Here is a 56,204-nt window from a genome sequence, read left to right on the forward strand (position 1 = left end):
GCTCAGCTCGGCGCGGTTGAGTACCCGGGCACTCATGCAGTATCACCAGCGCCAGTGGTGGGCTCGGACGACCCGACCACCGTGCCGGTCACTCGCCACCGCGCGCCTCCCTTCGAAGGGCCTTTCCCTCATGCGTCGCAGATCGTCCGTTCTCACCGCCGCAACACTCATGACGATTGGCGGTCTGCTACTCGGCACCGCCACGCCGGCCGTCGCCGACCCGCCGATGGTCAACTTCGCGGACCTCTGCGGGGCGGTCGGTTTCTCCTGGGACACCGGGACGATCGGAGGTGACGACGGCTGGCAGACCACGGTGGTGCGCAACGACGCCGTGATCGACGAGTTCTCGATGCGTTCCCGGGGAAGCGCGGAGTACGGCGCCAGCGACGGTGACCTGTTCGAGATCCGGCGCGAGGGCCTGCCGACATCGAGCTACCTGCACCGTACGCCGGAGGGCTGCACCGACGCGCCGCTGCTGACCGTCACCCCGACCAGCGGCTGCGACGGGCTGGTGTTGTCCTTCAGCAACGAGGGAACCCGTCCGGTTCCTGGAATCCAGGTCCTCGCCGACGGCTACCCACCGTGGGAGGTGGCGCCGCTCGCTCCCGGTCGCACCGAGCTTGAGCTGCCGCTGGTCGACGGCGACCCGTTCTACGTCCGTGGCCCACGGGCCGGCGGTGGTTGGTCCACCTGGTTGACCGGCACCCATGTCCGGCCGACCGACTGCGCCGTCGAGCCAAGCCCGAGCCCCAGCGGCGACCCGGGCCCCAGCGCTGGCCCGAGCGCCGACCCGAGCCCGAGCGTCACCACGCCGGGCGCGAGCGTCACCACGCCGGGCGCGACCGTCCCGCCGGGCGCGAGCGGCCAGCTGCCGATCACCGGCGCCCAGACCGCACTGATCTCCATCGCTGGACTGGTCCTGCTCGGCACCGGAGTGGCGTTGTTCGTCGCGACCAGGCGTCGCCGGGTCAGCTTCAGCACCGCCGGACGGCAGTGATCTGCGTGAACACCATGGCGATCACCCGACGGTACGGCGTACAACTCCTCGCGGTCGCGTGCGCCCTCACAGCCGTCGGCTGCGGCGGACCGGACGACACCCGGACGCCGGCCGGGGAAGCGACGGCGGTGTCCAGTGGTTCCCAGTCGGCCCGGCCGGGGGAGTCCGCCCGAGACGAGGAGGCCACCGCAGTTGCCGTCTGCGAGCTGCTGACCATCGCCGAGGCCGGTGACCTGTTCGGCACCGTCGCCACGGTCGACAGCGGCGAGGAGTCGACCCGCGAGTGTGTCTGGGTGGGCCGCGACGGCGCGATGCACCAGCTCCACCTGCAGGTCTACACCGGACGGTCGTTCTATTCGCCGGCGCGCTGGGGAGGCACCGGCGAACCGGTGACCGGGCTCGGCGACGAGGCGTTCCTGATCCGCAGCAGCCCGCTCGGGGTCACCGCCGGCACCCGCGACGGTGAGCACGTCGTCTTCCTCAACTACCAGATCCTGCTCAGCGCGAACGCCAAGCCGGCGCAGCGGGCCGACAATGTGACGCGACTACTGCGTACCGCTGTCGACCGGCTCTGAGACCAACCACCCGATCGGAGCGAACGCCATGTCAACCGTCCGGTATCGCTGGCCCCGCCTTCGCTGGCCTCGTCTCACCGTCGCGGCGCTGCTCACCGCGACCCTGCTCGTCTCGACCGGGCTCACCCCGGACACGTCGCCGGCCGCCGCCGCGCCAGCTGGCAAGGAAGACATCGCGGACTCCCACGTGGTGGTCCTGGCCTTTGACGACAAAGAACTCGACGACAAGGACAAAGAAGCGACCAAGGAAAAGATCGACAAAGCTGTCGCCAGCCTGCTCGCCGAGTATCCCGGAAAGCTGACCCACACCTACTACCACGCGCTGCCCGGCTTCGCCGTGCACATGTCGAAGCAGATCGCCGAGGCGCTGGCCAAGAACCCCCTGGTGGCTTACATCGCGCCGCAGATGGAGATCGAATGGCTCGGCGGCGAGCAGCGCCCCCCGTCGTGGGGGCTGGACGTCATCGACCAGCGCCGGGACTTCGACGGCATCTACCGGTGGGACTCCGACGGCACCGGCGTCAACGCGTACGTCGTCGACAGCGGGATCCGGACGACCCACGAAGACTTCGGCGGACGCGTGGTCAGCACGGTCACCTTCGGCCAGAGCGACGTGGGGCCGGGCGGCTCGCACGACTGCCACGGGCATGGCACGCCGATGGCCGGGACCATCGGGGGCCGGCTGCACGGGGTGGCCAAGAACGTCCGGCTGCACTCGATCCGGCTGGGCTGCACCACGGCGACCACCGCCGACATGATCGCCATCATGGACTGGCTGCACGTCAATGCGGTCCGCCCGGCGGTGGTCAACCTGAGCTGGCGGGTGCCGGGGATACACCCGCCACTTGACGCCGCGGTGACTCGGGTGGTCGACCGGGGGATCACCGTGGTCGCGGCGGCCGGCAACAGCGACCATGACGCCTGCCGATTCTCCCCCGGCCGGGTGCCGGCGGTGATCACGGTCGGTTCGATACATGCGCTCAAGGACCGGATCCGGGGCACCGCCTGGGGCCCTTGTGTCGACCTTTTCGCGCCCGGCGAGCAGGTGACGACCACGACCAACGACAGTGACACCGCGACGACCAACTTCGGCAACGGTACGTCGATCGCCGCCGCACACGTCACCGGCGCGGTCGCCCGCTACCTGGACCGCTTCCCGGACGCCTCGCCCGAGTTGGTGGCGACCACCCTGATCAACGAGGCAAGCAGGGACCGGATCACCGACATCGCGGGCTCGCCGAACCGGGTGCTCTACCTGGACCGCAACGGCCCGGGCAACGACGGCTTCGGGCGTACCGGATCCGATGTCGACGGCGACGGTCGCGACGACATCGTCACCTTCACCCGGGGTGCCGCCGCCGACGTGTGGGTGGCGCTGTCCACCGGATCCGGGTTCACCGCCGGCGCCAAATGGCACGAGTATTTCAGCGCCGGTGAGGAGATCCCGCTGCTCGGCGACGTCGACGGCGACGGCCGCGACGACCTGATCACGTTCACCCGGGGTGCCTCCGCCCACGTGTACGTGGCGCTGTCGACCGGCACGTCGTTCGGGCCGTCGCAGCTCTGGCACAGCCGCTTCGCGGTGGGCAACGAAACCCCGGTGGTCGGTGACTTCAACGGCGACGGCCGCGACGACATCGCCACCGTCACCCGGGGCATCCGGGTCCACCCGTCGACCAACCGTACGGTCTTCGTCGCACTCTCCAACGGCAGCCAGTTCGTCGGCACCGGAGTCAGCTGGACCAGCGGCTTCCCCGGCGCAGACGCGATACCGCTGGTCGGTGACTTCGACTGCGACGGGCGCGACGACCTGGTGGCGGTCGACCGGGTCGGTGCAGGCATGCTGCGGGTCTCCGCCTCCCAGGGCGACCGGTTCGCGCCGGCGACGTACTGGGGTCACCCGCTCGCCCTCGGCACAGACGTACCGGCGGTGGGCGACGTCAACGGCGACGGCTGCGCCGACCTGGTCGGATTCGCCAGAGGAGAGCGCCGGTCGGTGGTGGTCGCACTGTCGATGGTCCATTCCTGGTCATTGCGCCAGTTCGGTACGGCAACCGTCTGGCATCATGACTTCGCCGGCGCCGTGCAGGTGCCTGGCATCGGTGACTTCACCGGCGACGGTCGCGACGACGTGATCGCCTTCACCCGGGGCTCCGCAGCGGACGTCTACGTCGCCCCGGCGACGACCGGATCGTCGTTCTCCACCGACGTACGCAGGTGGAGCGACTGGTTCTCCTACGGCACCGAGATCCCGATGCCGGCTGCCCTCTGGTGAGCCGTAGCGGCCGGTGGTGCTGTCGTGCGGGGCCGAGCCCACCGGTCGCGGGTGCGGACCGGGCTGCTGGAGCGCCGGTGCGTCATCCGGTCGGAGAACAGCCGGTGGTGGCGGATCGGCGCCAGGTCGAGCCGGCCGTGCGGGTAGGCGGCGTCGGTGCCGCGGCGTCGACCGGCGGCGTGCCGTCCAGGGTGGCCTGGCAAGAATCCGCAGGTCAGGCAGCCTGCGGACACAAGCGGAGCGTCGTCTTAGGAGCCTCCATGTGACTCCGGTTGATCTTGATGGGCAGGGTCGAGCGGCCGGCGGGACCAGGGTCGCGTCGGCGGGGAGCAGTTTGATTCAGGCTGCGGCGCGGACCGCCGGTGCCGGTCGGATAAGGTCTTTCGCGGCGACGGCGCGTTGGCCGGGCAGATTCACGGTCTGCTGCCGGGCAGCGGCGACCATCGCCTCGGCGACCTGTACGGCGTTCTTGACGTGCCCGCGGCGGAGCAGCGCGGTGATCCGGTCGACGCCGGCGTGCCGGATCGCCGCCGGCGTCTGCCAGCACGCCAGCACCATCATCGGGCCTTTGCGGGGCCCCGCGGGCACGGTAACCCCAGCCTGCCGCCGTCGCCGGCCGGCGCCTCGGACACGATGTGCGAGCCCGAGAGCCCTCGGTGAGCTGGTTGTGATCGCCTCAGAATCGTCCGGTGGAGGGCTTCGGCGCGGGGGTCTTCGTTCGGGTGCTCACGCCGATGGCGGCGAGCGCGCAGCAGGTCGCCACGGCGACGAGCAGGGGTACGTAGCCGCCGACGGTGTGCAGGAGCGCGGCGGCGGCGAGGGGTGCGGTGGCTTTGGCGACGGTGACGGGGGCGGCGAGGCGTCCGGCGACGGTGGCGTAGGCGGTGGTGCCGTACCGGTCGGCGAGCAGGGCAGGGGTGGCGAGGCTGGTGATCCCGAAGCCGAGTCCGAAACCGACGATGGTGATGACGGCTCCGGTGGGGGTGCCGGCGAGCAGGGGCATGGCGAGCACGGCCGCGGCCTGGAGGGCGAAGACGGCGGCAACGACGGTGGTGACCGGCAGTCGTCTACGGGCGGCGGTGAGGACGAGCCTGCCGGTGACGGACAGGGCACCGAGCAGGCCGGCGGCGGTGGCGGCGAAGGTGGTGGGGTGCCCGCGGCTGAGCAGGTAGCCGATGAGGTGCACGGTCATGGTGCTGGTGGCGACGCCGTGAGCGGTGAAGGTCGCGGCGAGGATCCAGAAGCGGGCGTCGTGCATAGCAGCCTGGGCGACCGCACGCCGCTGGGCGTGCTCGGGCCGTGTCAGGCCGGCCGGTGCCGTCGCTGCCGGTCGGGGCCGGCGGATGGCCAGCGCGTGCAGCGGGACGGTCACCGCACCGTGGAGGACGGCGAGGGCGAGCAGGGCGCCGCGCCAGCCGAGGTGCGCGGTCAGCAGGCCGGTCAGCGGCATGAAGATGGTGCTGGCGAACCCGGCCACGATCGTGACCGCAAGGAGGGCGGTGGCGCGTCGGTCGGGGGTGAACCAGGAGACGATGACGGCGAAGGCGGGTTCGTAGAGCACCATGGCGCCGCAGGCGCCGATGCCGATCATGACGGCGTAGAGCTGGCTGATGGTGTGGACCTGGGACCAGGCGATCAGCAGCGCGGTGGCGGTGATCGAGCCGGCGGTCATGAGCGCGCGACCGCCGTGGTGGTCGAGCCACCGGCCGACCGGGATGGCCATGAGGGCGCCGGTGAGAACCGAGGCGGTGAGCGCACCGGTGACGGCGGTGGTGGACGCGCCGATGCTGGCGGCCATCGGGTTCAGCAGGACGGCGTAGGCGTAGTAGAGGGTGCCGTAGCCGATGGTGGAGGTGACGGCGAGGGCGGCGACGATGCGCCAGCCGTGGGCGTGGTGCCCGCCGACGGTGAGGTCGGCGGGCACCGTCGTGGTCGTGGGCATCAGCTGCCGCAGCAGCCGCCGGTCTGCGCGCCGGCGGCTGCTGCGTCGAGCGTGACCAGGTTCAGCGGCGCGGCGAGCAATCCGCCGGAGATGCCGGTGGCCAGCCCGCGTCCCACCGGTTCGGTGGCCGGCGTGGATCCGCAGCAGTTGTCGCCGGTGGCGGAGTCGTCGGGGTTGCTGTTGCACACCCCGGTCTCCGGTAGGTCGAGCTGGACGTCACGGGCGGCGGTCCAGTCTCCGGCGAGGGCGGCGACCACGGAGCGGACCTGCTCGTAGCCGGTGGCCATGAGGAACGTCGGGGCGCGGCCGTAGCTCTTCATGCCGACGGCGTAGTAGCCGGGCTCGGGGTGGGCGAGTTCGTCGACGCCGTGCGGGGGGACGGTGCCGCAGGAGTGCTCATTGGGGTCGATGAGCGGGGCGAGGGCGCGGGTGGCGCCCATGACCGGGTCGAGGTCCAGGCGCAGCTCGGCGGCGATCCAGTGGTCGGGGCGGAAGCCGGTGGCGGCGACGATCCGGTCCACGGTGACGCTCTCTTCGCTGCCGTCGCGGTGGCGCACGACGACGGCAACGCGCCCGTCGGTGGGGGTGATGGCGTGGACGGAGAAGCCGGTGAGCAGCCGGATCCGGCCGGCGTCGACATGGGTCCGCAGCCGGGAGCCCAGCGCTCCGCGGGCGGGGAGGGCGTCGGCGTCCCCGCCGCCGTAGGTGCGCGCGGGTGAGGTGGTGCGGATGGCCCAGGTCACCTCGGTACCCGGTACCTGGGTGGCGAGGTCGGCCAGGGAGAGCAGGGTGTTGGCGGCGGAGTGGCCGGCGCCGACGACGAGGGTGTGGCGACCGGCGAAGCGGTCGCGGTCGGCGCCGAGCACGTCGGGCAGGGCATGCTCGAGGTACGCGGCGGCGTCGGTCTCGCCGCGGGCGGGCAGGCCGGAGGCGCCGAGGACGTTGGGGGTGCGCCAGGTACCGGAGGCGTCGATGACCGCGCGGGCGAGCACCTCCTGGCCGTCGGTGAGGCGGACGAGGAACGGCGTGGTATCGCGGCCGGCGGTGCGCAGCCGGTCCAGGCCGAGCCGGCTGATCGCCTCGACCCGGGCGCCGTAGCGCAGGTGCGGCTTGAGCTGCGGCAGCTCGGCGAGCGGCTGGAGGTAGTCGGCGGCCAGTTCGGCGCCGGTGGGCAGGGCGTCGAGGTCGGGGGCGACCCAACCGGCGGCGTCGAGCAGCCGCCGGGCGGCGGAGTCGATGTCGTACCGCCACGGGGAGAACACCCGCACGTGTCCCCACTGGCGCACCGCCGCGCCGGCGGTGTCACCGGCTTCGAGGACGAGGAACGGTAGGCCGCGCTCGTGCAGATGGGCGGCGGCAGCCAAGCCGACCGGCCCGGCGCCGATCACCACGACCGGAAGCGTGTCCAGGGCGTTCATCAGGCAACTCCTCTGCGTTGACAACTGTCGAATCAGATAGGTGTGCGGGCCCGGGTGTCCGGGGCCAGGCACGGTCAGGCGATGGCGGGGCTGCGGCGCTCGATCAGGATCACGTCGCGCCAGCGGCCGTGGTGGCGGCCGAGGCGTTCGCGGACGCCGACGACCCGGGAGCCGGCCCGCCCGTGCAGAGCCAGGCTGGCTTGATTTGCGGGGAAAACGCCGGACTGGATGGTCCAGATCCCGGCGGCCTCGGTGGACGCGACGAGCGCGTCGAGCAGCAACCGGCCGGCGCCGCGGCCCTGGGCGGCGGGGTGCACGTAGACGGAGTGCTCGACCACCCCGGCGTAGACCGCCCGGGTGGAGGTCGGCGACGCCGCGACCCAACCCACGACCACGCCATCGGTGGCAGCCATCACGCTCCTGCACCCCGCCCCAACTCTGTCTCGATGTCCGTCAAATCAGAGAGTTGCACGGTGATTAGAAGGATGTCAACCTAGAGGTATGTCTAAGCAGTCGGCGCCGCTCGTCGCCATCGATCTGAACGCGGCGACCTCCTGCTGCGCGCCATTGGCCCAGCGGCGGGTGCCCGCGCAGGCGGCCGGGGCTCTCGCGGCGGCGTTCAAGGCGCTCGGCGACCCGGTGCGCCTGCAGTTGATGTCGATGATCGCCTCCGCCGAGGGCGGGGAGGCCTGTGTCTGCGACCTCACGCCGGCATTCGACCTGACCGGCCCGACGATCTCCCATCACCTCAGGACGCTGCGGGAGGCGGGCCTGGTCGACGCCGAGCGGCGCGGCACCTGGGTCTACTACCGCGCGCGGCCCGGCGTCCTGCGCCAGTTGGCGTCCCTGCTCGCGGTCGAACCCGCCGACTCGTAGCAACGCGCCCGCCTTCAAGGGCGGGCCCGGGCGGGGAAGGTCGAACACGCGCCGGACCGCCGACGCCGAGCGCAAGCGACCCCGGACGGCCGCGTCTCAGGACCGTTCTTTGCCAGTACCGATTGCCTCAGCTATGGTTGAGTCAATGAATGCTGAGCGTGATTCTCTGGCTGGGCGGGCGCGGATCCACGCCGCGCTCGGCGACCCGGCGCGGCTGGCGATCGTGGACGCGCTCACCCTCGGCGACGCGTCCCCCGGCGAGATCGCCCACACCCTCGACCTGCCCACCAACCTCGTCGCCCACCATGTCAAGGTCCTCACCGAAGCCGGTCTGGTGGTCAAGGGCCGCTCCGAGGGCGACAAGCGCCGCACCTACCTGCGGCTGCGGCCGGAGGCCCTCGCCGCGCTGACCCCACCGCCGCTGACCGGCGTCGGCCGGGTGGTGTTCGTCTGCACCCGCAACTCCGCCCGCTCCCAGCTCGCCGCCGCGCTCTGGCAGGACCGCACCCACACCCCGACCGCGTCCGCCGGCACGCACCCGGCCGCCCGGGTGCATCCCCGCGCGGTGGCTGTCGCCGGCCGGCACGGGCTGCGCCTGGACCCCACCGCCACCGCCCACGTCACCGACGTCGTCCGCGACGACGACCTGCTCATCGCCGTGTGCGACAACGCCCACGAAGACCTCACCGGGCCCGTCCGCCCCCGCCTGCACTGGTCGGTGCCCGACCCGGTCCGCGTCGACACCGACGAGGCGTTCGAGGCCGCGTTCGCCGACCTCGCCGCCCGCGTCGACCGGATCGCCCCCGCCATCACCCCCGCCGTCCGTTCGGGAGACCGCCATGACTGACACCAGCCCCCACCGCTTCGACGAGGTCTCCATCGACCAGCAGGTCGCCCTGCGCACCGCCGCGACCCGGCTCGCCGAGGAGTTCACCAGCGTCTACGGCCCGGAGACCATCGAGCGGTTCCTGCTCTCCAGCTACGACCAGTTCGCCACCGCCAGCACCATCCCCCACTACCTGCCGCTGCTCGCCGAACGCTTCGCCCGCCAGCGCCTGCAGGCCCTCGCCCGGGTCGAGGGCCACCACCGCGACGGCCGCCCCGTGGTGCTGTTCCTGTGCACCCACAACGCCGGCCGCTCCCAGATGGCCCTCGGGTTCTTCACCCACCTCGCCGGCGACCGAGCGGTCGCCTGGTCCGGCGGCAGCGAACCGGGCATCACGCTCAACCCCGCCGCGATCGCCGCCATGGCCGAACGCGGCATCGACATCAGCGAAGAGTTCCCCAAGCCCTGGACCGACGAGGTGGTCCGCGCCGCCGACGTCGTGGTCACCATGGGCTGCGGCGACGCCTGCCCGGTCTTCCCCGGCACCCGCTACGAGAACTGGGACCTCGACGACCCGGCGGGCCTCACCGTGGCCGACGTGCGACCCATCCGCGACGAGGTTGAGCGCCGTGTCCGCCGCCTCCTCGACGACCTGCACGTTCCCGCCAACCGATAGAACCCCCGGCCGACACCGGTCCGGGACGTCACCGCACATGGGAGAGAACGAACTGATGACCAACGCACTCTGGCGGCGCCTGCTGGCCGAGTTCACCGGCACCGCCCTGCTGGTCACCGCCGTGGTCGGCTCCGGCATCATGGCCACCACCCTCTCCCCGGACGACGTCGGCCTGCAGCTGCTGGAGAACTCGATCGCCACCGCGTTCGCCCTCGGCACGCTGATCCTGATCTTCGGGCCGGTCTCCGGCGCGCACTTCAACCCCGTCGTCTCCGCCGCCGACTGGTTCCTCGGCCGCCGCACCGGCACCGGCCTCACCGCCCGCGACCTGGGCGGCTACGTCGTGGCGCAGGTGCTCGGCGCGATCGCCGGATCGGTGCTGGCGAACCTGATGTTCGACCTCGCCGCCGTCGACTTCTCCGGCAAGGACCGCGCCGCCGGGCACCTGTGGCTCGGCGAGGTCGTCGCCACCGCCGGCCTGATCATGCTGATCTTCGCCCTCGCCCGCTCCGGCCGTGCCCCGGTCGCCCCCGCGGCCGTCGGCGCCTACATCGGCGCCGCCTACTGGTTCACCTCGTCCACCTCGTTCGCCAACCCCGCCGTCACCGTCGGCCGGGCGTTCACCGACACCTTCGCCGGCATCGCCCCCACCTCCGTACCCGGCTTCGTCGTCGCGCAGTTGGTGGGCCTCGCCGTGGGCATCGGTCTCCTGGCTGCGCTCTACCCCGACGCCGGGCAGGCCGCCGACCAGGTGGTCGTCCCCGCCGAAAGCGACCCGGCGCTCGACCACCGCGCATGACAGTCAAGCCGGAGCACGGTGGAGCGCGCAGGCCGCACCGGGGCCTGGTCAACCCCGCGCATCCCGCCGACCGGTACCGCCAGCTCGACCGCGACAGCAACCCCGACCCACACCTGCCCGCGATTCCCGACGAGGCGCCGGTGAACCGGCCCTGCAACCCGCACTGCCAGAAAGGCACCTGATGTCCCACAAGCCCAGCGTCCTGTTCGTCTGCGTCCACAACGCCGGCCGCTCCCAGATGGCCGCCGGCTGGCTGCGCCACCTCGCCGGCGACACCGTCGAGGTCCGCTCCGCCGGCAGCGCACCCGCCGAGACCGTCAACCCGGCCGCCGTCGAGGCCATGACCGAGGTCGGCATCGACATCACCGACCAGACCCCCAAACTCCTCGAGTACGCCACCGCGGAGTCCTCGGACGTGATCGTCACCATGGGCTGCGGCGACGCCTGCCCCGTCTTCCCCGGCAAGCGCTACGAGGACTGGAAGCTCGACGACCCGGCCGGCAAGGGCGTCGAGTCGGTCCGCCCGATCCGCGACGACATCCGCGCCCGGGTGGAGAAGCTCCTCGCCGAGCTTCACCCCACCGCCTGACATCCCCTTGTTCGCCGCCCTCCGGGCCACCCCGACCGGCGGGCGGCTCACCCTGAGCAGGAGTCCTTCCATGTCCGACCGCCGCCCGCTGATCATCATCGGTTCCGGGCCCGCCGGTTACACCGCCGCCGTCTACGCCGCCCGCGCCAACCTCGCACCCCTGGTCATCGAGGGCAGCCAGTCCGGCGGGGCGCTGATGACCACCACCGAGGTGGAGAACTTCCCCGGCTTCCCCGACGGCATCACCGGCCCCGAGCTGATGGACAACCTCCGCAAGCAGGCCGACCGGTTCGGTGCCCAGTTCGTCACCGACGACGTCACCCGTGTCGAGCTCACCGGTGACGTCAAGACGGTGTGGGTCGGCGAGCAGGCGTACCCGGCGCGGGCGGTCATCCTCGCCACCGGCTCCGCCTGGCGGCCTCTCGGCGTCCCCGGCGAGACCGAGCTGCTCGGCCACGGCGTCTCCGCCTGCGCCACCTGCGACGGGTTCTTCTTCCGCGACCAGGACATCGCCGTGGTCGGCGGCGGCGACACCGCCATGGAAGAAGCCACCTTCCTCACCCGCTTCGCCCGCAGCGTCACCATCATCCACCGCCGCGACACCTTCCGAGCCAGCCGCATCATGGCCGACCGAGCGCTGAGCAACGACAAGATTCGGGTGGCGTGGAACAGCGTCGTCGAGGAGATCCTCGGTCACGACGGCGCCGTCACCGGAGCGCGGCTGCGGGACGTCCACACCGGCCAGACCCGCGACCTGGACGTCACCGGCGTGTTCGTCGCCATCGGCCACGACCCCCGCAGCGACCTGTTCCGCGGCCAGGTCACCCTCGACGACGACGGCTACGTCACCGTCGACGCCCCGGGCACCCGCACCAACCTGCCCGGCGTGTTCGCCGCCGGTGACCTCGTCGACCACACCTACCGGCAAGCCATCACCGCCGCCGGCACCGGCTGCGCCGCCGCCCTCGACGCCGAGCGCTACCTCGCCTCCCTGGCCTGACCAGCATCGCCCGAGGCTCGGTCAACGCGGCTGGGCCTCGGGCCTACGGTGCTTCGCGCAGGCGGGAGGCGATGTCGGCGACCGTCGCCTTCGCTGTCCGGCCGGCACCCACCAGCGTGGCCGACGCCGCCCCGGTCCAATCGCCGTAGCCGAGCAGGTAGAGGCGGTCCTCGTCCACCGACCGGGTGCCCTCGACCGCCACCTCCCCCTGCCGCCATCCAGGCAGCAGCGGCGCGAGGTGAGTGAGGTTGGGCCGGAACCCCGTACACCAGATCACGACGTCGCAGGTCTGCTCGGCGCCATCGGCCCACCGCACACCGCGCTCGGTCATCCCGGCGAACATCGACCGGGAGTGCAGGACGCCGCGGTCGCGCGCGTCGCGGACGCCGGGCACCATCACGATGTCGCCCAGGTCGCTGACACTCTCGCCGGCCCCACCGGCGGCCTTGCGGGTGGCCACACCGAACAGCACCCGACCGTCGACGTCGTCCGGCATGAACCGCGCCGGACGGAGGGTGACCCAGGTGGCCTCGGCGATCCGGGACACCTCCGCCAGGATCTGCGCCGCCGAGTTGCCCCCGCCGACGACCAGGACCCGCTGCCCCCGGAACTCCTCGGGCGAGGCGTAGTCCACCGTGTGCAGCTGCCGCCCGGCAAACTCTTCACGGCCCGGAAGGTCGGGCACGTACGGGCGTTCCCACGTACCGGTCGCGGAGATGACGTACCGGGCCGACCAGGTCCCAGCGCCGGTCTGCACCGCCAGGCGATCCCCGGCTCGCCGCACCTCCCGGACCCGGACCGGTCGGTGCACCGGAAGGTCGTAGCGCCGCTCGTACGCCTCTAGGTAGTCCACGACGTGCCCGGCGGTCGGGAACTCCTCGCCGGCCTGCCGCGGCATCCCCCACCCCGGCAGCGGGCTGTACTCCGCCGGGGAGAACAGCCGCAACGACTCCCAGCCATGCCGCCACGCGCCACCCGGCTGCGGCTGGGCGTCGAGGATGACGTGATCCAGTCCGGCGCGGCGCAGGTAGTAGCCCGCTGCCAGACCCCCCTGCCCGCCCCCGACGACCACCACATCACACGACCCCGGCACGCACGACACCTCCCTCGATCCGCAGATCATCATGCCGAGACGACAGAAGGGGTGGGTGCCTACCGGAACTCACGGTGATCCTGCCCTCGTTCACCAGCCGATCGATGGGGTCTGCTGTAACGATGCAAGACGTGCCAACAGTGAAGACCGAGACACCTGCCATCTCGCCCCTCGCCGGCGAGCCGATCGACCGCGCCGATGCCGAACGGCTCGCGGGAGTACTCAAGGCGTTCGCCGACCCGGCCCGGCTGCGACTGCTCAGCCTGATCCAGTCCGCCCCGCAAGGGGAAGCCTCCGTCAGCGACCTCACCGCGCCCCTCGGACTCTCCCAACCGACCGTCAGCCACCACCTACGGATCCTCACCGAGGCCGGCCTGCTCGAACGCGACAAGCGGGGCGTCTGGGCCTACTACCGCCTCGTGCCGTCCGCCATCGCCACGATCGCCGACCTGCTGACCCCGCCCCGCAAGCGAGCAACGAAGAAGACCCGCTGACCGACGCCATCGAAGACCGCCGCCGGCACCTCCTGCGAAGGCGATCAACGGCAGAGGGGCTGTCTCGCTAACGGCACCTCTCTTGTCAACCCGCCGGCAGCAGAGAGGTCTCCGTTAGATCCACAGACCCCCCGCCGGAACAGAGGGGTCAAGGTTGAGCCGGCGTTGACACGGCGGCCGTGCGGCGCACGATCAGAATGGTGCGGGTCCGCGGCCTGCCAACGACATCAACACCTGTGTGGCGAGTAGCTTGCGGATGCCGGTGACGGCGACTGTCCCCACCCGATCGTAGGGCAGCTCCAACTGCAGCCCTTCGACTGCGTTGCGAAGGTCTGTCGTGATCTCGTCCGGACGGAACGTGCCGCCCCAGCCGTTGAGCCCGCCGCGCTGGTTGGTACTGAGGGAAGCCATGCCGGAGATGCAGGCGCCGTCGGCCAGGATCAGCCTCGCAGGACCCGAGTAGGTCGTCGTCATAGTCATCAACCCTTCAGGATGTAACGCCGTGCACCCCGGGTCCCGGCTGGCTGACAGTCATCGGAGGTAAGGCGTCGAGTCCGACCATGGTGTACTCCACCTGGCCGCGACCGTACGTTAGGGGTACGGGTCGATGTTTGTGTCTGTCCGGTCCATGAGCCAGAGGCGCGCCTTGGGCGAGCTGACAGTCGGACTTGGCAGACCAGCGCCCGAGGTCCGAATCGATCCACGGGGGAGAACATGGGGCAACGCTGAGCTGGCTCCACACCGAGATGGCCGGCCTCTTGCCGATCAGACGATTTCGCGATGCCGTGGTGAGCGCATGAGACGCCGAACGGCGGCCCGCTGAACCAGTCGGGCCGCCGTTCAGAGAATGTGGATCAGAGCGGGCGGATGTTCTCCGCCTGCGGGCCCTTCTGGCCCTGGGTGATGTCGAACTCCACCTTCTGATTCTCGTCGAGGCTGCGGAAGCCGCTCGCCGAGATCGCGGAGAAGTGGGCGAAGACGTCGGCGCCGCCGTCGTCCGGGCTGATGAAGCCAAAGCCCTTGTCGGCGTTGAACCACTTCACGGTACCTGTAGTCATGTCTGCTCCTTCGCAGGCTGTCGGAGACCGCACTGTGCGGACCCTTACGCCGCCGCGTTGATCACCCGCGTCGAAACGACACGAAAAACGAAAAGCGCCTGGATGGGTTTCAGATGCCCCATCAGGCGCCGGAAAACGTCTACGGAAATCAAAACTGCAACCTGGCTACCGTAGCACATGATCCGTCGTCGACCCCATGGCGATGCGGGGACCCGGCCACTCGCCTGCTTGCCGCGGTCTGCGCGCGGACCAATCCGAGAGCGAGGTCGGCGAGCAGGTAGAAGTCGAGCGTGCGGGCCCGCTCCGAGTCGACGAGGCCAGCAGCGCCTCCGCGCCGGCGAGGTCACCGCGATGGCGGGCGGCGATGACCCGGCGGCGCGCTGGACGACTCACAATCCGCTTCCCTGAGCCCAGGACAGGCCGAGGCCGACCACCCCGTGGTCCCAGCGTCGCGACGGTTGCCCGGCGGCTCTCGCGACGGAACCCCAGCCTCACGCGTTCAGATCGCGGCGGGTGGCAGATCTGCCACCCGGCCGAACGTCTGCACGATGCCGGTCATGTCGAGGACTCGGCGAACCTGCCCAGCGTTGACCAGGGTGAGATCCGCTCCCCGGTCAGCCGCGTGGTGGTGCGCGCCGAACCGGCGACGGCGGCGCGACGTCTATCTCACCCGACCCGGGCCCGTTGTCGCTGACCTGGCAGGGCGGACGGCTCATCACCCGACGACGCCACACGATCAGGCCGGCCAGTCTGCCGCCGTGGCCCACGCTACTGCTTCTCGTTCTGCCGCAGGGCTTCCTCGAGTTGGTCTTCCAGGATGATGATCCGGCAGGCGGCCTCCAGGGCGGTGCCCTGATCCACCATCTCCCGGGCCCGGGCCGCCAGACGCAACTGGTAGCGGGAGTAGCGGCGGTGCCCGCCGGCAGAGCGGTGCGGGTTGATCAGTTTGGCGTCGTCCAGGCGACGCAGGAAGTCCTGCGTGGCGCCGAGTATCTCCGCGGCCTGACCGATGGTGTAGGCCGGAGTGTTCTCGTCGCCGAACATGTCATCGGGGTTTCGCCCCATGTCACCTCCACGTCGAGGGCCCCGGCGCGTAAGCACCGGGGCCCAGGGTTATGGGTCAGAACACCATCCACCGACAGGAACGTCGGCATGTCGTATTCGCACCAGCCGTTGAAGGTTGCGGGTGCGAGGATCGCATATGCGTGACCGGAGACCACCTCTCGTTCGATGGAAACTGCGGTGTCCGCCCAGCCTGGAATGACGGCTGCTGGCGGGCGATCCAACGGTGTACGGCCCTCCCTTTCCTCTGCGTCTTCTTACCCTTGCGGTCGTACGGTCCGTCGGCGCCGGAGCCCACGCGACTTCATGGCCCCGACACATGCGGCGAACATCAGCTGGGGCCCTGAGCAAGCCTTGGCTCCACCTGCGTGCCCCGTCGCGCAATCACACGTTGGGGCTGACGTGCTCCTAGTGCCGTTCTGGCGAAACGAATTCCGCTTCTCACCGTCCGTCGTGATCTCACGGCCGGACGGCCCGTCTGCGTCTTGACGGATCTTCTCTCTCTGACTCGAAGAAGAGTATTCCACGCCGCCGAGGATGTCTAGTCGTTCCGACCTAGATTCTCTGGTCGGCCGCCGTCAGGGTCAACAGCGTGCCCCAGCAGGCACGGCGAGGGCCGACAGCGACCCGATACCGGCACCACCTGCCGGCCGATGAACGCCGCTGCACGGCCCTCGCCTGGCGCACCGGAGGTCACATACGCCACCCTCGCGGAGCGGCTACCCGGACTGGTTCTTCCCCGCCGACCGATCACGGTTGGTCTCGGCGCTCCGGGACGACACCTGGGGGGTCCGCGGTGGGGCCGGCCCCGGGCCGGTGGCTGACGATCCCCGCGCCGGCTCCGGAGCAGCGTGCACCAACCCGCCGCTCTGCCGGGCTCCTCAGCGCTCTTGGCGAGAAGGCCATCGTCTTCCCCCCATCGAAACCTCATGACCGGGATCGCCGAACCGCCGGCCGGACACCCGGCTCAGCGAACCTCGTCGGCGAGGCGACGGTGCAGGCTGGCCAGGGACTTGGCGATCAGCCGGGAGACGTGCATCTGGGAGAGGCCGACCTGTTCGGCGATCTGGGCCTGGGTCAGGTTGCCGTAGAAGCGCATCACCAGGATCTTGCGTTCACGGTCGGGAAGGGTGGCCATCGCGGGGGTGAGGGAGACCCGAAGGTCGACCAGTTCGTAGTCGTCCTCGTCGGCCCCGAGGGTGTCGCCGAGCTCGCTCGTGGAATCGAGGCCGAGCGGGGTGGACAACGAGATGGTCCGGTACGCGCGGGCACCCTCCATGCCTTCCAGGACGTCCTCCTCGGTGACACCCAGATACGCGGCGATGTCAGCGACCCTGGGAGAACGTCCCAGGGCGTGGGTCAGGGTGCTGTTCGCCGTGCTGATCGCCAGTCGAAGTTCCTGGAGGCGACGGGGCACCCGGACCACCCAGGTGCGGTCCCGGAAGTAACGCTTGAGCTCCCCGATGATGGTCGGAATGGCGTACGCCGTGAAGGGGACGCCCCGGGCAGGGTCGAAGTGGTCGACCGCCTTGACCAGGCCGACCATCGCGGTCTGGGTCAGGTCGTCGGCCTGCTCGCCGCGGCCGGCGTAGCGCTTGGCCAGGTGGTTGGCCAACGACAGCCATGCCTCGACCGCCCGTTCCCGCAGCGCCACCCGGCAGGGATCGCCGATCGGCATCGCGGCCAGCTGCCGCAGCAGGTCGTCGCCGTCGGCCGCACCGTGGCGGCTCCGCTTCGCCGGCCGATCGCCGCCGACCGTCACGGGTGTCACGACGCGCGTCATGACGGGGTGCCTCTCACTGAGGTGAGCAGTTGCTGGTCGGCACTCCGGGCCGGCGCCTCGTCGGCCGGTTCGACCGACGAGGCGGCCGGCGGCGGTGCGGCCGGGTCGGCATGCCGCCCGGTCTGCTCTGCCGCCCGCTCGTCCTGGGCTCGCTCGTCGTCGGTGGAGGTGGTGCCGGGAGGCGTTCGATCGGGGGTGGGTTCACCGCCGGGGTGGTGGACCAGGTAGCGAACGGCGGTGTTGAGTACGGCGAGCAGCGGAACGGCGACCAGGCCGCCGACGATGCCCGCGACGACGACGCCGGTGGCGATCGCGAGGATCACGGCGAGCGGGTGCAGCGCCACCGCCCGGCCCATGATCAGCGGCTGGAGGAGGTGTCCCTCGACCTGTTGGACGGCGATGACGACGCCGAGGATGATCAGCGCGCTGAGCGGCCCCTGGGTGACCAGCGCGACGAGGACGGCGACCACGCCGGTGACGGTGGCGCCGACGACCGGAATGAAGGCGCCGAGGAAGACCAGCGCGGCCAGCGGAAGTGCGAGGGGTACGCCCAGCACCGCCAGGCCGATGCCGATGCCGACGGCGTCGACCAGGGCCACCAGGACGGTGGCGCGCACGTAGGACACCAGGGTGTGCCAGGAGTAGTGCCCGGCCCGAGCGGCCGGGACCCGCGCCGGGCGAGGAAGCAGGCGGCAGATGAAGGCCCAGATCTGGCCGCCGTCGCGGAGGTAGAAGAACAGGGTGAACAGGACGAGGAAGAACCCGGCCGCGAGCTCGCCGAGGGTGGCCGCGGTGCTCAGCGCGCCGGAGGTGAGGGCCGCCTGATTGTCGGTGATCGACGCCTGGAGGCGGTCGACGGCATTGTCGAGTTGCGTCTGGGACAGGTGCAGGGGCCCCTGCGCCAACCACCTCTGGACCTGGTCGACCCCTTCGCCGACCTGGATGCTGAGATCGTCCAGTTGGGAGATGAAGGTCCGGACGATCAGCGTCAGGCCACCGAAGACGACCGTCAGCCCGGTGACGAGGACCAGGACGGCGGCCAGGGAACGGTTCACGCCCCGTCGGCGCAGGGCCGCGGCCAGCGGCTCGAAGAGGGCCGCCAGGAGCAGGGCGACCGCGACCGGGATCACCACCACCCGCAGCAGTTCGACGACCCGCACGAGCAGGTACGCCGCCGCGACGAACAGGATGATCCGCCACGCCCACGCGCCCGCCGTGCGTACCCCTGAGGGGAGCCCGTCATCGACGGCGGGTGTCCGCTCCTCGGCCGGGACCGGCTCGGTCGTGCCGCCGGTCGGCGGACCGCCGGTGAACGCCGGCGGCTGCCATCCCGGGGCGAGACGACTTCGTGCTCGCCGCCGGGCGACGTCGACCCAGGTGGCACCGGGTTCCGGGACGGGGGAAGATGTTCCTGCCATCGAAGTTCCTCAATCTAAGTACGCAGACCCGGTGCGTTTGCGCAGCGGGGCGGGGCGGGGAGAGCGACCGGAGTCGGGTGTCGCCGAAGGTGGGGTCAGTCGATTCCGCCGAGGGCAGGCGGATCCTCCGGTCGTGCGGTGCCGTGCGGCATCCAGTAGCCGGACGGCGGCAGGTCGCCGCGCACCGTCACCAAGTTCCCCACGCTCGTCATCTCCAGCAGCCGCCGGGTGTGGCGCCTGGGACGGCACACGACCAGGGCCGTGTCGGCCGCGAGGGCGACGTGCACCCGGGCGAGGAAGTTGAGCAGCGTCGAAGAGGCGAAGGTGACGTCGGCCAGATCCACGACGACCTCGGACGGCGCCACGGCGGACAGCCGGTCGGCCACGCCCGACAGTGCCGGGTCGGCGTCCATGTCGATCTCACCCGCCAGGCACACCATGGCGGCGGGACGTCGCGGGGCGGTCAGCACGGTGATGACGAAATGGTCACCGGACACCTGGACCATCAGCCTCACCTCGGCATGAGTCACCTGATGCCGGGGGCTTGGGCAACGACCGCGAAAGGACGCAGCTCGATACTACGGCCGCATGACCCGATGCGCGAACGCTCGGATCATCGAGGCAGCTGAGGTCCCCATGCGTTGGCGTCGATTCAGGGCTAGGCTCACCGAAACACTCCGCGAGTTCTGCTGCCCTAGCCCTCCGGCGGCACCGCACCTGGAAGGTGCCGCTGTGCTCGATCCAGATTTCGTGACCTCCTGCCCACTGTCACCGCCCAACCTGGACGCACCAGCCAACCGCGCCGTCGGTGCAAGCGGTGGATGATCGCGTCTCGTACCTCAGGAACCTCATCCTGCGGCGGGCCCCCGGGCCCGACGGCAGGGACGACCTGCTGCGGCGGGTGTGCGATGTCGCCGCGCGGGAACTGTCGGCGTCCGGGGCCGGGATCAGCGTGATGACGGAGGACGGGATCCGGGCGGTGACCGCCGCGTCCGACCCTGCCAGCGAACGCCTTGAGGAGTTGCAGTCCATGTTCGGTGAGGGGCCCTGCGTGGACGCCTACACCAGCCGCCGTCCGGTGTTGATCTCCGATCTCGGGGACCTCATGGCCAAGGAGGGCGGTCGCTGGCCGTTCTACGCTCCCGCCGCCCACGCCGACGGTCTCCGCGCGGTGTTCGCGTTCCCGCTGCAGATCGGCGCCGCCCATCTCGGCGTACTGGATGTGTTCCGGGACCGCGCGGGGCGGTTGACCGCCACGGAGTTCGCCGACGCCCTCACCTTCGCCGACGTCACGGTGACCGCCCTGCTCGATCGGCAGGAACAGGCGGAGAGCAGCGGCATCGTGGACATCGACGACGACGCGGCCGAGTACCGGGCGGAGTTGTTCCAAGCTCAGGGCATGGTCATGGTGCAGCTCGGGATCCCCCTCGGTCAGGCGATGGCGCGGATCCGTGCCCACGCCTACGCGGAGAACCGCCGCCTCAGCGACGTGACCCGAGACATCGTCGCGCGCCGGCTGCGGCTCGACCGTGACGGGCCGCAGCCCGGAGGATCCCCATGACCGCGCACAGTCGGACAAGCCGGGAGGCAAGCATGACCATCGTCTCAGCCGAACGGATGGCGACGATCTTCGTCGAGGTCGCCGACACCCTGGTGGACGACTTCGACCTGATGGACTTCCTGCACATGCTCACCGATCGGGCGGCCGACCTGGTCAGCGCGGCGGCGGTGGGGCTCGTCCTCGCCGGCCGGGACGGCCGGCTGGAGTTCATGGCGGGCTCGAACGAGGACGTCAAACTCGTGGAACTGTTCCAGCTGCAGACACACGAGGGTCCCTGCCAGGAAGCCTTCCGAACCGGTGTGCCCGTCATCAACGTCGATCTGACCGAGGCGAGCGACCGGTGGCCCCGGTTCGCGCCCCGGGCCACCGCGGCGGGTTTCCAATCGGTGCACGCGTTCCCGCTACGGCTGCGCACGCAGGTGATCGGGGCCCTGAACGTCTTCGGTGACACCAAGGGCGGCGACTTCGCGGGCACCGATGTGCCGGTCATGCAGGCCCTGGCGGACGTTGCCGCGATCGGACTGCTGCAGGAGCGCGCCATCCGCCGGGGTGAACTCCTGACCGAACAGCTGCAAGGCGCGTTGAACAGCCGCATCGTCATCGAGCAGGCCAAGGGCGCGGTCGCGCAGGCGACCGGCCTCGATGTCGACGAGGCGTTCGCCGCCATCCGCGGCTACGCCCGCCGGCACAACCGCAAACTGACCGAGGTGGCTCACGGCGTCCTCAGCGATCCCGCCATGCTCGCCCACATCCGCGACGCGTAGCGGCCGCCTATCCGGCCGACGGCGATCCGCGGTGCCGCCTCAGCGGCGTTCGTCCACCCCACCGAGGCGATGTGAGCGCCTGCGTCGGGGTTGCTGACGGCCCGGGACGCCCCGTTGAGGCCGACTGCGCCCATTGATGACGCTGGTCAACTCCCGGAGATCAGTGACCAGTTCGTCGATCCATTCGCGGGACACCGGGACCGCGTGGACGCCGGTCTCCACGACCCAGCGCAGCGCGTTCATGGTCCAGCACAGGCCGCCCGTCACCAGCTGGTCGGTCACCGCCTGCGGGTCGGTGCCGGCTTCGTGCGCGAAGAGCTCCGGCAGGGCTTCCATCCGTACGCCATCGATCCGGCCCTGTTTCCGGCCCTCGCGCAGCAGGAGGTAGAGGTCGCCGAGGTGCGGGTGTACGTAGGCGTCCGACCAGTCGATGGTGACGATCCCGCCGCCGGGGGTGTGCAGCAGGTTCTTGGCCTGGAAGTCGCCGTGCACAATGGTCTCCGGTTCGCTGGACAGCTGCTCCAGGCAGCCGGTCATCGCCCGGACCGGGTCGTCGAGCGCGCCGGCGAGGTCGGGGCGCAGGGCCGTCATCGCCGCGTCGGCCCGGGCCGCCACGGCCACGAGATCGGCGGTGGACCGGCGCAGGCCGGCGGCCAGCGCCGGGTCGGAAGCCAGGCGGAGGGCCGATTCGGCACGCATCCGGGCCAGGACGCGTACGGCTTCCTCGTATCCTTCAGCGGTCGGTCGCGCCTCGAGGTCTTCGCCGCCGACGTCCTCCAGCACGATCACCCCCGAGCCGCCCTCCGCGAGCAGCCGCGGCGCGGGAATCCCGAGGGGAACGACCAACTCGTGGTAACGCCGCGCCTCGCCGGCCAGCTCGCCGACGCCCCGCTTGGCGATCACCGATTTCCGGGTGGCACCGTTCAGGCGGATCCGCCAGACTTCCGACAGCGCCCAGCCGCGCAGCAACTCACCGTCGACGATCGTGCCTTCGAGGTGGGGAAGCCAGTCGGGCAGCGTTGTCTCGATCACCATGGCATTCTGCCCAAGGAGCCCGTTACGCGCGTGCTGGTTCTCGGCGGCACCAAGTACCTCGGCCGTCACCTCGCCGAGCACGCCTTGCAAGCGGGGCACGACGTCACGTTGTTCAACCGCGGGCGTACGGGAACAGGATTGTTTCCCGGCGTGCCCCGCCTGATCGGCGACCGGACCACGGACGGCGACCCGGCCGGCCTGGCCGCGCTCGGCACCGGCACCTGGGACACGTTTTCGACTTCAGCGGCTTCACCCGCGCCAGGTCGCCGCCACCGCAGGGCTGCTGGCCCCGCGCATCGGGCAGTACGTCTTCATGTCCTCGATCGCGGTCTATCCCCACTCGGCCGAGGCGGGCCGGTCGGAGGATGCCCAACTACGGCCGACGGACCCCGACCACGGCGAGTACGGCAACCTGAAGGTCGTTCAATGTGATGCCGCCGCCGATGACCTCCGCCCAGATGCTCGACACCTGCCGCCGGGCCGGTGGGGGACGTCCTCCGGGCCTACGCGCACTGACTCGTGCGCCACCGTCGGTGTGGGGTGCGGTCAGGTCGCCGGCCGGTCGCCGTCGAAGTACTCGGGTCGGCTGACCCAGGCGTCGCTGACGAACATGACGCCGGGCCGGTGGGCCAGGATGGCGCGCAGGCCGGTGACGACCGGTTCGGCCCGGCCGGGCGGCAGGACGGCGATCACCATGACGAGTCCGGCCCGGTCGTTGAAGAGCAGCCGGCCTTCGTGCGTGCCGTGGTGGCCGAAGCCGGAGACGCCGCTGAGGCTGGTCCAGCCGCTCACACCGGAGGCGTGCAGCAGGGTCCGGACGGCGTCGGCGTCGTCGGCGCGGGTGACGACCTCCACCTTGACCATGCGGGTCAGTCCGAGCTCGTTCATGCGATGTACTCCTTCTCTGACTCAGCGGCCGGGAGAGCCGGGGCGTGCCGGGATCCGCCCGGCGGGACGGCGTTCCACCCGCCGGTACGGGGGTCGACGACCGTCAGGGACATCCAGCCGCCGTCGACCAGTTGGCGCAGAGCGGGGTTGCGGCCGAGCACGGTTTCGACGAGGTGTCGCGGGGCGTGGATCACCGCGAGCAGCCGCAGCGGGTCGTGCACCGTCCGCGTCCCGTCGCCGACGGACTGCAGCGGCAGCCCGACGCGCAGGTCGCCACCGGAACCGGAGAGGACACCGAGCGCGTCGCCGAGGACGGTGTGCACGGTCTTGGTGCCCGCGCCGAGGCGGTGCGGATCAACTGTGGAGAAGTAGTACTGGAGGTTGATCCAGGCGGCAACGACCAGCGGGCCCGTCATGATCGTCTCCAGCGCGACCGCGTCCGGGTCCCCGGTCCAGTCGTACGAGTGCAGGAACGTGCGGCAGCCCAGGTCGCGTCCGGCGGTCAGCTCGCGCGGCGCGGCGATGAACGCGGCGTTGCCCGCCAGCGCCCACTCCGGCCGCACCTGGGCCCAGTCCGACGCGCGGCGAAGCAGGTGGCGGGGGCGCGGGCGACCGGGCAGCTTGGTGGCCCGTTCCGCGCGCAGCCCCGCTCCCGCCTCGGCGAGCCGGCGCGTCAGGTCGTCGACCCTCGGGCGCAGCCGGGCGGGCACGGCATCGACGTCGAACAGGCGTACCTCGTCGGTGACGGTGTCGTGTTCGCCGGCCAGGACGTGGGTGTCGGCGGGCAGGTGGATGCCCCGACCAGCCAGGGCCTCGCGCACCTCGGGCCGGTTGAGCAGGGCGGCGACCAGCCGGGCGCTGACCCCGCCCCGGTTGCCGCCGCAGGCGCCGCAGTCGAGCGCGGCGGCGTAGGGGTTGTTGGTGCTGGTGGCGCCGTGCCCGCAGAGCAGCACCAACGGGGCGAAGCCAGCCGTCAGCCCGATCGTGCGCAGGGTCGCCTCCGCGTAGTAGACCTGCTCGTCGAGGGTCAGGGCGGCGTCGAGGTCGGCCACCGTCGGTGCGGTGTCGTCGGCGGGCGGCGCGAACCGGCCCGGTGCCACCGCGCGCAATGCCAGGGCGGAGGTGGCCAGCACGCTGGCCACCTCCACGAAGGCGAAGGCACCGACCGGGCTGGCCTTGGCCGCGGCGAACGCCCGCCGCCACGCCTGCCGGGCCCGCCGCCGGCGCACCCGCGTGGCGTCGGCCGTTTCCTCGACGGTGGCCACCGGCCGCATGAGCACCGGGCAGCGGTCCCGGCCCCGGTTGGCGTCGGCCGCCACGGTGCGCACGGGCAGACCGAAGAAGCCGGCGAAGCCGTACGTGTCCACCGGCCCCGCCGCCTCCAGGTGCCGGCGCAGGCCCTCACTGCGTACGTCGATGCAGAACACGGCCTGGGCCAGCGTGGTGGCACGGGCGGCGCGGCGCGGGCGCGGGCGCACGCCGTGGTCCAGCCGGCTCCGCAGCCGGCGCCGGTACGCGTGCTCGGCGGCGGCCAGCCACACCTCGGCCTGCCGCGCCGGGGACAGCTCGACCACGACGTCGCACAGCACGGACACCGTCTCCTCGGGCAGCAGCGCCAGGGTCGGCGCGTCGACGCCGAGCGCCTGCGTCAGCCGGGCGAGGGCCGCCGGCTCGGCCGCTCCCGGGGTCCCGGGAGTCGGCGCGGTCGCCGCGGTCACCGCGGTCACCGTCGGCGGCACACCGAGGTGGCGGTGAGCGGCATCTCCGGCCAGCGCGAGTTCGTAGCTCAGGCGCACCGCGAGCAGGTCCAGCGGGGTCAGGTCCGGCCGCTCGCCCGGGTGGGTCTGCGACCAGCGGGCGTAGCCGGCCCAGCCGGGCAGCCGGAGCAGGGACCGGGACAGGTAGGCCGACCAGGCGGCCGGGGCCACTCCGAGGGCGCGCAGGAGTGCCGCGACGGCCCGGTCGGGTGCCGCCGGCAGCACGTCGACGAGGGCGCGCAGGCCGGTCAGACCCGGGCGGGCCGGGGCGAGGTCCGCGCCGGCCATCCGCCGCCAGCGCGTCCAGCAGCCGTCGTCCGCCGGACCGGGCACCGGCCAGCGGGCCGCCGGACGCCCTGCGTGCGCCGCGCACCAGCCGGCCACCAGTTCATCGACGTCCGCGCCGATCCGGGTGCCCACGGCCCGGTCCACCAGCTCGGCCACGGTGAGCTGGTCCGGGTCGTCCAAGACGGCGGGGCAGCGGCCGGCGAGCCGGCGTCGCGCCACGGCGAGCAGGTCGGGAGACGGCGGTGGCCCGTCGTGGATCGGGTGGCGCAGCGCGGCGGCCCGCAGGTCCACGGCGGGGATCGTCCGTCCACCGAGCGTGATCGGCGTCGCCGTTCCCGGTGCCGCGGTGAGCGCGGCGGTCAGGTCGGCCGGCTCGATGTCGCCGTCGCGCAGCCGTCGCCGGTACTCGGCGACGGGCAGGTGCGTGCGCGCGCCGCCGAGACTCCGCAGCTCGGCGGTGGCCCGGGCGAACGGCGTCCGCTCCCTACCGGCGAGCGGGTTCACCGCGACGAACGTGTCCAGCGGCCAGATCGCGGCGACGTGGTCCCCGGCGGCGGCCAGCGCGGCGACGACACGGGCGGCGTCCGGCCGGTCGGACGAGTCGCGGCGTCGCACGGCGGTGACGGCCGAGGCGGCCCGCTTCCCGGCCGCCGGGTCGGCGGACGGACGCCACCACGCGCCGACGCGGCCGTCGCGCCAGGCCCACCACCACAGCGCGGCGCCGTGCCGGTGCCGCAGGACCGCCCCGGCGACGGCCGCCACGGCCAGCGTGGCCGCCGCGACGCCCACCCCGACGTCCGTCACCGAGGTCGGCAGCGCCAGCCACCGGGCGACCGCCGGGCCGGCGAGCAGGTAGCCACCGGCCAGCGCACCCGCCGCGAGCGTGATCGCGACCGCGGTCCGCGCCGGTGCCTCGCGGTCCGCGAGGGCCGACCGCACCGCGGCCAACGCGGCGGTGCCGGCCAGGACGGCGCTGAGCACACCGCTGGGGCTGGCACCGAGCGTCAGCTCGGTGAGCGCCACGGCGGCGACCACCGCCGCGCCGGCCAGGACCACGGCCCGGGTCCGGGGCGGGCCGACCGGTCGGGGAGCGGTCGCGGCCAGCGTCTGCGCCTGGAGCGCGCCGCCGGCCGACAGGAACGCGTACGCCTTGTAGACGGCGTGCCCGACCAGGTGCACCGCGGCCAGTCCGAACGCGCCGAGTCCGCACTGGGCGAGCATGAATCCCATCTGCGCGACGGTGGACCGGGCGAGGGTGCCCTTGACGTCGGTGCGTACCGCGGCGAACACCGATCCGGACACCGCGGTCACGAGGCCGACCAGCACCATCGCCGGCATCAGGCCGGGCGCGGCGACCACGACCGGCGCCAACGTGATCATCAGAAAGCCGGCCACGTTCACCATGCCCGCGTGCAGGAAGGCGGACACCGGCGTCGGGGCGTCCAGCGTGTGCGGCAGCCAGCGGTGCGCCGGCACCTGCGCCGAACGCACCATGCCGGCCACCAGCAGCAGCCCGCCGGCGGTGGCCAGGAGCCAGCCGGGACGGTCGCCGGCGGACGCCCGCACCGCGTCCAGGTCCGCGTCGCCGGCCGGGCCGACCAGCAGCGCCAGGCCGGCGACCAGGGCCCCGTCACCGAGGAGGAACAGCCGCCGGGTACGGCGCACCGCCGCCCGTACCCGGGGCTGCTCCCGGTAGTGACCGATGAGCCCGATCAGCAGGTGCCCGGCCACGATCCAGCCGACGGCCAGTTGGACGAGGCTGGGGGCGGTGGCCATCACCAGGGTCGCCGCCGTGGCCGCCGCCACCCGGGCCTGCAGGCCACGCGCACCCGGCTCGCCGTCCAGATAACGGCGCCCGTAGCCGGCGACGACGGCGGCCAACCCGCAGACCAGCAGCACGAACAGCGCGGTGAACCGGTCGACCCGGACCCCGACGGAGAACGCCGGCCCGGGCGGGTCGAGCCGGACCAGCACGCCCGGGACGGCCGGGTCGTACGCGACCCGGACCAGCAGCGCGGCGGCCGCGACGGCGGTGAGACCGAGCAGCGCCCCCACCACGCGGGCCACGCGGCGGGGATCAGGCACCACCAGCGCGTACAGCGCCGCCGATGCGGGCCCGGCGAGGACTCCCAGAACCAGTGCGACGGACATCGCCACCTCCCTCAGACATCCGCACTGTATTACACGATTTAGAATTCGTGTATCGTGAGACGCACGACAGTGACTCGGCAGGAGGAGCAGCGATGGACGCGACCGGATCCCGGCCCCAGGGGTGGCGCATCAGTCCGAGCTCGGCCCTCGCCCGGCTGCGCGCGGGACACCACCGGTTCCGCGTCGGGGCCCCACCCGCGACCCCGGCCGGCGCCGGCCCGGTGGCCGCCGTCCTCTCCTGCGCCGACCCGCAGCCGGAGGCCGCCACCGTGTTCGGCGGCACCGACGTCTACGCGGTCCGCACCGCCGGCCTGGAGGTCGGTCCGGCCTCGCTGGGCAGCCTGGAGTACGCGGTCGAGCACCTCGGCGTGCCGCTGGTGGTCGTGCTCGGGCACGCCACCTGCTCACTGCCGGGCGGCAGCGGGTCCGACCGGGTACGCGCCATGCTCACCGCGCTGCGCCGCCGGTCCCCGATGCTCGACCAGGCCGTCCGGTCCGGCCGCTGCGGCCTGCACGGCATGATCTGGCACGACACGCACCGGACCCTCGGTGAGGTGCGGCCGCTCCTTCCCCCACCGGCGCGGCGGGGCGGACGCCTGCGGCCACCGACCCGCACGCCGACACGGCCGTCCTGAACCCGGCAGCCGGTCAGGGGTTGCACACCGGGCACGAACCGGGATCCGCGGCGTCGGCCAGCGGACGGCGCGAGCGGTACGGACAACGGTCGCATCCGAAGATCAGCAACGCGTCGCGCGGGGTGGGCGTGCCGCAGTCGCGGCAGGGCAGACCGGGCTCGGCGCCGACCGGGCCGAACCCCGGGGCGGCACAGGCGGGGCAGGGTGTGGCCAGACGCCGGGCCAGCCGCTCACCGGCGGCGGCGATGACCCGCATCCGGGTCGGGTTGACGTGGGCCCGAAGATCCGCGCAGAGCACGGCGGCGCCGTCGGCGCTCTCGGCGCAGGCGCGCCGGACGGCGGCGAGCACGTCGGTGAGCCGACCGATCCCCTTGACCGGCTGGGCGGTCCCCGCCGCCGGCCGGACGACGACCGCGTGGTGCGGGAACCCGACCCCGCGCAGGAACGCGAGCACGGCTGCCAGGTCCCGGCCGTCGGTGACCACGTGACCGTGGTTGGTCTCGACGCTCACCACGTGCTCGACGACCGTCAGGCCCGTCCGATCGTCGAGCAGCGCGACGTACTCCACGTCGGCCGCCGTCCAGGGGGCCACCGGATGCGGGCCGAACGCCCCCTCGCTGGCCAGCCCGACGGGGGATCCGGTGGCGGCCATCCCGAGGCGGGCCTTACGCACGACGGTCTCCCGCGCCGACCCGGCCCGCCGCACCTCCCCGGTGAACGTGCCGAGTACGTCGGTGTCCACATCGGCCAGCCGCAGGCTCAGGCCGAGCCGGCGACGCAGCAGCGGACGCAGCGCCCACTGCTTGCCGTGCATGGTCGCCAGCGAAGCCACCACACCCCGGAACGGGGACGCCTCCACGCCTCGATGCTAACCGAAGAGCTGAATCTCTATTCCGGAATTCTGCTACGTGTAGGAGCGGTCCTCGCCGAGATCAACCGGCTGCATCAGCCAGAGATGCCGCGCCCCCATGTCCGCACGATCGCTTCGCCTGGCGCGAAGGCTGGGAGTACCGGATCGCCGCCCCACGTGATCGGCAGGACGAAAGCGAGCCCACGCACGTGCCGGCCAGTTGATCACGTCCGGTCACGTCTGCGCGGCTGGTGCCAGGGGTTCGACCATGACACATCGTCTGCTGGCGCCGACTCCAACGCGCCGAGCTAGGACCTCCGCGCCTCCAAGAGTTCGACACCCGGGCCGGCTCGCGCTGGAGAGCGCGCGGGATCACTTGCCGAACCAGAAAGACACTCTTAGGCTTGCCGCCATGGAAAATGACTTCGAGCGTCCCACACGAGAGGCCGCTGCCGAGGCCTTGAACACGCTGCACGCCGACCGGGAGCGACTCGCGAACACCGTCGAGGCGCCTCGGCTGCTGCTGGTCGCCTTCGGCGCCCTCGGCGCATGGTGGGTCGCCGCAGCAGCCACCACCGACCCAGGCTCCAGCTACGAACCACCGACCTCCGGCTGGATCGCCCTGGCAGGCGGGCTCGCCATCGCGTATCTGATCCGGCGCGAGACCGGCATCCGGTTCCGGGTCATGGGCGCACGCGCCGGCTGGGCTGTCGCCGGAATCGTCGCGACCTGCCTCGCCCTGTTCAGCGTCTCGCTCGGGCTGGTCTCGTCCGACCTGCGTTGGGCGGTGACCTTGACCAGCACGACCGCGTTCCTGATCACGACCTGGCTGGCGGGAGTCGCCTACCGCTCGGCAATCGCCGAACTACACCGTGACTGAGGCAAGGTTCGACGAAACCATCCACGCCCCGGTGCGACTACGCATCTGCGGGCTGCTGAACAAGGCCGACCGCCTGGACTTCGCGGTGCTACGTGACACTCTGGGCATCTCGGACGCGACCCTGTCCAAGCACATCAAGACTCTCGCGGACTCGCACTACGTGACGATCAGCAAATCCTCGTCCGCCAAACGCACGGATGCTCGACGCGTGACCTGGCTATCCCTCAGCCCAACCGGACGATCGGCGTTTGCCGCGCACGTACGTGCCCTCCAGGACATTGCGGACAGTCGCGCCTGAGGAGCATCCGGCCGGACCGAAAGCCCCAGCGCCGGACTCCTGCACGCCGACGCGGCCGCGGGCGCGCTGGCCGGCGGCAAGGTCGTCGTCGTGACCGGCGCTGCCCACAGGTGATAGGAGCGCGGATCGATCGAGGCGGAACTACGCAGGGTCAGCTTGACGGGCGCGTCGGCCGACACGCCAGCCTGGGTGAAGTCCTTCAGATGCGGGCTGTTGCCGGTCGATCGGGAGGTCGCGGCGTCCCGGCCGGAGATGGTAAGCGCTCGGGTGCGGCCGGCCGGAATGAGGAAGGTGCCCTTCAGGGTCACACCGGCGGACTCTCGCCGACGAGCGGGAACCGCCCGTCAGGCCGGGCCGGTCGCCGGCACGACGACGGTGCCGCTGCGGATGTTCGGTACGGCGGCCCGGATATGCGACCGCGCCAGTTCCTCGGCCCGGTCGGCCTCACCGGCGGCCAGGGCCTCGATGATCGCCAGGTGCTCCGGATGCGTCTCGTGCGGGTCCCGGTACAGTCCCGGCGCGAGACTTGTGCTGAGGATCCGGTGCACCTCGGCGGTGCGGCTGAGCAGGGGCTCGCCGGCCAACTCCAGCAGGGCCCGGTGGAACACGACGTCGGCCTGGTAGTACGCCTCGGCCGACCCGGTCGCCGTCAGCTGCTCGTACGCCTCCTCGAACAGCACCCGCAGCCGGGCCAGTTCGGCGCGGCCGACCCGGGCGGCGGCGAGCCGGCAGGCCAGCCCCTCCAGGACCGCACGGATCTCGAACACTGCCGTCATCCGCTCGACGTCGAACCCTTCGGCGTGCCACCCTCGCGGACCGGCGCTGACCAGCCCTTCCCCTTCCAACCGGGACAGCGCGCGGCGCACCGGTGTGCGGCTGACCCCGAGCGCGACGGCGACCTCGCTCTGGTTGACCGGGTGCCCCGCCGGAATCTCCCCCCTGAGCAACATCTGACGTACGCGCCGGTAGGTGCTCTCCTCAACCGGGAGGTAGGTCGCGTCGGTACTCACAGCAGCCCTTCGTCAGCGAGGTCCGGCGCACCTGCCCGGCCGAGGTCGGGCCGAAGCCGGACGGCCCGCGCCTGCCCGGCGGACAGGTAGCAGGCTTCCACCACCCGCATCGTACGGACATACTCCGCGGCCGGCGTCTCCGCTGCGGCCTCGCCGAGTAGTACATCGACGAAGTGCTGCTGAGCCGCAACGGCGCACCCACCCTTCCACCCGGGTGGGATCCGGTAGTCGTGCGGAACAACCCGGCCACCGCGCCGCAGCAGGGTCATCGTGCCGTCGTCGGCCACCTGGAGGGTTCCCTCCGTACCCTCGACCGACATCGTGCCGTACGCCGGACTGCGGACCGTCTCGGCGACAGCCGATCGATCCGCGTCGTAGACCACGATGCCGCCCCGTGTCGTGTGCAGCACCGCCACCACCAGGTCCTCGCCGGCCACCGCCGGGTTGACCGTGGCCGTCACACACTGGACCTGCTCGATCTCGCCGAAGAGGAAGCGGGCGGTGTCGACGTAGTGCACACCCGTCTCGAACAGCACCAGCCGCGGCATGGTCGCGAAGTAGGGCTGATCCGGGTAGGGGTGCTCGCCCCAGCCGTCACCCGGCCGCATCCGCATCGTCGTGTGGAAGGGGCGGCCGATCGCGCCGTCGTCGATCAGCCGCTTCGCTTCCCGGTACCACGGCTGCCACCGCCAGTTCTCGTTCACCACCAGCGGCACCCGGTGCCGCTGCGCGAACTCCGCCAACTCCGCCGCCTCGGTCACGGTCGGGGCCAGCGGCTTCTGGCAGAGCACCGGCAGCCCGCGGGCGACGGCCCGGCGGACCAGGTCGCCGTGGGTGGCCGGAGGTGTGCAGATGTCCAGGAAGTCCGGCCGCAGCTGCTCGATCGCGGCCTCCAGGTCGACGCCGGACCAGCCCACCGAGGCGTCGTGCGCCACCGAGGCGACCCGCTCCGGATCCCGGTGGCCCACCAGCCCGACGATCTCCGCGCCGGACACGTCCCGCCAGGCGGCGAGTTGGATCGGTGCGAAGTAGCCGGCTCCGACCATCAGTCCACGCAGGGTCCGTCCCATCGGATCCCCTCCCCCCGCTACAGGCGCCGGTCGGCGGCGGCGATGATCGCCTCGCCGACCTCGTCGGTTCCGGCGGCGCCTCCGAGGTCCGGGGTGAGTACCCGGGCGGCGGCGAGCACGTCGCCGACCGCGCCCTCGATCACACCCGCGGCCTCGGCGGCGGCCGGGTCGCCGTGCCGGTCGGCAAGCCAGTCGAGCATCATCGCGGCCGACAGCACGGTGGCCACCGGATTGGCGACGCCCTTGCCGGCGATCGTGGGTGCGGAGCCGTGCGCCGGCTGGAACAGGCCGTGCCGGTCGCCGACGTCGGCGGAGGCGGCCAGACCGAGGCCCCCGACCGTCGCGGCGGCCAGGTCGGAGATGATGTCACCGAACATGTTCTCGGCCACCACCACGTCGAACATGTCGGGCTGCTGCACCTGGTACGCGGTCATCGCGTCGACGTAGACGTGGTCGCTCGCCACGCCGGGATGCCCGGCGGCGACCTGGTCGAAGACCCGCCGGAAAAAGGCGTACGAGCTCAGCACGTTGGCCTTGTCCACACAGGTGACCATGCTCCGGCCGTCCCGGGGTCGGCCACCGCGTTTGGCCGCCAGCCGGAACGCCTGCTCGGTGACCTTCCGGGTTCCGGTCGCGGTGATCACGATGGTGTCGGTCGCGACCTCCTCCCGGACGTTGCAACCGCCGGTCCGGGAGGCGTACAGGCCCTCGACGTTCTCCCGGACCACCACGTAGTCGACCGGGGGGGCCGCCGCCAGCGGACTGGCCAGACCTGGCCAGGCACGGACCGGCCGGATACCGGCGTACAGATCCAGGTCGAACCGGAGCCGGAAGATGACGTCGCCGTTGACCTCCCGACCGTCCGGATGGCGCGCCTCGGGCAGGCCGATCGCCCCCATCAGGATGGCGTCGGCGCGGACGCACCCGTCGTACGTCTCGTCGGTGAGCGCGACCCCCTCCCGTTGCCACCGGCCCGCTCCGGCGTCGTGCGCGGTCAGGTGGAGCGCCACACCGCCGTGCCGGGTGGTGACGTGCCGCAGCACGCGGGTCGCCACCTCGGTGATCTCCGGACCGATGCCGTCTCCCGGCAGGACGGCGATGCGGTACTCGGTCATGCGGAAACCTCCGGTCGGGCGTCGTTCACGGGAGTCAGGGGGAAGACGGTGGCGGCGGTCGCGGCGAACACCTGGCGGCGCTCCGCCGGCGTGAGCCGCACCGCCTCGAACTTCGCCAGTTCCACCGGGATGTTCTCGATGTGGTCGCTGCCGAACATGACCCGGTGGGCGCCGAGCCGGCGCACCATCTGGCGGACGCTGAACGCCGGGCACCACGAGGGTTCGAGGTATATGTTCGGCCGGTCGATCGCCGCCTCGATCGCCTCGCCGCAGAACGCGCCGAAGCCCGCGTGGCACAGCACCGTCGGCACCTGCCGGTAGCGGCCGGCCGGTGCCAGCACGCGGTGCGGGAGGGTGTGCGGTCCGCCGAGCCCGGTGTGGATCATGACCGGTACGCCGCGGTCGGCGGCGAGGCGGAACACCTTGTCGCAGACCGGGTCGTCGGGTGCCACCTGGAAGCCGTGGGTGTGGATCTTGACGGCCACGAATCCGGCCTCGTCCAGTAACACCCCGGCGGCACGTCGGTAGTCCGCCTCGGGCAGCCGGGGGTCGATGTTGACGATCCCCGCGATCCGTTGCGGCGTACGTGCGGCCGCGTCGGCGATCTCCGCGTGCACCTGCTCCGAGGTCTCCCGAGCGGTTGCCGGCTGGGGCATCACGAGGGTGGTCGTGATGCCGTGGCGGTCCATGGCGGCCAGTAACGCGTCGGCGTCGGCCGTGTATCCGGTGGCAGCCGAGCGACCGAAATGACCGTGCACGTCGATCAGGGCACCAGCACTGGATTCGATGTACCCGTTGTATACATTGGAACTGTCAGGCATCTGGATCCTCCACTCTTGCGAGCCGCCGTACCACGGCCAGCAGATCGTCAGGACCTCCGACGTTGCCCGGAAAGACCACGTAGGTCAGCCCGGGGAACCGGCTGTCCGAGCCCGCGCGCCACACCGGCACGCCGGGGTGGATCTGACCCTGGACCTCTGCGCGAACGATGCCGAGACCGGCGGTGGCAAGGTCGCTCGCCGTGATGCCGCCCTTGCCGATCACGTAGGCCGGACGTACCGGCAGGCGGTCGACGACGCGGACCAGGCCCGCGGAAACCCGCACGCTGCGTTGCAGGGACGCACTCGCGGATGGCGCGGTCAGGACCGCCCGGCTGGTGTAGACGACGGTGTCCCGGCCGGACGCCACGGCGGCACCGGCCACCTCGGCCACCCGGTCCACCTCGACTTCACCCCGCCGGCCGGCCTCGTCCAGGGCTGCCGCGTCGACCTCTACGCCCACCACGGCGCCGGCGGTGAGCAGGCGGCCGAGTTGGGCGGTCGTGGTGGGAACGTGGGAACCGACCACGACCAGTCCGCCCGGTCCCCCCCGCCGCGCCAGTCCCAGGTCCGCCGCGGTGAGCGGGCCACGCGGTGCGATCCCGGCGCGGACCGGGACGAAGGAGGCGGCGGTGCGGTAGAGCAGGCGGGTCCCGGCCGCCTCCGCGGTCAACACCCCGGCTACCAGCACCTCCAGGTCGCTCGGATCGAGGGCGTCGCAGACGCAGACGGTGCCGTTCCGCAGCGCCGTCAGGCGTTCGGCCACGGCTGCCGGACCACCCCGGCGCAGATCGGTGAGGGCCAGCACCTCGACCTCGTCGCGCGCGATCCGGCCGCCGCTGCGTTCGGCCACCCAGTCCGGCAGGTCGGACGAGGTGAAACCGAACGTCGCGTCCCGGGCGTAGGGGGTCTCCCCCACCGGAAGCCACCGACCACCGTCCGCCACCCAGTGCCGACCGTCGACGGTGACCCGGCCCCCCTCGATGAAGGCCGGTACCAGCAGCACCCCGTCCACCCCGCCGCCGAGCCCCTCAGCCAGAGCCACCGTCTCGTCGGGGAAGTGACCCCGCAGCGTCGAGTCACCCCGGCTCACCACCGCGACCGCACGTCGCGTCCACCTCGCCGCGGTCCGGATCTGCCACCCGGTACGAAAGTTGATCTCCGCCGCCCGCACCGGGCCCATCGACCGCGAGTTGGTCAGCAGGTACAGCGCCGGTGGTCCGGCGGCGAGTTCGGCGGTGATCGACGCCGCGTCCCAGCGGGTGAGCACCGGCACGCCGTGCACGGTCTGCGTCCCGGTGGGATCGTCGTCGAGCACCACGATCGTCCGCCCGTCGGCGGCGATCCGCTCGGCCAGTGCAGGCGCGGAGAGCTCCGGCCACGGTGGTGGCAGGGTCGAACTGTCCGGCGCGCACGATGAGGTGGTCATGAACCGACCAGCTCCAACTGGACCCCGCCGGTGTGCGCCGGATCGAGGAAGACGGCACGTCGGCCCCGGGTGCCCTGGTGGGGAGCTGGCTGCGCAGGCGGCACACCGACACCGTCGCCCTGCCAGGCGACCCCGACGTCGGGCACCCCGAAGCAGAGGTGGTGCAGGCCGGGGCCGTGCCGGTCCAGCCAGTCGTGCAGCGGGTGCGGCCGCACCAGGGGTTGGACCAGTTGCAGGTGCACGGGCCCCAGGTCGAGGTGGGTCAGCAGGATCCCACCCTCGTTGACGACCTCCGCGTGGTCCACCACGAAGCCGAGTCGGTCGCGCCAGAGCGACAGGGCCGCCTCGGTGTCCGGCACGACGAGTCCGATGTGGTCGAGCCCGGCGGCCCGCTCGTGCAGCGTCATCCCTTCACCGCCCCTGCGGTCAACCCGGACAGGTAGTAGTCCATGAGGAAGGAGAAGACGACGACCACGGGCAGCGCCCCGAGCAGTGCGCCGCCCATCAACTGGCCCCAGGCGAAGACGTCACCCACCTGCAGGGCGTTGACCAGGCCGACCGAGACCGGCTGCTTGTCGGTCGAACGGACGAAGGTCAGCGCGTACAGGTACTCCTGCCAGCAGAGGGTGAAGGCGAAGAAGAAGACCGAGACCACGCCGGGCAGCACCAGCGGCAGGTCGATCAGCACCATCGCCTGCAGCCGGCTGGCGCCGTCGATCCGCGCCGCCTCCGCCAGCTCGACGGGGAGGCTCTGGAAGTAGCTGGAGAGCATCCACGCGATGAAGGGCACCAGGAAGGTGAGGTAGACCAGGATCAGTGCCCCGAGGGTGTTGGCCAGGTGCAGCCGGTTGATCACGATGTTCATCGGGATGAACAGCAGCGCCGGCGGCAACAGGTACGTCGAGAACACGATCACCCCGACGACGGCTCCACCCCGGTAGCGCAGCCGGCCGAGGCTGTACGCCGCGGGCACCCCGATGAGTAGGGCGATCGCCGATGCGGAGAGGGCGACGATCAGGCTGTTCAGCGTCCAGGTGAGGAACTGCGTCTCGCTCAGCAGCGCCCGGAAGTGCTCCAGGGTGAGCCCGCTCACCGCGAACGGCCGGTCGGCGACCCGGTAGAGGTCCGAGCCGGTACGCAGGGAGGTCAGTGCCATCCAGGCGAACGGGAAGAGGGTGAAGACGGTGAAGAGCGCCATCGTCACGGTGATCAGCAGCCGGCGGGTCAACCGTAGCCGGCGGACCGGACCGGGCATCCGCGCCGGGCGGGTGGGCAGCGGCCGGGAGGTCCGGCCGGACAGGGCGCTCATGTCACTTCGCCTTTCGTCGCATCACGGTCAGCTGCAGCGCGATGATCGCGGCGAGCGCGGGGAACACGAAGAACGAGATCGCCGAGCCGGCGGCGATGTCAGCTCCCCTGATCCCGGTACGGAAGGCCAGTGTGCTGAGCAGGTGCGTGCTGTTGACCGGGCCGCCGTTGGTCAAGATCCAGACGATCTGGAAGTCGCCGAGGGTCTGCACGAACGAGAAGAGCGTGACCACGACCAGGATCGGCGTGAGGTGCGGCAGGATGATGTACCGCAGTCGCTGCCACGCATTGGTGCCGTCGACGATCGCGGCCTCGATGAGGTCCTTCGGCACGGTGGCCAGTCCGGCGAGGATGATGATCCCGAAGAAGGGGGCACCGCGCCAGATGTTGACCGTCTGCACCGCGGCCATCGCCCAGCCCGCCTCGCCGAGCCAGGGAATGTTTCCATCTACCAGGCCGATCTGCCGGCCGAGGTAGGTCAGCACACTGAAGTCGGCCTGGAACATCCACATCCAGGCCAGCACGCTCAACGACGACGGCACCACCCACGGCAGCAGGAACGCCGCTCGGAAGAACCGCCGGAACCGGCTCACCTCGTGCAACGCGAGCGCCATCACCAGGCCGAGGACCAGCTTGGCGACGACCGCGGTCACGGTGTAGTTGAAGGTGTTCCAGAGCGTGCGGCCGAAGACCGGGTCGTCGAGCAGGCCGACGTAGTTGGCGAGGCCGACGAAGGAGACCGCGTCGCTGCCCAGTGACTTGTCGGTCAGGCTGAACCAGACGGTGAGCAGCAGCGGATAGCCGACGAGGCCGAGTACGACGACCGCCATCGGTAGGACGAGCAGGAAGCCCAACGGGGCCTCCCGCTCCAGCAGCGACCCACGGGGCGCTCTGGCACGGCCGGCGGGCCGCTCCGGCGGCGGGCGGACACCCGCCGCCGGCTCGATGGTGTGCGTGGCCATGACCCTCAGCCCTCGTAAACCTTCTTGAGCTCGTCCTCGGCGGTCCGGATCGACTCCTCCGCTGAGGCCTTGCCGCTGATCACCCGGGCGAACATGTTGACGACGGTCTGGTTGTTGTACGCCTGGGCCGACTGCCGGGAGGCAGGTCCGGGCCAGCCGGGCATGTGCCCCCCGGCGGCGAGGCCCCGTAGGCCGTCGAGCTTGGGCTCCGAGTTCCACGGCATGGACCTCAGGTCGTCGTAGCCCTTGAGCAGCGGCGTGTAGTAGGTGAGGGCGGCCTCGGCGAGGGCGGTGAGCTGCTCGCTCTCCATCAGGTAGCGGTAGAACGCCTTCGCCGGCTCGACCCGCTTGCTGTGCGCGAAGATCGCCAGGGAGTTCATCTCGACGAGTTGCTGGTGCCCGACCGGCCCCCTTGGGTACCGTGCGTGACTCATGTTCTTCGCGATGTCCGGCGCCTGCTTCTGCGCGGTGTACCAGATGCTGGTGGCGTTCTGGGTCACCGCGATCTTGCCGGCGAGGAAGCTGGTGTTGTTGCCGCCCTCGTCGTACGAGGAGATCTCCGGCGCGCTGACCGCCGCGAGCTCCTGCATCAGCTTGACGGCCTCCCGGGTCTGAGAGCTGTTGATGGCGACGGTCTTCCCGTCCGCCTCCACCTCCGTCGCCCCGTACGACCACAGCAGCGAGTACGCCACGCTGGCCGAGTCGTTCGGCCCGGCCTGGCTCATGGTGAGCGCCACGCGGGGCAGCTTGGCGTCGCGGAGCCGGGTGGCCGCCTCGACCAGCTCCGTCCACGTCGACGGGAACCGGGTGAAGCCGACCTGCCCGAACAGGTCGGTCCGCCAGTTCATCACGTGGGCGGTGTACGCCCGAGGGATCGCCCGCCACCGGCCGTCGACGACGCACGCCTCCTTGGCCACGTCGTACCAACCGCCGTTGCGGTCGCCGATCGACTCGCACAGCTCGGTGACGTCGACCAGCCGGTCGGCGTAGATGTGGGCCTGGTTCGCGAAGAGCTCCCCCAGGTCCTCGCCGGCGCGGGACTCGACCACCGCGGCGATCTGCTCCCGCCATTCCTTGGCGAAGGTGAGCTCGACGGTGCCGTCGTGCGCCTCCGCCCAGGTGGCGGCCTGCTTCTGCTGAAGTTCATGGATGGCGGGGATGAAGCTGGCCCGCATCAGGCCGGTCAGGCTCGCGCCGCCGAGGGATGTCCCACTCGCCGAGGTCGGCGTGCCGTCCTCGCCGCAGGCGGTGAGCGCGACGGTCAGGCCCGCGCCGAGGCCGAGCTGTATCGCCTGACGTCGGGACATTCCTGTGCTGATCAGGTGTGTCATGGCAACTCCATGGGGGACGACCCGGCCGCCGACCGGATCGGGGTGGGGGGATCGGTGGGGTGGTGTGGAGTGGACGCCGTGGTGGGTCGTCGGGCCGATCGACCGGCCTGTGGCGGAGCGTGCCCCCGGCGCGGCACCGCCGGGACACTCCGGCGGTGCCCCGGAACACGCCGGAAGCACCGCCGGGGTTTCGTCGCTACTGCAGGAAGGTGCGCAGCTTGGTGGCGTTGCCGGCGTCGTCACCGGTGATCAGGAAATACATCATGCCGGCGTCGGACACGTCACCGTTCTTGTTCATGATGTTGTTGACCACGTTGTGCACGTAGCGCAGGCGCTGGTCGGACGAGTTGGCCATCCAGGACCACTTCGCCTCGCCACCGTTGGTGCCCAGGCCGGCGTTCTGGTCCGGGATCCGCCGGTACTTCACGTTCGGGAAGTCGCGACGGATGTCGGCGAGATTCCAGATGTTGTCGTCGTCGTCGTGGTTGTTGTTCCAGTCCGAGTGCGAGATCAGCGTGACGTGGCCGTGCACCGCCGGGTTGGAGGCGGCCAGCGCCCGGTGGACCACGCCCATCGGGCCGGCCCCGACCAGGCAGAGCCGACTGGCGGAGGTGGAGGCGTTGACCTTGTTCTTGAGGTGGGTGACGGCGCTGTCGAGATTCGTCTGGCTGTTGCGGAAGATGACGCCGACGTCGTACCCGAACTGACTCGCGGTCCCCTCCGTCGCGGTGATCATGTCCTGTTCCCAGCTGCTGTTGGAGCTGCCGAGGTGGGAGTTGTAGTCCCAGTGGACCAGACGGGACTGCTGCCCGTTCTCGGCGAGCAGGGCGATCGCCATCGCGGACGCGCCGATGTCGTCCCGGTCGTGGTAGTTGCCGTCCGAGCTCCAGGCGATCCGTTCACACCCGAAGTTCAGCGCCGGAGCCGCCGCACTGGCGGCGGTGGCCGCGGGGCCGAGCAGACCGAGCGCGGCGACGGCCGCGACCGTCGTACGCAGCGCCCTGGCGGAAAGACCGTTCATGGTGGTGACACCTCCGTGGGTCGGGACTGTCGAATACGTTGTATACAGTGAACACGAAGAACGTCAATGGCAACCTGCCGGTAACCTTCCTGACTCTTCGCTCAGTGCGCACGCCGGCCGAGCTCCGGCAGGGACGACGGCGGCCCGTCCGGGCACCTGGTGAGGTGTCCGGCCGGACCGCCGCGCCGCCGCCGCTGTCTGGCTAGCCGCAGGCCACTCCGTTGAGGAATGGCGTGGCGATCGGCGGATCCGCCGGCTCACCGGCGGCGATGAAGCCGATGGTCACCGCCGAGCCGGGAGCGAGGGTCTCGTTCCAACTCGGCGCGTCGGCCCGGGCCATGTGCCCGGTCTGGCTGACCACGGCGTTCCAGCCGCTGCCGATGACCGCGCCGTCGTACATGTGCCAGCCGACCGACCACGGCCGTACGCTGGCCGGCCCGTCGTTGCGGACGGTCACCGACGCCTGGAACCCGCCCGGCCACCGTTGGTCCACCGTCACGGTCGCGGAGCACTTCCCGTCGGTACCGGGACCGCCGCCGCCGTCGAAGCCGAAGACCACGTCGGAGCAGTTGAAGAAGGCCTCCGGGCTGTCCGAGCGTTGCCAGACGGAGTACAGCACGTGCCGTCCCGTCTTGTCCGCGGGCAGTACGGCATCCCACTGGTACGCGCCGTCGACGATCGACGGGTTGGTCACCGTGGTGAAGGGCGCGGGCTCCAGGTCCGACCAGGCGAGTGGCTTGGTCGGGTCGTAGCCGTCCCTGGTGACGTACACCTCGAAGGTGCCAGGGTGCGGCGCCCAGGCGGCGTAGGTGAACCGGTGGTCGGCACCGGCTTCCAGGGTGGTCGCCGGCCAGTCGGCCCGCGCGGCGTCGTACGCGGTGTACTTGGCGGTCCCCGCACCGCAGAGCTGACCGTCGGGGATCAGTTCCCGGTGGCGGCCGGCGTTGTTGCCGATCAGCACGCCGTACCAGTCGTACAGCGGCTGGGTGCCGCCCTGCGCGACGGCGTCCCGGCAGGCGTTGCTCAACGGGCTCTCCGGACCCTCCAGGTAGCAGGCCCAGGTACGGGTGGCCGGGGAGGTCATGGCGCCGTGCGCGTACGCCGGTTGAGGTGCCGCCACCACCGCGGTCGCCGCCGCGGCGAGGACGGCCAAGGCACTGGCAACAGCCAGCGTCCTGCGCTTCATCGGCGTCGTTCCCTTCTCGGACGTCAGCGGGCTGGTCACGACGCGGCGCAGGCCAGGTCGGTCGGCGCGGTGCCCGCACCCGTGCCGGTGAAGCCGAAGACGGTGCTGGACTCCGGTGCCAACCTGCCGTTGTAAGGCTCGCTGGCGACGGTGTTCCGACCACCGTTGACGGTCCACTTCCCGTTCCACAGCGAGGAGATCGCGGTTCCGCTCGGGTTGGTCCAGGTGACCCGCCAACTGTTGGTGGCGGCGGTGCCGGTGTTCTTCACCTCGATCTGGCCCTGGAAGCCACCCTGCCAGGCATTGGTCACCGTGTACGTCGCAGCACAACCGTCGGTGCCGCCGGCCCCGGGAAGGGTGGTGATGGTGCGAGCGGGTGAGGGTGCGGAGACGTTGCCGGCCGCGTCCCGGGCCCGGACGGTGAAGGTGTAGCTCGTCTCGGCAGACAGGTTGCCCGCCCGGTACGAGGTGCCGGAGACGGTGGCGATCACTGCCGCCGGGCCGGTGCCGGTGGCGCGTAGCACCTCGTAGGAGGTGACACCGACGTTGTCGGTCGACGCCGCCCAGTCGAGGGTGACGGCGTTGGCGGTCAGGTTGCTGGCCGCGGGCCGGCCCGGGGCGGTCGGGGCGACGTCGTCGTCCTCGCCGCCGTTGGCGTAGCGCTCAGTCAGGCTGATCCCGGTGGTGGAGTTGACGCCACCCAGGCGCACCTGGTGGTCGAGGCTGACGAACTTGCCGTTGTGCTGCCACAGCACCGGCTTGAGCACCTGGGTGTACTTGGTCTCGTCCCAGGTGGTCCAGTCGTCGAGCAGGAGGCCGCCGGTGTCGCCGGAGTTCGGGTTGAGGCACCAGAAGGTGTGGTGGATCCCGTGCTCGCCCATCAGGTCGCGCAGGGCCTTGAGCCACTTGTCCTGCCGGGCGTCCTGGCCGAGCCGACCGCCCCACTCACCTACCAGCAGCGGTGCCGTGTCGTTCTCGTGGATGTAGAGCCAGTTGGGTCGCCACACGTCGTTGGTCAGCGACGTCTTGTCGAACTCCCCCTGGAACCAGGGCTGCTCGTAGACCAGGGGTCCGTAGTCGTGCGGCGAGTAGACCAGCTGGTCCTGGTGGGCGCCCAGGTTGACCGGGTGCTCGGCGACGCCACGCAGGTTGCCGCCCCACCAGTTGTTGTAGTAGTTGGGGCTCAGGTCAGGGTTGGTCTTCGGCGAGTCCCAGGTCTTGCCAGGGCGGGGGTACGCCTCGATGCCCTCGCAGAGGACCAGCAGGTTCGGGTTGATGGCCAGGATGCGCCGGCCGGCCGTCTCGCAGGCGTGCTTGAAGTTGTCCTGGTCGGTGGTGCCGTCCCACTTGGCGCGCGGCGACTCGTTCGGCTGGCCGTGCGGCTCGTTCTTGATGTCCATCGCGACGATGGTGTCGTTGGCCTCGTACCGGGCGGTGATCCACTCCCAGCCCTGGTAGAACTTCTCCGGCGTGATCGTGCCCTTCCACCACACCGGATAGATGTGACCGGAGTTGTCGGCCTCGGCGCTGTGCACGTCGATCATGACCTTCAGGCCGTACTTCTCGCACAGGTCCAGCCAGTAGTCGAAGATCTGCAGGTTGTTCAGGCCGGCCAACTCCGGGTTGGCGGACAGGTTGACGTTCGGCATCACCGTCTGGCCGGCCTTCCACTCCAGCAGCAGTTGGGTGGAGACCGGCACCCGGACGATGTTCATCCCCCGGTCGGCCATGCCCTTGGTGATGGTCTCGATGTTGCCGCCCCACAGTCCATGGAAGACGCGCTCGGTGGCGTTGAAGCCGAACCAGTTGACGCCGGTGAGCCAGACCTGGTTGCCGGCGGCGTCGACGATTCTGTTGCCGTCGGTGTGCAGCCAGTCGGCGGTCGGGGCCGCGGCGTCGGCCGTCAGCGGTGACGACGCCCGGGGCGAGGCGGCCGTGGCTGCCGTGGTGGTCGCGGTGGTCGACAGACCGACGGCCACACAGGCCGCCAGCGCGACGCCGCGCACCGTTCTCTTCAGAGACATGCCCTGCCCTTCAGTGGTGGTTGTGGATGGGAGCGCTTCCAAGGCGGAGCATAGGCCGGGTTTTGTCACCTGCCGGACATGTCGTCGACTCATTGACGTCCCCGTTGACGTCGGCGGTGGCGACCAATGGCCGTCCCACCTGCGGTGACACCTCTCCCGAGCGTCCCGGTCCGCCCTGTGGCCGTCGAGCCGGCCACTGAAACGCCTTTCAGGGTTCGCCGCCGGCGGTCGGGACCGCTCGACGGCGCCGGCCCACCCGGTTCGGGTCGCTCCGCCCGGCGGTTTCCGCAGGGATGACCCGGGAAGACGACGCCCCGATGTGCCGACGGAAGAAACGCCGGGTGGGACGATCGGCGTACCGGCAGCCACGGCGGTGGGGGCCACGGCAACGTCGTCCTTGCCAGGTCGCCGTGGTCGTGCCAGGCTTCCGTCCATCCGCCGGTGTCGGGTCTTGCCAGGCCCCTTCGGTAGCAGGCTCCCCGCGACGAGGGCCGCTGCCAGTGACATCGGTCGGGCTCGTCGCGCTGCGGACGTGCCCGCCGGCCGCCGGGACGGCGGTCGACCGGTCGGCACCTGACCTCGATCCGGAGCATGATGCGCACGCATCCGACCGTTCAACAGATCGCCGCGGCGGCCGATGTGTCACCGGCTACCGTCTCCCGGGTGCTCACCGGCGCGGTCCGGGTGACGACCGGCGCACGGCAGCGGGTGTATGCGGCGATGACCCAGCTGGGTTACGTGGGGCGCGAGGTCCGCAAGCCGGACCCACGGCACCCTCCGGTCGTGGCCCTGGTGGTGTGCGAACCGACGGCCCGCGTGTTCGCCGACCCGTTCTTCGCGCGGTTGGCCGCGGGCGTCGAGGCGGAACTGGCGGTACACGGATCACCGATGCCCATTCTCACGGTGACGCGCGAGAACCTACCGGCGATCGAGCGTTACCTGCTCACCGGTGGCGCCGACGGCGTACTCCTGGTCGGCGGATACGGCCAGAAGCAGGTGGCGCGGGCGGTGGCCGCCCCCGGTGTGCCGGTCCGTGCCGTCGGTCGACCGGCCGATCTCGTCGACGTTCCCTACGTGGACGTGGACAACCGGGGTGGCGCACGGATGGCGGTGCGGCACCTGCTGCGTTCAGGGCGTCGTCGCATCGCCACGATCGCGGGGCCACGCGACATGCCCGCCGCCGCGGATCGCCTCGCGGGCTACCACGAGGCGCTGGCGGAGGCCGGCGTCGAACCGAGCGCCATCGCGTACGGCGACTTCACTCAGGCTTCGGGTACGCACGCCATGCAATGGCTGATCGGTAAGGTGCCGACACTGGACGCGGTTTTCGTCGCGTCGGACGCGATGGCGGTCGGGGCACTGCACGCCCTCCGACGAGCCGGTCGCACCGTACCCGACGGGGTGGCAGTGGTCGGCTTCGACGACGCTCCCGTAGCCACGCTGATCCAGCCGGCTCTGACCACCGTTCGCCAACCGGTCGAGCAGCTCGGCAGGATCGCCTGCCGGCTGCTGCTGGCCGACGTCACCGAGGAAAAACCCACCAGTGGCACCGTCATCCTTCCCACCGAACTCGTCCGTCGTCGGTCCGCCTGACCGGCCCGGACCCGCTCGCTGGCCGGCCCCCGGCGAGACACTCGGCGGTCGCTACCGGTTGTTGGAACCCGTCGGCGCCGGCGGCATGTCGGTGATCTGGCGTGCGGTCGACTTGGAACTGGGCCGCTTCGTCGCGATCAAGCTTCCGGAACCGGAGCGTGGGGTACCGTTGGACCGGGACGCCCTCGCCCGCAACGAGGCACGGACGGTGGCGGCGGTCTCGCATCCCGACGTGGTCGTCGTGCACGACGTCGGCCAGGCGAGCAGGCCCGACGGCACGACGGTGACCTACCTCGTCCTGCAGATGCTGACCGGGGAGTCCCTGCTCGACGTCCTGGCTGCCGGCCCGGTCGGCTGGCACCGGGCGGCCGGGATCGCGGCCCGGCTGGCCACGGTGCTGGCCGCCGTCCACGCACAGGGCGTCGTACATCGGGACGTCACTCCGGACAACGTGATGGTGGACGGCACCAACGTCAAGCTGCTCGACTTCGGAATCGCTGCTCGGGTCGGGGAGCGCCCGACGCAGAGCTGGACGTTCGGTACGCCTCCGTACCTTGCACCCGAGCGTCTCGGCGACGCTCCCGCTGATCCGGCGGCAGACATCTACTCCCTGGGCGCCTTGCTCGTCGAGATGCTCACCGGGCAGCCGCCGGAGGACGCTGTCAGCCTGCCTGCCGACGTTCCCGGGGAGTTGACGCAGCTGTGCCGGCGATGTCTGGACCCGGAGCCGATCCGACGGCCCTCGGCCGCCGATACGGCCGCCGACCTGGGAGCCTTGACCGGTACGGCGCTGTCCACTCCCCCGCCGTCGGAGAGGACCCGTCCGGACGCCGTCCCGACCGACGTGGCGGTGACAGCGGTGCCGGGGCCAGCGGGCAACGACGACCGGAGAAGGAGAGGCCCCTCGATCGCCGTGGCGGCGATGCTGGTCGTGACGGCCGTGGCGGTGACCACGACGGTCCTCCTGCTCACCCGGCCGCCGTTCCCGCAACATCCGGCACCCTTGACCCCACCGGCGGTCGGGTCGAGGGTGCCGACACTGTCCGCACCGCCACCAGGTTCCCCGACGACCGAACCGGCACGGAGGATCGACTCGCGACCGGGGACCCGGACGGGCAGACCGACTGCACCGCCGACCACCGCGGCGACCACACCGAGGGTCACCACACCCGCCGCCTCTCCGGTCCTCTCCCTCACCCGAGCGGCCGACGAGCTACGTGATCTGCTGCGCCGTGACGTCGCCGAGGGCACCGTCTCTGCACACGCGGCGCAGAAGATCGGCGCACAGGTGGACAACGTGGTGAACAACCAGGGCGCCCGGCCAGAGAATCTGGCACAGCTGATCGCCGACCTGCGCCGCAGCGTCGCCGACGAGATCCGAGACGGCGGTGTCTCGACAGCAGCGGCCACCGCGCTGGATGCAGCCGTCGAGCGGGTCGCCGAGGCGGTTGACGGCCGCCCCACGGCACCCGGCTGAGATGATCGATCGCCACGTCGCCACGTCGCGCGGGGCGAAGGCCCCTGGTCCGACCGGTGACCGGTCAAACCAGGGGCCCGGTAACTCACCGCGACCGTGCCTTACTCCGGTCGAGGTGGGTTGGCCGTCAGCCTGCTCAGGAGAGTGGCGGGTAGGCGTTCTGCATCAGCTGGGCGAACTGTGCCGGGAACCAGGCGCCCGAGATCGGGGCGTTGTCCAGGGCACCGCTCCTGTTGTAGCCGTTGCGGGCATTCCCGCCGTAGGTCGGGTCGCACATCCGGTCGAAACCCTTGCCCTCGTTGTTCGGGATCGCCTTGCTGGAACCGTCCGACTCGCCCGGGGGCTTCACCCAGACGTAGGCGTCGATGCCCGGCTCCGGCGCGGCCTTCGGCCGCTCGCCCAGACCCGCACCGGCCTGGTTGCACCAGTTGCCGGCGTGGATCCGCCGGTCGACGCGGCTGCCGTCGACGTAGGCGTTCACGTCGGTCATCGGGCCGGGACCGGTGGGCCGGGCGGTACCGCCCCAACCGTTGCGCGAGGTGTCGATCAACATGCCGATGCTGCTCGGGAATCCCTTGGAGACCAGCTCGTTGCGGAACGCCTGGGCGAACGACAGCTCGTCGACGTAGAAGTTCCAGTCGACCCACTTGGACTGCCGAACCATCTGTCCGTTCACCGTGTCGGTCACCTTGAAGTACGGCTCCTTCAGGGCCGAGTAGTTCGCGGTGTTGACGATGAAGCCGTGCACGTGGTTGACCGTGCTGCCGGACGCGGTGGCCGCGTCCTTGATGATCCCGGCCACCGGGCTGAAGTTGCTGTCCCAGCCGATCCAGCCGTGGTGCGCCGCGTCGACGTAGTTGTAGACGTTGCCGAGGGCCCCCAGCTTGGCCAGGGCGTAGCCGACGCCGTTGACGTACGCGCCATTGGCCTTGACCACGTCGCACATGGGGGTGGCACCGGGACTGCCGCCGGTGTTGGTGTGCAGGTTCGGCAGCGAGTCGATCTCGATGATGTTGATGATCCGCAAGTCCTTGTACTTCGCGTCGCCCTGGATCGCGGCGATCGGGTCGATGTACTCGGTCTTGTAGCGGGGCAGCTCGGTCGGGCCCAGTTCGCCGTTGGAGGCCAGCGCGGCGCAGTCCCGGCCGGGCAGGTTGTAGACGACGAACTGGATGTAGTCAGCGCCCTGCGCGACCGCCTCATCCAGGTGGTCCCGAACGCCCATCGCCCCGTTCGAGCTGCTGTCCGGGGTGCCGTTGATGGCGGCGATCCGATCGATCCAGACGGCGGTGGGGTTGTTCGAGACCCGGCTGCCGCCGGTCACCGACTCGGCCTTGGCCTTCCACTCCGGGTTCACGTACCCCTGCGCGTTCAGGTACGGATTGTCCACCCGGGGACCGGTGGGCGGTGGGGTGGTCGGCGGAGGCGTCGTGGGTGGCGGGGTGGTCGGCGGAGGCGTCGTGGGTGGTGGGGTGGTCGGCGGAGGCGTCGTGGGTGGTGGGGTGGTCGGCGGCGGGGTGGTGGGTCCGCCTCCGCCGTTGCAGGTCACCCCATTGAGGGTGAACGACGTCGGCTTCGGGTTGCTGCCGCTCCACGATCCGTTGAACCCGACGCTCACGGTCGCGCCGCTGGCCACCGAGCCGTTCCACGACTCGCTCTGCGCGGTGACGTTCTGACCCGACTGCGCCCAGCGGGCCGACCAGCCCTGTCCGACCCGCTGGCTGCTGTTCGGGAACGTGAAGCCGAGCGTCCAGCCGTTGAGGGCGTCGCCGACGTTCTTGATGCTGATGCCGGCAGTGAATCCGCCCGGCCAGTCGTTTGTCGTGTATGACACCTCGCACTGCGTAGCCGCGTGCGCCATGGTGACCGGTAGCGTCACCAGCCCGCCGGCCACCAGGGCACCCGCGCCGGTCAGCGCGAGGGCCCGGCGTGGGCCGGAGAACCTTCTCCACATGTTCATGCCACAGAACTCCTTGCTCGGGACCGGTCCGCGAACGGCCCGGTAGGACGGCCCGGCGGGCGTCGACTGCGAACGCCTCCGGTGCCGTCGGATGTATTCGGGGGTGCCCGGCCCGGTCGGGCGGAAGCGCATTTTGGACGCGTCAGTCCACGCCAGCGGGACGGTCGCCCGGCGAACCGGTTGCCCTCGACCGTCCCGCCGACCTGCGGGGTGTGATCCGGCGGTAGGCCAATCGTATCTGGGAGCGCTTCCATAGCAAGAAGTAAATGCGATTGCTCTATAACGATCTTCTGCAACAGAAGGGGACGAGGTCACCGCCCGCACGACGGCGATCGCCCGGCAGAGAACAAGGGGTTCGAACACCTGCGGTGACCGCATTAATTCGTGTGGGCGGAATTCCGGTTGTGCAGCCGCCACCAACTACAGAAATACGTTCAACCAATGCGGGGACTCGGTTTCTTTGGTGCCGGACGGGCGAGGAATGGATGCCGCCAGGCTGGCCAGTAAGACCCCGGCGAGAAGGCGGCCGGTGACGTGACCGAAGCCCGCGGGATTCAGGAGGGCGAGCGTGGCGGCGCGGCTCGGGTGGTGCAGGGCGGCCTCAAGGGCCACCCGGCCACCGAGGGGTTGCTCGCGAGGTTCGCGAAACCTGGGCCGGCGATGCGGAGTGTCCCCTGTCGATCGGCGCTCCGCCGATCAGCGAAAGCCGAACGAGTCCGAGGAGACACGATGTCACGACGGTACTGGCGTCAGCTGGCAATTGCCGGCCTGGTGGTGGCTGCGGGTGGTGGGGTGTGGGCGGTGGCTCCGACCGCCTCCGCCGACGAAGCCCCGCGTATCACGCAGCTCGCGGGTGTCACCGAGGGCGCCACGCTGAGTGGCACGGCCCGGATCGAGGCGCGCACCAGCGGCACGGTCGACCGGGTGGAGTTCTCGCTTTCGGGCGCGAGCACGGCGACTTGGACCGAGCGGGAGGCGCCTTACTACTTCCTGGGCAACAACGGCGCGCTCGTGCCGGGCTGGAACGCGGCTGCGGCGCCGGACGGGGCGTACGCGCTGGCGGTGCGGGCGGTCGGCCCCGGTGGCACCACCCAGCAGACGGTACGGTTCACGGTCGGCCAGCAGGCCGGCGCGCCGACGCCAACTCCGACGACCGGCGGCAACGCCAGTGCGGCGAACCCTTCGGTCAGCAACGGGGTGGCGACGTTCACCGCGAACAAGACCATCGGCAAACTCTCCGTGCCGGATTCGTGGTCGGAGATCGTGATCGGCGCGGGGGTCACCCTGAGGGGCAACTTCTTCATCCCGGCCAACCGTACGAAGGCGTTGACGATCACCGGCCGGGACAAGCAGACGTCGCAGTTGACCGGTGACGGGCCGCACGCCAAGGACTTCGCCCGGGCCGGGGTGACGACCGAGGCGAAGATCAAGCTGACCCTGCGGAACTACACCTCGATCAACCCGCGCTTCTACCATATGTGGGCCAAGAGCGCGCAGGTGATCATGTCCGGCATGCGGTACATCGACAACCGCGACGTGGGCAGCAACAACTCCGACGGCTTCAGCGGCGGCGACAATTCACTGATCGAGAACACCTTCATCGACACCTGGGACGACTCCGCCAAGCTCTACACCGGTGACCTCACCATCCGGGACACCACGATCGTGCACAACCGCAACGGCGCGCCGATCCAGATGGCCTGGGGCGACTACGGGCAGGGCACCGCAATCCTCGACGGGCTGACCGTCATCTCCAACTCGTCCAACGGCTACAACCAGGGCGTGTTCTCCTGGGCCGGCGGCACGAAGGCCGACACCCGGACAATCAAGATCGTCGGTGCCGGCTTCACCCGCAAGGTCAACCCGGGAATGGTCGCGGCGCCGCTCTACGCGTTCAAGGACGGCGTGAAGAACAAGACCATCCGGGTCGAGGGCGGCGACTGCTCGGTGGTGCGCAGCACCTCCGCCAACACGTTCCAGGGCGCCAACACCTCCGGCAACAAGGTTGTCGTCACCGGCTGCAGGTAACGGCATCCCCGGGGTGCGGAGCCGGGACGTCGCCCGGCTCCGCACCCCGGGTCACCACCACGTTCACCTCACCGTCCCCGCCCTCGGCACTCCGACGCGTACGCCGCATGCGGCCGGACGGGATCTCGTTGGTAACTGCCTTCCGTGACCGCGGCGGGCATCGGCGCAAGCATTGGCAGGAGTGACAGGCATGGCGAAGAGCAGCAAGCGATGGACGACCGGGGTAGGTTTCGCCGCCGCGGCGACCGCGATGGTGGCGGGTATCTGGATAGTGGGGCCGCAGGCCTCCGCCGACGAGACCCTCCAGCTCAAGGGGCTGACCGGAATCCCCGCGGGCGGGGTGGTCAGCGGAATGGTGGCGATAGAGGCGAAGGTCGACGGCCGGCCCGACAGCGTGGTGTTCCACCTCGACGGCCCGGCGGACCTCACCCGGACCGAACGCGTCGCACCGTACTTCTTCGGCGGCGACAACAAGGGGTCGCCCTTCGGCTGGGACAGCCGGACGGTGTCCGAGGGGAAGTACACCCTGACCGCCGTCGCCAGCAGGGGATCCAGCACGGCCAGGCGCAGCGTCACGTTCACCGTCGACCAGGACGGCGGCACGACCCCGGCTCCCACCACGCCGGCTCCCACCGACCCGAGCAAGCCGAAGCTGTGGGTGACCTCGGACATGAGCGAGCCGGGCGGCGAGACCGACGCCGACGACATCTCCGCCCTGGCGGCCCTGAGCGTGTACGCCTCGAAGTTCTCGCTGGCCAAGGTCGTGGTCGGCGGCGAGCAGCGGATCACCGACTGCGCCGGGGCGATGACGCACGCGCGGAACGCCTACGGGGCGTACCTGAAGAACCTGGAACTGTCCTCGATCTGCGGTCTCCAGGGCGGCTTCACCACCTGCACCGCGTCCAACCCGTGGGTGAAGAACCCACCGGCCACCGTCAAGGCACTGATCGGGGCCGTGCGTGCCGGCGGCTTGACCGTGCTCAACTGGGGGCCGATGACCGAGTCCGCCGGCGCGGCCTGCTGGCTGGAGCACAACGCCCCGCAGGACGTCCCGAAGCTCTCCATCATCAGTCACTGGACGGTCACCAGTCCGGGCTTCCCGATCGACCCGAACTGCGGGCCCGACCGTTCGGCGTGTGAATACGTACACGAGTTGGCCGCCAAGAACAAGATCAAGCTGATCGAGCTGGGTGCCGCCGGGCAGAAGTTCATCAACACCGCCCGTGGCGCGTGCGACGCGAACGTGACCATCCCGAAGAAGGGCCTGGGCGTCCACCTGAACGCCAAGTACGCCGGCATCACGCCCGACTTCTCCGACTCGATCACCTTCCTGGTGTTCCTGCACGGCGGGATCGCCGACTACGACACCAACGGCAAGGGCGACGCCAACTTCAACAAGGCGTACGACCGGGTCTGCGCCCAGGCGCCCGCGATCTTCGACGACCTGCGCACCGCCGTGCGGTGAGCCGCTCGGGCCGGGCCGGTGGGACGCACCGGCCCGGCCGGTCGACAGGCTGCATCCGGTCCGAGCGCCCGGCCGACGCGGAACCGTCGGCCGGGCGTGGCCCGTCTCTACCTCAATGTGTCGAGGACCTCCTGCAGACGGCCGGCACTACGGGAGAAGGCCTTGTCGTTGCGCAGGCGGTGCGGCTGGTACTCCTTGCCGAGCCCACCGAAGGTCTCGATGGCGCCGTTGTGTCCACGTTCGATCTTCTGACCGTCGGCGACCCGGTCGAGCATCATCGTGACGATGTCGGCTGAGATGCCGCCGGCCGCGGTGACCAGCTTGCGGAGGTTCTCGGTCCAGTTGCGGCCGTACTCGTCGTCGATGCGCGCCTCGGCCGCGAAGAACGGGCGGTAGAGCGTCGACCCGAGTGCCATCGCGGTGTACATCTCGAAATAGCTGATCGTGCCGTCACCCGGCAGCAGGCCCTTGCCGCCGTGGTCGGTGGAGACCGTGGCCACGATGGAGCTGAGCTGGGCGCGGAGAGCATCCTGCTGCGAGGCGCTGAGCCCTGGGTGGCCGTTGACGCCCGGCTCCGTGCCGGTCACGATCGCGATGTACCGGTAGGCGTGGTTGGTCTCGAACTGGGACAACCCGGAGACCATGTACAGCCGTCCCTGCGGGGTGTTCCTGCCGGCGACCGGCACCTGTGGGGTCGCGGGCGCCTTGGTCGTCGCGGCGGAAGGGGATCTGCTCGGCGCGTTGGAGGCCGAGGCGCTGCTGGTGCGCTGCGTTGCGCTCGGGACCGGGACGACCGGGGCCGGGGCCGACGTCGTCGGGACCGCGACGGTGACCGGGGGCGCCGTCGCCGGGGTCGCCGCGCCCCGGGTGCCGCCCGGCTCGCACCCGGCGCTTGCCCCGGCGAGGGCGGCGATCACCATCAGCGCGGCGACCTGCGGCCGTCGCCGGAAGGCCGGTGCGAGGCCGGCCATGCCGAGGCGGACGGGTGGCCGGCTCTGATTCTGGCGTGGGAGGTTCATACCTGATGGCACTCCGCGCGCTGGTGCCAGGTTTCACCGCTCGACCTTTCGGTCGAGCGCGGAAGGTCGCCGAGCGTCAGTTCGGAACGCGGTCGTGGAGCACGTCGACGTAGAAGGCGCGCTGGTCGCCACGGATGGAGAAACGCGCCTGCTCGATCCAGTCGAACTGTTCCAGGGTGCGGCGCATCGGCTCCAGCAGCTTGGTCTCCTCGCAGCTGTCGTCGGGGGCCAGGATGCCGTCGAGGTCGGTGAAGTCCGCCCGCGCGTTCGTCCCCTCCAGCTTGAGATAGCGGAAGCGGTGGGCGTCGCCGTCGAAGGCGCTGGTCAGGCCGGCCGCGCGGTCGGCCGTCGTGGGGCCGTCGAGCAGCGCCCGTAGAGCCTCCTTGGCGACACTGCGGGCCGGGACCTCCCGGGTCACCGTGACGACCTGTGGGCAGCGCTGGCCAGCCCGCTCACGCAGCAGGAACAGCTTCACGCGGCGGGTACCGGTGGTCGGCTCGGTCGCCGGTTGGACCGGGCCGCCGGTCTCCGTCGCCTGGGCGCTCGCCGTGGCGGTGGACGGGCTCTCGGACGGCCGGGGCGGCGGGGCCGACGATGCGGCGGGCGGCCCGGCGGTGGGAGCCGTCGGCGCGGGTGCGGCGACCTGTGGCTCACCGGCTGGTGTGGCCACCACGGCCGTGACGACGGGAACGGCCACCATCGCCGCGGCGACCAGGCCGGCTGCGGCTACGGAGCGGACGCGGCGACGGCGTGCCCGGTGGCGCAGGTCGCCCAGATCCGGTGGACGCGCGGTGTCCGCGGCGGTCCCGGCCATATGGCGCAGCGCGTCGCGCGTCGCCTCCGCGTCCGGATTTCCGTCAGTCACCGTCATCTCCCCTGGGCGTAGCCGTCGCCACTCTACCGTTTGACGCTGCCGCATTAATCACATACGGTGCGATCGTTATTTAAGCGGATGAGTACGACAGCGTCCAGGTCGGATGGTCGCCGTACGGTCAAGCGCCCGGATCGGGAGTGCGCGCGTGGCGGCAGATGTCGAGAGGTCCGATGTCGACAGATCGGGAGTTCACCGAGTTCTACCTGGCCACGTACCGTCGGCTGGTGGGTCAGCTGTTCGTGCTGACCGGCAACCGCCACGATGCCGAGGAGTTGGCTCAGGAGGCGTTCTCCCGTGCGCTGCCCCGGTGGGCGAAGATCAGCGGCTACGAGGCGCCGGAGGCATGGGTCCGGCGGGTCGCCTTCAACCTCGCGTTCTCCCGGCGTCGCAAGGCCCTGCGCGGCGCGGCCGCCCTGCTGCGCCTCGGCAGCGGTCAGGCACACGAGGTGGAGGACGGCAACGCTCTGATGGTCACCGAGGCGCTGCGGGCGGTGCCGGTACGGCACCGCCAGGCACTGGTCCTGCATTACGTCGTCGACCTTCCTGTACGTGACGTGGCGGCCGAGCTGGGCGTGCCCGAGAACACCGTCAAGACGTGGCTGCGGCGGGGCCGTCAGCAGTTGCACGCGGCGCTCCGGGTGGACGAGACGACCGGGACCGACGACCTCCTCGCCCACCTTCGCCCCTGAGCGGAGCCGGGTGGGGTACGGCGTCATCGCCGCACCCCACCCTGGAAAGGACCGGGCCGTGCTCAGCTCACGGTGACGCTGTCCACGTCGAAGAGGAAGCCGGAGCCGCCGGTGAAGACCAAATGCAGCGGCCCGGTTCCGGTGCCCGACAGCGGCGTCGACACGGTCCGGTAGGTCGTCCAGCCCCCGGTGGCGGGCACCTCGACCGAGCCGAGCAGCGGGCCGGTCGCCGAGCCGGCCCGTACCTCGATGGTGCCGCCGGAGGTGCCGGCGGCGACCCTCGCGGAGAACCCGGTCCGGCCGGTCGTGGAGACCTGGGCGTAGCCGGCCCAGTCGCCGTCGTGCAGGTAGCCCGCCGTGACGCCGCCCTGCGCCGCACTGTGGAACGCCAGCTGGACGCCGGAGTGCGACGTGTACGACTCACCCTGCACCGTCTCCACGGCACTGTCACCGCCCCCCGAGGCGGTGAGGAAGGTACGCAGCTTGTTGGCGTTGCCGGCGTCGTCACCGGCGATCAGGAAGTACATCATTCCGGCGTCGGAGACGTCGCCCTTCTTGTTCATGATGTTGTTGACCACGTTGTGCACGTAGCGCAGCCGCTGGTCGGAGTTGTTGGCCATCCAGGCCCACTTCTCCTCGCCGCCGCCGGTGCCCAGGCCGCCGTTCTGGTCCGGGATCCTCTTGTAATTGACCTGCGGGAAGTCGCGGCGGATGTCGGCGAGGTTCCACCGGTTGTCGTCGTCGTCGTGGTTGTTGTTCCAGTCCGAGTGCGAGATCAGCGTGACGTGCTGACGTGCGGCGCTGTTCGAGCCCTGCAACGCCCGGTACACGACACCCATCGGTCCCGCGCCGACGAGGCAGAGGGTGTTGGTGACGGTGGAGACGTTGACCGCCGAGCGGAGGTGGGTCACCGCGGCGTTGAGGTTCGTCTGGCTGTTGCGGAAGATGCCGGCCACGTCGTAGCCGAACTGCCCCGCGACGCCCTCGGTGGCGGTGACCATGTCCCGCTCCCAGCTCGCGGTGGAGCTGCCCAGGTGCGAGTTGTAGTCCCAGTGCACGAGCCGCGACTGCTGGCCCTTCTCCGCGAGCAGCGCCAGGGCCATCGCGGACGCGCCGATGTCGTCGCGGTCGTGGTAGTTGCCGTCAGAGCTCCAGGCGATCCGCTCGCAACCGAAGTCGAGGGCGGGCGGGGCGGCCTGCGCGGGCTGACCGGTCAGTGCGACGGCGACGCCGAGCGCGAGCGCGCAGGCCGCCGCGATGGGGCCGGGACGGGTGATCCGTGACATGGGGATCCTTCCGGTACGAGGGGTGGTCGCCGCCCGACCGGATCCGGGTGCTGTCGGTCCCGGTCGGGCGGCTCGCAGACAGACACTCCGCCCCGCGGCTGGAGGTTTCGCCGCCCCCGGCTGCGGCCGCTCGGCCGCCGGTTCGCCGCCGCAGCCGGCCGCGAGTGCGAGCAGGGCAGCGCCGACCGCCACGGTCAGGGCCGGTCGTCGATGGATGCGGGGCATGCGGCTCTCCTCGGGTCTCGGGTGCGGGCCCACGCCCGCGCGACCGGGTCAGCAGAGACGACCAACCTCCGGTGCCGCTCCGACGGGCCTGGGAGCCACCTCGGAGTACCGGGCTGTGAGGTAACTCCGAGGTTCGGCCGAGCCCACGGTCAGGAAGTGGGTCGACGATCGCTGCCATGGGCATCCACCTGCACGTGTGGCGGGCGGTACGGCGCCGGCCGGTACCCGCCGGCGCCGCCACCGCCACACTGGTCGCGGTCGCCGTCGCAGCGGGGGCGGCGGCGTTCTCCGACGGCGCCGACCGGACCGGAGCGCCGGCGGCCACC

The 56,204-nt window shown here is 71.1% G+C and carries 53 protein-coding genes and 1 pseudogene (2 of these 54 running past the window's edge); 23 read left to right on the forward strand and 31 right to left on the reverse strand.

Going from position 1 to position 56,204, the window contains the following annotated elements:
• The 4 genes from D7223_RS25055 to D7223_RS25070 form a co-directional block, all read left to right on the forward strand.
• Positions 1–20, forward strand: partial view of a helix-turn-helix transcriptional regulator gene (locus tag D7223_RS25055; protein WP_120730901.1) — the 3' portion only. The gene continues 2,743 nt to the left of window position 1, outside the view; 20 of the gene's 2,763 nt are visible here — the last part of the coding sequence; its start codon lies off the left edge, out of view; its stop codon occupies positions 18–20.
• 149 nt (positions 21–169) lie between these two features.
• Entirely contained in the window at positions 170–997 is an 828-nt protein-coding gene (locus D7223_RS25060; RefSeq protein WP_158610932.1) for an LPXTG cell wall anchor domain-containing protein, read from the forward strand.
• A gap of 14 nt (positions 998–1,011) precedes the next feature.
• Positions 1,012–1,572: a DUF3558 family protein gene (locus D7223_RS25065; RefSeq protein ID WP_147252605.1), complete on the forward strand. Its 561-nt coding sequence runs from the start codon at positions 1,012–1,014 to the stop codon at positions 1,570–1,572.
• A 28-nt stretch (positions 1,573–1,600) separates the two neighbouring features.
• Complete coding sequence (locus D7223_RS25070) at positions 1,601–3,847, forward strand: S8 family serine peptidase (RefSeq protein ID WP_120730904.1); 2,247 nt, start codon at positions 1,601–1,603, stop codon at positions 3,845–3,847.
• 387 nt (positions 3,848–4,234) lie between these two features.
• On the opposite strand, the pseudogene D7223_RS25075 reads toward D7223_RS25070, so the two are convergent.
• The 4 genes and pseudogenes from D7223_RS25075 to D7223_RS25090 form a co-directional block, all read right to left on the reverse strand.
• Positions 4,235–4,420, reverse strand: a pseudogene (locus D7223_RS25075) (IS110 family transposase); the annotation flags it as partial.
• A gap of 103 nt (positions 4,421–4,523) precedes the next feature.
• Positions 4,524–5,789 carry an MFS transporter gene (locus tag D7223_RS25080; protein ID WP_120730905.1) on the reverse strand — a complete coding sequence of 422 codons (1,266 nt, stop codon included), beginning with the start codon at positions 5,787–5,789 and terminating at the stop codon, positions 4,524–4,526.
• A complete protein-coding gene (locus D7223_RS25085) occupies positions 5,789–7,207 on the reverse strand; it encodes an FAD-dependent oxidoreductase (RefSeq protein ID WP_120730906.1) in 1,419 nt (472 codons plus the stop codon). Before D7223_RS25085 ends, D7223_RS25080 begins: the two co-directional genes overlap by 1 nt.
• A 74-nt stretch (positions 7,208–7,281) precedes the next feature.
• Positions 7,282–7,620 (reverse strand): GNAT family N-acetyltransferase, encoded by a 339-nt coding sequence (locus D7223_RS25090; protein WP_120730907.1) that lies wholly within the window; start codon positions 7,618–7,620, stop codon positions 7,282–7,284.
• A gap of 88 nt (positions 7,621–7,708) precedes the next feature.
• Between D7223_RS25090 and D7223_RS25095 the strand changes: the two genes are divergently transcribed.
• From D7223_RS25095 to trxB, 7 genes are all read left to right on the forward strand, one after another.
• Positions 7,709–8,083 carry an ArsR/SmtB family transcription factor gene (locus tag D7223_RS25095; RefSeq protein ID WP_120730908.1) on the forward strand — a complete coding sequence of 125 codons (375 nt, stop codon included), beginning with the start codon at positions 7,709–7,711 and terminating at the stop codon, positions 8,081–8,083.
• A 145-nt stretch (positions 8,084–8,228) separates the two neighbouring features.
• A complete protein-coding gene (locus D7223_RS25100) occupies positions 8,229–8,930 on the forward strand; it encodes an arsenate reductase/protein-tyrosine-phosphatase family protein (RefSeq protein WP_120730909.1) in 702 nt (233 codons plus the stop codon).
• Entirely contained in the window at positions 8,923–9,585 is a 663-nt protein-coding gene (locus D7223_RS33725) for an arsenate reductase ArsC (protein ID WP_120730910.1), read from the forward strand. Before D7223_RS25100 ends, D7223_RS33725 begins: the two co-directional genes overlap by 8 nt.
• A gap of 55 nt (positions 9,586–9,640) precedes the next feature.
• On the forward strand, positions 9,641–10,384 hold the full coding sequence (locus tag D7223_RS25110) for an aquaporin (protein ID WP_120731018.1): 744 nt from the start codon (positions 9,641–9,643) through the stop codon (positions 10,382–10,384).
• Positions 10,381–10,566: a hypothetical protein gene (locus D7223_RS25115; protein WP_120730911.1), complete on the forward strand. Its 186-nt coding sequence runs from the start codon at positions 10,381–10,383 to the stop codon at positions 10,564–10,566. Before D7223_RS25110 ends, D7223_RS25115 begins: the two co-directional genes overlap by 4 nt.
• On the forward strand, positions 10,566–10,973 hold the full coding sequence (locus D7223_RS25120; protein WP_120730912.1) for an arsenate reductase ArsC: 408 nt from the start codon (positions 10,566–10,568) through the stop codon (positions 10,971–10,973). The genes D7223_RS25115 and D7223_RS25120 overlap by 1 nt, the downstream gene beginning before the upstream one ends.
• A gap of 70 nt (positions 10,974–11,043) precedes the next feature.
• On the forward strand, positions 11,044–11,973 hold the full coding sequence (trxB, locus tag D7223_RS25125; protein ID WP_120730913.1) for a thioredoxin-disulfide reductase: 930 nt from the start codon (positions 11,044–11,046) through the stop codon (positions 11,971–11,973).
• Between the two features lie 43 nt (positions 11,974–12,016).
• On the opposite strand, the gene D7223_RS25130 is transcribed toward trxB, so the two are convergent.
• Positions 12,017–13,066 carry an ArsO family NAD(P)H-dependent flavin-containing monooxygenase gene (locus tag D7223_RS25130; RefSeq protein ID WP_238162205.1) on the reverse strand — a complete coding sequence of 350 codons (1,050 nt, stop codon included), beginning with the start codon at positions 13,064–13,066 and terminating at the stop codon, positions 12,017–12,019.
• 122 nt (positions 13,067–13,188) lie between these two features.
• Between D7223_RS25130 and D7223_RS25135 the strand changes: the two genes are divergently transcribed.
• Entirely contained in the window at positions 13,189–13,560 is a 372-nt protein-coding gene (locus D7223_RS25135) for an ArsR/SmtB family transcription factor (protein WP_120730915.1), read from the forward strand.
• A gap of 192 nt (positions 13,561–13,752) precedes the next feature.
• Here D7223_RS25135 and D7223_RS25140 read toward each other — a convergent pair whose 3' ends face one another.
• The 6 genes from D7223_RS25140 to D7223_RS25170 all read right to left on the reverse strand — a co-directional run bounded on the left by D7223_RS25140 (position 13,753) and on the right by D7223_RS25170 (position 19,387).
• Positions 13,753–14,034 carry a hypothetical protein gene (locus D7223_RS25140; RefSeq protein WP_238162206.1) on the reverse strand — a complete coding sequence of 94 codons (282 nt, stop codon included), beginning with the start codon at positions 14,032–14,034 and terminating at the stop codon, positions 13,753–13,755.
• 380 nt (positions 14,035–14,414) lie between these two features.
• Positions 14,415–14,618 (reverse strand): transcription antiterminator/RNA stability regulator CspE, encoded by a 204-nt coding sequence (cspE, locus tag D7223_RS25145; protein ID WP_013283833.1) that lies wholly within the window; start codon positions 14,616–14,618, stop codon positions 14,415–14,417.
• A gap of 768 nt (positions 14,619–15,386) precedes the next feature.
• Positions 15,387–15,683: a helix-turn-helix domain-containing protein gene (locus D7223_RS25155; protein ID WP_120730917.1), complete on the reverse strand. Its 297-nt coding sequence runs from the start codon at positions 15,681–15,683 to the stop codon at positions 15,387–15,389.
• Positions 15,684–16,647: 964 nt separating this feature from the next.
• Positions 16,648–17,463 carry a SigB/SigF/SigG family RNA polymerase sigma factor gene (locus tag D7223_RS25160; protein WP_120730918.1) on the reverse strand — a complete coding sequence of 272 codons (816 nt, stop codon included), beginning with the start codon at positions 17,461–17,463 and terminating at the stop codon, positions 16,648–16,650.
• A complete protein-coding gene (locus D7223_RS25165) occupies positions 17,460–18,881 on the reverse strand; it encodes an AI-2E family transporter (RefSeq protein WP_120730919.1) in 1,422 nt (473 codons plus the stop codon). Before D7223_RS25165 ends, D7223_RS25160 begins: the two co-directional genes overlap by 4 nt.
• Before the next feature lie 95 nt (positions 18,882–18,976).
• A complete protein-coding gene (locus D7223_RS25170; RefSeq protein ID WP_120730920.1) occupies positions 18,977–19,387 on the reverse strand; it encodes an STAS domain-containing protein in 411 nt (136 codons plus the stop codon).
• 311 nt (positions 19,388–19,698) lie between these two features.
• Here D7223_RS25170 and D7223_RS25175 point away from each other — a divergent pair, with 311 nt between their 5' ends.
• Positions 19,699–20,442, forward strand: coding sequence for a GAF and ANTAR domain-containing protein (locus tag D7223_RS25175; RefSeq protein ID WP_238162207.1), 744 nt, complete (start codon positions 19,699–19,701; stop codon positions 20,440–20,442).
• 32 nt (positions 20,443–20,474) lie between these two features.
• Positions 20,475–21,206 carry a GAF and ANTAR domain-containing protein gene (locus tag D7223_RS25180; RefSeq protein ID WP_120730922.1) on the forward strand — a complete coding sequence of 244 codons (732 nt, stop codon included), beginning with the start codon at positions 20,475–20,477 and terminating at the stop codon, positions 21,204–21,206.
• A 39-nt stretch (positions 21,207–21,245) separates the two neighbouring features.
• Here the strand turns inward: D7223_RS25180 and D7223_RS25185 are convergent, their stop codons facing one another.
• From D7223_RS25185 to D7223_RS25195, 3 genes are all read right to left on the reverse strand, one after another.
• The gene (locus D7223_RS25185; protein WP_147252606.1) at positions 21,246–22,340 is read right to left on the reverse strand and encodes an aminoglycoside phosphotransferase family protein; all 1,095 of its coding nucleotides are present in this window, start codon (positions 22,338–22,340) and stop codon (positions 21,246–21,248) included.
• Between the two features lie 447 nt (positions 22,341–22,787).
• Positions 22,788–23,129, reverse strand: a complete 342-nt coding sequence (locus D7223_RS25190; protein WP_120730924.1) for a DUF190 domain-containing protein — start codon at positions 23,127–23,129, stop codon at positions 22,788–22,790.
• Complete coding sequence (locus tag D7223_RS25195) at positions 23,126–27,325, reverse strand: putative inorganic carbon transporter subunit DabA (RefSeq protein WP_120730925.1); 4,200 nt, start codon at positions 27,323–27,325, stop codon at positions 23,126–23,128. The genes D7223_RS25190 and D7223_RS25195 overlap by 4 nt, the downstream gene beginning before the upstream one ends.
• A gap of 92 nt (positions 27,326–27,417) precedes the next feature.
• Here D7223_RS25195 and D7223_RS25200 point away from each other — a divergent pair, with 92 nt between their 5' ends.
• A complete protein-coding gene (locus D7223_RS25200; RefSeq protein ID WP_120730926.1) occupies positions 27,418–27,960 on the forward strand; it encodes a carbonic anhydrase in 543 nt (180 codons plus the stop codon).
• A gap of 13 nt (positions 27,961–27,973) precedes the next feature.
• Here D7223_RS25200 and D7223_RS25205 read toward each other — a convergent pair whose 3' ends face one another.
• Positions 27,974–28,819, reverse strand: coding sequence for a DUF6671 family protein (locus D7223_RS25205; protein WP_120730927.1), 846 nt, complete (start codon positions 28,817–28,819; stop codon positions 27,974–27,976).
• A 403-nt stretch (positions 28,820–29,222) separates the two neighbouring features.
• Between D7223_RS25205 and D7223_RS25210 the strand changes: the two genes are divergently transcribed.
• Positions 29,223–29,690: a hypothetical protein gene (locus D7223_RS25210; RefSeq protein ID WP_120730928.1), complete on the forward strand. Its 468-nt coding sequence runs from the start codon at positions 29,223–29,225 to the stop codon at positions 29,688–29,690.
• A 31-nt stretch (positions 29,691–29,721) separates the two neighbouring features.
• Entirely contained in the window at positions 29,722–29,988 is a 267-nt protein-coding gene (locus D7223_RS25215) for a transcriptional regulator (RefSeq protein WP_238162208.1), read from the forward strand.
• A 344-nt stretch (positions 29,989–30,332) separates the two neighbouring features.
• Here the strand turns inward: D7223_RS25215 and D7223_RS25220 are convergent, their stop codons facing one another.
• The 12 genes from D7223_RS25220 to D7223_RS25275 form a co-directional block, all read right to left on the reverse strand.
• Positions 30,333–30,998 (reverse strand): GntR family transcriptional regulator, encoded by a 666-nt coding sequence (locus tag D7223_RS25220; RefSeq protein ID WP_120730930.1) that lies wholly within the window; start codon positions 30,996–30,998, stop codon positions 30,333–30,335.
• Complete coding sequence (locus tag D7223_RS25225; RefSeq protein ID WP_120730931.1) at positions 30,995–32,068, reverse strand: Gfo/Idh/MocA family protein; 1,074 nt, start codon at positions 32,066–32,068, stop codon at positions 30,995–30,997. The genes D7223_RS25220 and D7223_RS25225 overlap by 4 nt, the downstream gene beginning before the upstream one ends.
• Before the next feature lie 17 nt (positions 32,069–32,085).
• The gene (locus D7223_RS25230) at positions 32,086–33,183 is read right to left on the reverse strand and encodes an isocitrate/isopropylmalate dehydrogenase family protein (protein ID WP_120730932.1); all 1,098 of its coding nucleotides are present in this window, start codon (positions 33,181–33,183) and stop codon (positions 32,086–32,088) included.
• Positions 33,180–34,004 carry an amidohydrolase family protein gene (locus D7223_RS25235; RefSeq protein WP_120730933.1) on the reverse strand — a complete coding sequence of 275 codons (825 nt, stop codon included), beginning with the start codon at positions 34,002–34,004 and terminating at the stop codon, positions 33,180–33,182. Before D7223_RS25235 ends, D7223_RS25230 begins: the two co-directional genes overlap by 4 nt.
• Positions 33,997–35,430: a four-carbon acid sugar kinase family protein gene (locus D7223_RS25240; RefSeq protein ID WP_120730934.1), complete on the reverse strand. Its 1,434-nt coding sequence runs from the start codon at positions 35,428–35,430 to the stop codon at positions 33,997–33,999. Before D7223_RS25240 ends, D7223_RS25235 begins: the two co-directional genes overlap by 8 nt.
• Positions 35,427–35,837 carry a VOC family protein gene (locus tag D7223_RS25245; RefSeq protein WP_120730935.1) on the reverse strand — a complete coding sequence of 137 codons (411 nt, stop codon included), beginning with the start codon at positions 35,835–35,837 and terminating at the stop codon, positions 35,427–35,429. The genes D7223_RS25240 and D7223_RS25245 overlap by 4 nt, the downstream gene beginning before the upstream one ends.
• On the reverse strand, positions 35,834–36,739 hold the full coding sequence (locus D7223_RS25250) for a carbohydrate ABC transporter permease (RefSeq protein WP_120730936.1): 906 nt from the start codon (positions 36,737–36,739) through the stop codon (positions 35,834–35,836). The genes D7223_RS25245 and D7223_RS25250 overlap by 4 nt, the downstream gene beginning before the upstream one ends.
• 1 nt (position 36,740) lies before the next feature.
• The gene (locus D7223_RS25255; protein ID WP_120730937.1) at positions 36,741–37,700 is read right to left on the reverse strand and encodes a carbohydrate ABC transporter permease; all 960 of its coding nucleotides are present in this window, start codon (positions 37,698–37,700) and stop codon (positions 36,741–36,743) included.
• Positions 37,701–37,705: 5 nt separating this feature from the next.
• The gene (locus D7223_RS25260; RefSeq protein WP_120730938.1) at positions 37,706–39,031 is read right to left on the reverse strand and encodes an ABC transporter substrate-binding protein; all 1,326 of its coding nucleotides are present in this window, start codon (positions 39,029–39,031) and stop codon (positions 37,706–37,708) included.
• Between the two features lie 196 nt (positions 39,032–39,227).
• Positions 39,228–40,052, reverse strand: coding sequence for a hypothetical protein (locus D7223_RS25265; RefSeq protein ID WP_120730939.1), 825 nt, complete (start codon positions 40,050–40,052; stop codon positions 39,228–39,230).
• 202 nt (positions 40,053–40,254) lie between these two features.
• Positions 40,255–41,238, reverse strand: coding sequence for a lytic polysaccharide monooxygenase auxiliary activity family 9 protein (locus tag D7223_RS25270; protein WP_120730940.1), 984 nt, complete (start codon positions 41,236–41,238; stop codon positions 40,255–40,257).
• A gap of 35 nt (positions 41,239–41,273) precedes the next feature.
• The gene (locus tag D7223_RS25275) at positions 41,274–43,262 is read right to left on the reverse strand and encodes a cellulase family glycosylhydrolase (protein ID WP_120730941.1); all 1,989 of its coding nucleotides are present in this window, start codon (positions 43,260–43,262) and stop codon (positions 41,274–41,276) included.
• A 594-nt stretch (positions 43,263–43,856) separates the two neighbouring features.
• Between D7223_RS25275 and D7223_RS25280 the strand changes: the two genes are divergently transcribed.
• Both D7223_RS25280 and D7223_RS25285 read left to right on the forward strand, forming a co-directional pair.
• A complete protein-coding gene (locus D7223_RS25280) occupies positions 43,857–44,855 on the forward strand; it encodes a LacI family DNA-binding transcriptional regulator (protein WP_120731019.1) in 999 nt (332 codons plus the stop codon).
• A 58-nt stretch (positions 44,856–44,913) separates the two neighbouring features.
• Complete coding sequence (locus D7223_RS25285) at positions 44,914–46,332, forward strand: serine/threonine-protein kinase (protein WP_120730942.1); 1,419 nt, start codon at positions 44,914–44,916, stop codon at positions 46,330–46,332.
• A gap of 136 nt (positions 46,333–46,468) precedes the next feature.
• Here D7223_RS25285 and D7223_RS25290 read toward each other — a convergent pair whose 3' ends face one another.
• Entirely contained in the window at positions 46,469–48,292 is a 1,824-nt protein-coding gene (locus D7223_RS25290; RefSeq protein WP_120730943.1) for a glycoside hydrolase family 6 protein, read from the reverse strand.
• Positions 48,293–49,021: 729 nt separating this feature from the next.
• On the opposite strand from D7223_RS25290, the gene D7223_RS25300 reads away from it, so the two are divergent.
• Together D7223_RS25300 and D7223_RS25305 are read left to right on the forward strand one after the other, a co-directional pair.
• Positions 49,022–50,320: a hypothetical protein gene (locus D7223_RS25300; protein WP_158610933.1), complete on the forward strand. Its 1,299-nt coding sequence runs from the start codon at positions 49,022–49,024 to the stop codon at positions 50,318–50,320.
• Between the two features lie 190 nt (positions 50,321–50,510).
• Positions 50,511–51,785, forward strand: coding sequence for a BAR domain-containing protein (locus tag D7223_RS25305; protein WP_120730946.1), 1,275 nt, complete (start codon positions 50,511–50,513; stop codon positions 51,783–51,785).
• Positions 51,786–51,892: 107 nt separating this feature from the next.
• Here D7223_RS25305 and D7223_RS32590 read toward each other — a convergent pair whose 3' ends face one another.
• Together D7223_RS32590 and D7223_RS25320 are read right to left on the reverse strand one after the other, a co-directional pair.
• Positions 51,893–52,804 (reverse strand): hypothetical protein, encoded by a 912-nt coding sequence (locus D7223_RS32590; protein ID WP_147252608.1) that lies wholly within the window; start codon positions 52,802–52,804, stop codon positions 51,893–51,895.
• A gap of 76 nt (positions 52,805–52,880) precedes the next feature.
• Positions 52,881–53,669 (reverse strand): GerMN domain-containing protein, encoded by a 789-nt coding sequence (locus D7223_RS25320; protein WP_147252609.1) that lies wholly within the window; start codon positions 53,667–53,669, stop codon positions 52,881–52,883.
• Positions 53,670–53,848: 179 nt separating this feature from the next.
• On the opposite strand from D7223_RS25320, the gene D7223_RS25325 reads away from it, so the two are divergent.
• Positions 53,849–54,367 (forward strand): RNA polymerase sigma factor, encoded by a 519-nt coding sequence (locus D7223_RS25325; protein WP_158610934.1) that lies wholly within the window; start codon positions 53,849–53,851, stop codon positions 54,365–54,367.
• Positions 54,368–54,429: 62 nt separating this feature from the next.
• On the opposite strand, the gene D7223_RS25330 is transcribed toward D7223_RS25325, so the two are convergent.
• Positions 54,430–55,653: a carbohydrate-binding protein gene (locus tag D7223_RS25330; protein ID WP_238162210.1), complete on the reverse strand. Its 1,224-nt coding sequence runs from the start codon at positions 55,651–55,653 to the stop codon at positions 54,430–54,432.
• A gap of 401 nt (positions 55,654–56,054) precedes the next feature.
• Between D7223_RS25330 and D7223_RS25335 the strand changes: the two genes are divergently transcribed.
• Positions 56,055–56,204: the start of an efflux RND transporter periplasmic adaptor subunit gene (locus D7223_RS25335; RefSeq protein WP_120730951.1), read on the forward strand. Its footprint extends 1,212 nt past the window's final position; 150 of the gene's 1,362 nt are visible here — the first part of the coding sequence; it begins with the start codon at positions 56,055–56,057; the stop codon falls past the right edge of the window.

It is taken from the genome of Micromonospora endolithica, from assembly GCF_003626595.1.
Taxonomy (GTDB): Bacteria; Actinomycetota; Actinomycetes; order Mycobacteriales; family Micromonosporaceae; genus Micromonospora; species Micromonospora endolithica.

Excerpts from the sequence above, each read along its gene's own strand:
- D7223_RS25115 (WP_120730911.1), top strand. The coding sequence starts at position 10,381 with ATGACAGTCAAGCCGGAGCACGGTGGAGCGCGCAGGCCGCACCGGGGC.
- D7223_RS25300 (WP_158610933.1), top strand. The coding sequence starts at position 49,022 with ATGTCACGACGGTACTGGCGTCAGCTGGCAATTGCCGGCCTGGTGGTG.
- D7223_RS25330 (WP_238162210.1), bottom strand. The coding sequence starts at position 55,653 with ATGTCACGGATCACCCGTCCCGGCCCCATCGCGGCGGCCTGCGCGCTC.
- D7223_RS25085 (WP_120730906.1), bottom strand. The coding sequence starts at position 7,207 with ATGAACGCCCTGGACACGCTTCCGGTCGTGGTGATCGGCGCCGGGCCG.
- D7223_RS33725 (WP_120730910.1), top strand. The coding sequence starts at position 8,923 with ATGACTGACACCAGCCCCCACCGCTTCGACGAGGTCTCCATCGACCAG.
- D7223_RS25095 (WP_120730908.1), top strand. The coding sequence starts at position 7,709 with ATGTCTAAGCAGTCGGCGCCGCTCGTCGCCATCGATCTGAACGCGGCG.
- D7223_RS25305 (WP_120730946.1), top strand. The coding sequence starts at position 50,511 with ATGGCGAAGAGCAGCAAGCGATGGACGACCGGGGTAGGTTTCGCCGCC.
- D7223_RS25210 (WP_120730928.1), top strand. The coding sequence starts at position 29,223 with ATGGAAAATGACTTCGAGCGTCCCACACGAGAGGCCGCTGCCGAGGCC.
- D7223_RS25280 (WP_120731019.1), top strand. The coding sequence starts at position 43,857 with ATGCGCACGCATCCGACCGTTCAACAGATCGCCGCGGCGGCCGATGTG.
- D7223_RS25255 (WP_120730937.1), bottom strand. The coding sequence starts at position 37,700 with ATGGCCACGCACACCATCGAGCCGGCGGCGGGTGTCCGCCCGCCGCCG.
- D7223_RS25080 (WP_120730905.1), bottom strand. The coding sequence starts at position 5,789 with ATGCCCACGACCACGACGGTGCCCGCCGACCTCACCGTCGGCGGGCAC.
- D7223_RS25165 (WP_120730919.1), bottom strand. The coding sequence starts at position 18,881 with ATGGCAGGAACATCTTCCCCCGTCCCGGAACCCGGTGCCACCTGGGTC.
- D7223_RS25275 (WP_120730941.1), bottom strand. The coding sequence starts at position 43,262 with ATGTCTCTGAAGAGAACGGTGCGCGGCGTCGCGCTGGCGGCCTGTGTG.
- D7223_RS25070 (WP_120730904.1), top strand. The coding sequence starts at position 1,601 with ATGTCAACCGTCCGGTATCGCTGGCCCCGCCTTCGCTGGCCTCGTCTC.
- trxB (WP_120730913.1), top strand. The coding sequence starts at position 11,044 with ATGTCCGACCGCCGCCCGCTGATCATCATCGGTTCCGGGCCCGCCGGT.
- D7223_RS25100 (WP_120730909.1), top strand. The coding sequence starts at position 8,229 with ATGAATGCTGAGCGTGATTCTCTGGCTGGGCGGGCGCGGATCCACGCC.
- D7223_RS25245 (WP_120730935.1), bottom strand. The coding sequence starts at position 35,837 with ATGACGCTGCACGAGCGGGCCGCCGGGCTCGACCACATCGGACTCGTC.
- D7223_RS25250 (WP_120730936.1), bottom strand. The coding sequence starts at position 36,739 with ATGAGCGCCCTGTCCGGCCGGACCTCCCGGCCGCTGCCCACCCGCCCG.
- D7223_RS32590 (WP_147252608.1), bottom strand. The coding sequence starts at position 52,804 with ATGAACCTCCCACGCCAGAATCAGAGCCGGCCACCCGTCCGCCTCGGC.
- D7223_RS25110 (WP_120731018.1), top strand. The coding sequence starts at position 9,641 with ATGACCAACGCACTCTGGCGGCGCCTGCTGGCCGAGTTCACCGGCACC.
- D7223_RS25325 (WP_158610934.1), top strand. The coding sequence starts at position 53,849 with ATGTCGACAGATCGGGAGTTCACCGAGTTCTACCTGGCCACGTACCGT.
- D7223_RS25260 (WP_120730938.1), bottom strand. The coding sequence starts at position 39,031 with ATGACACACCTGATCAGCACAGGAATGTCCCGACGTCAGGCGATACAG.
- D7223_RS25160 (WP_120730918.1), bottom strand. The coding sequence starts at position 17,463 with ATGACGCGCGTCGTGACACCCGTGACGGTCGGCGGCGATCGGCCGGCG.
- D7223_RS25265 (WP_120730939.1), bottom strand. The coding sequence starts at position 40,052 with ATGAACGGTCTTTCCGCCAGGGCGCTGCGTACGACGGTCGCGGCCGTC.
- D7223_RS25190 (WP_120730924.1), bottom strand. The coding sequence starts at position 23,129 with ATGAACGAGCTCGGACTGACCCGCATGGTCAAGGTGGAGGTCGTCACC.
- D7223_RS25200 (WP_120730926.1), top strand. The coding sequence starts at position 27,418 with ATGGACGCGACCGGATCCCGGCCCCAGGGGTGGCGCATCAGTCCGAGC.
- D7223_RS25230 (WP_120730932.1), bottom strand. The coding sequence starts at position 33,183 with ATGACCGAGTACCGCATCGCCGTCCTGCCGGGAGACGGCATCGGTCCG.
- D7223_RS25090 (WP_120730907.1), bottom strand. The coding sequence starts at position 7,620 with ATGGCTGCCACCGATGGCGTGGTCGTGGGTTGGGTCGCGGCGTCGCCG.
- D7223_RS25065 (WP_147252605.1), top strand. The coding sequence starts at position 1,012 with ATGGCGATCACCCGACGGTACGGCGTACAACTCCTCGCGGTCGCGTGC.
- D7223_RS25270 (WP_120730940.1), bottom strand. The coding sequence starts at position 41,238 with ATGAAGCGCAGGACGCTGGCTGTTGCCAGTGCCTTGGCCGTCCTCGCC.
- D7223_RS25240 (WP_120730934.1), bottom strand. The coding sequence starts at position 35,430 with ATGACCACCTCATCGTGCGCGCCGGACAGTTCGACCCTGCCACCACCG.
- D7223_RS25195 (WP_120730925.1), bottom strand. The coding sequence starts at position 27,325 with ATGTCCGTCGCACTGGTTCTGGGAGTCCTCGCCGGGCCCGCATCGGCG.
- D7223_RS25140 (WP_238162206.1), bottom strand. The coding sequence starts at position 14,034 with ATGACGACGACCTACTCGGGTCCTGCGAGGCTGATCCTGGCCGACGGC.
- D7223_RS25180 (WP_120730922.1), top strand. The coding sequence starts at position 20,475 with ATGACCATCGTCTCAGCCGAACGGATGGCGACGATCTTCGTCGAGGTC.
- D7223_RS25290 (WP_120730943.1), bottom strand. The coding sequence starts at position 48,292 with ATGAACATGTGGAGAAGGTTCTCCGGCCCACGCCGGGCCCTCGCGCTG.
- D7223_RS25120 (WP_120730912.1), top strand. The coding sequence starts at position 10,566 with ATGTCCCACAAGCCCAGCGTCCTGTTCGTCTGCGTCCACAACGCCGGC.
- D7223_RS25225 (WP_120730931.1), bottom strand. The coding sequence starts at position 32,068 with ATGGGACGGACCCTGCGTGGACTGATGGTCGGAGCCGGCTACTTCGCA.
- D7223_RS25235 (WP_120730933.1), bottom strand. The coding sequence starts at position 34,004 with ATGCCTGACAGTTCCAATGTATACAACGGGTACATCGAATCCAGTGCT.
- D7223_RS25170 (WP_120730920.1), bottom strand. The coding sequence starts at position 19,387 with ATGGTCCAGGTGTCCGGTGACCATTTCGTCATCACCGTGCTGACCGCC.
- D7223_RS25060 (WP_158610932.1), top strand. The coding sequence starts at position 170 with ATGACGATTGGCGGTCTGCTACTCGGCACCGCCACGCCGGCCGTCGCC.
- D7223_RS25155 (WP_120730917.1), bottom strand. The coding sequence starts at position 15,683 with ATGGGGCGAAACCCCGATGACATGTTCGGCGACGAGAACACTCCGGCC.
- cspE (WP_013283833.1), bottom strand. The coding sequence starts at position 14,618 with ATGACTACAGGTACCGTGAAGTGGTTCAACGCCGACAAGGGCTTTGGC.
- D7223_RS25135 (WP_120730915.1), top strand. The coding sequence starts at position 13,189 with ATGCAAGACGTGCCAACAGTGAAGACCGAGACACCTGCCATCTCGCCC.